This window comes from Algibacter miyuki, from assembly GCF_030409805.1.
Classification (GTDB): domain Bacteria; phylum Bacteroidota; class Bacteroidia; order Flavobacteriales; family Flavobacteriaceae; genus Algibacter; species Algibacter miyuki.
In genome coordinates, this window is sequence record NZ_JAUFQP010000010.1 from 870,072 (window position 1) to 927,742 (window position 57,671).

A 57,671-nucleotide genomic window follows, 5' to 3' on the forward strand; every position below is an offset into this window, starting at 1 on the left:
CCTGCTTGATACACAGGACCAAGAGGCGCTAGATAATTCATAATTTCATTTCGTGCAGCAAAAGCTCCAACAGGTAAACCTCCACCTATCACTTTTCCAAAGCACACAATATCGGCCTTAATATTAAACAATTCTTGAGCGCCACCTTTTGCTAATCTAAAGCCCGTCATCACCTCGTCAAAAATCAATAAAATCGAATGGGCATCACATAGATCACGTAGTGCTTTTAAAAAGCCTTCCTTAGGAGGAATACAGCCCATATTTCCAGCAACTGGCTCAATAATAATACAAGCAACTTCATTTTCATTAGCTTCAACCAAAGCTTTCACACTTTCTATATCGTTGTAATTCGCCATTAAAGTATCTTGAGCTGTTCCCGCCGTAACACCTGGACTATTAGGTGTTCCGAAAGTACTAGCACCACTACCCGCTTGAATTAAAAACGAATCGGAATGCCCATGATAGCAACCCGCAAATTTTATTATTTTATCTTTCCCAGTAAAACCACGTGCCAAGCGTACCGCACTCATACAAGCCTCCGTTCCTGAGTTTACAAAACGTATTTTATCAATATTTGGCACCATAGAAACTGCTAATTCTGCAATTTGAGTTTCTATTTCTGTTGGCATTCCAAAGGAGGTTCCTTTTTTTGCTTTTTCAATAACCGCATTTACTACAGGCTCGTGTGCGTGCCCTAAAATCATAGGTCCCCAAGAATTAATATAATCAATTAATCGGTTTCCATCTTCATCATATAAATAGGCTCCTTTAGCTTCTTTTACAAAAATGGGTGTTCCGCCAACACCTTTAAATGCGCGAACTGGAGAATTTACACCACCAGGAATTACTTTTTCGGCCTCAGCAAACAAGGCGCTACTTCGTTTATAAATCATATGTCTTAATTTGGACTCACTTGCAGTTCTTGTCCTATATTTATGTTATTATCTTTTAAATTATTTAGTGTTTTTAACTGGTCTACACTAAGTCCGTAGATTTTAGAAATGTAATACAACGTATCCCCTTTAACCACAATATGACTTTCGCCCGCTGCAAATCTTTTTGAATCTAAATCATTTGGCTTTAAATCAGGATTAGATGGACGATATAATTCTGCCGTTTTCCCATTAGCACCATCATACTCATCCAAATCGTAACGTTCAATTAAACTAATTAATTTGTTCGGATATTTTGGGTCGGTAGCATATCCTGCCGATTTCAATCCCTTGGCCCAGCCTTTATAATCGGTTGATTTCAACTTAAACAGTCCGGCGTAACGTTTTCTTTGCGTTAAAAACAAAGAATGGTCGCGAAATGAATATTTAGCATCTACATATTTTCTAAAACATTCTTGTTCCTCATCATCATCATGATAGATTCTCGCCCCTGTCCATTCGTGACATTTTATTCCAAAATGATTATTAGCTTCTGTAGACAAACGCCCGTTTCCAGAACCCGATTCTAGAATACCTTGTGCCAACGTGATACTTGCCGGAATACCGTAAAGTGACATTTCGTTTTTAGCAACATCAGCATACGTATCAATATATTCTTCGGTTGCCGATGCGTAAGTTTTTGTTATTGGTGAAATTGTTTTTTCTGCTTTAGTTTCTTCAACCTTTTTTACAACACGTTCAGTTTTAGGATGTCTTTTTTTCGTTACAATCGCTTTTTTCGATTTACAACTAAACAGCACAAAACCTAAACATAATAACACTAAAATCTTATTCATTTCTTTATTCAATTAATGGTAAATTCTTTTTTTTCAAAACAGTATTCATACCTGATATACCTTGTAAGCCCCCTGTATGAATTGCTAATATTTTCGATCCTTTCGGGAAATAGTTTTTCTGAATTAAATCGGCAATTCCAAACATCATCTTTCCTGTATAAACAGGATCTAAAGCAATATTATTGGTTACTTTAAACTCATTTATAAAACTGACTAATTCGGGATTTATTTTTGCATAACCACCAAAATGATAATCCGTAATTAAACTCCAATTAGTTTGGTTTGCAAATTTACTAATATCTTGTTGTAAAAAGTCACCTTTTAGTGCAGGAAAACCTAAAATTTGTTGGCTTTTTTCTGAACTATTAATAAGGCCAGAAATAGTTCCGCCAGTTCCAACAGCGCAACATATATAATCAAAGTCAGCATCTTGAGGTGTTAAAATTTCCTCGCACCCTCTAATGGCAGATGTATTTGTACCGCCTTCCGGAATAAAATAAGCTTTCTGAAACTCGGCTTCTAAAGATTTTAAAAACCCTGGAGTTGTTTTATTTCCGTAGGCTTCACGAGAAATAAATCTGAATTCCATACCGCAAGATTGTGCATAACTTAATGTAGCATTACCGACGATTTTATTAGCTAATTCTTCGCCACGAATAACACCTACTGTTTTAAAACCGAATAATTGCCCTGCAGAAGCCACTGCCGCAATATGGTTGGAATATGCGCCACCAAAAGTAACCAAGGTTTTTAAGCCTTGCTTCTCAGCCTCTATTAAGTTGTATTTTAATTTGCGGTATTTATTACCCGATACAAAGGGGTGAATGGCATCTTCTCGTTTCAAACACAGAGTTACGCCACTGTTTTTAGGCGTTTTAATCTGTTCGTTTAGACTGTTTTCGAGTTGAAAAATCATAACTTCAAAGATACTTTAAAAATCCCCAAAACGGACGTTGTTTTAAATAATCTAGCGTCGATTCGTTGGAATACGCTTCCTTTTCAAACGAAATATTTTTATACGCCATGTGCCACTTTTTATACTGAAACAAGCGGTATATAAATTCGAGAACATACCACATATAAAACGGGATAACCAATAACTCTAACTGCTGTTTTAAATGAATTTTCTCATGATTAACCAAAACCGTATTTGTAGTCATAGATTGCTGTTTCAAAAAGATAAACGGAAAAAGTGTGACACCTGCATACCCTTTTGGAACTATATATTTTGAAATAAAAATCATAAGTTATGCGCCTCAAAAATCAAACCAATTTATGACAATTTTAGAAAACATTAATTTCATTTTACATTATCTTTGTTTACTATGAAAAAAATAATTCCTATTGAAGAAGGCGATTTTTACTGGACCCCCGAAGGTTACCGTTGTTTTACCGCCCAATATTTACTAAAAAGGGAATATTGTTGCGAAAGCGGTTGCCGACATTGTCCTTATGGTTTTAATAAAAAAAGCAATTCAACTAAAGCATAAGCACTTAAAGCGGTTTATTGGTACGATTGTTGATGCTATTAATTACCAAGACAAACTTAAAAATCAAAACTATATTGATTAAAAAAGATGTAAACTAAAAAATAAATTTAACACCCTTCCTTATGAAAACATTATTAAAAACACTGCCGCTACTTGCCTTACTACTAGTAATAACATCGTGTAGTTCGGTAAAAGTTGCCGCCGATTACGACAAAGAAGCCAACTTTAATAATTACAAAACCTTTGCTTTTTTTAAAACAGGTATTGATAAAGCTGAAATTAGTGACTTAGATAAACGCCGTATTTTACGTGCTATCGAAGCCGAACTTACAGCAAAAGGGTTCACAAAATCGGAAAACCCAGACTTACTTATTAGTTTATTCACCAAAGCAAGTCAACGTGTTGATGTTTACAATAATTCTTGGGGCATGGGCGCTTGGGGCTGGGGTGGTTATGGTAATTTTCGTCCAGGTTGGGGCTGGGGTTACAACAATAGCCCAACAGTATCAACCTCTACACAAGGTGTTTTATATATAGACCTTATTGATGCCGATAAAAAAGAATTGGTTTGGCAAGGTATGGGATCGGGGTATTTAACTCAAAAAATGGAGAAAAAAGACGAACGTATTAAGGAGTTTGTTGCTGAAATTATGGCGAAATATCCACCAGAAGCGAAATAGAAAATTTATATTTTTAGAAAAAGCGATTCATTTATTTTGAATCGCTTTTTTTATTAATTAAATCTATATAGTTCATTGACTGCTGTTTCCAAATTTCAGCTTCGGAAGACTCTGAAAACATTGAATAAATAGCATATGCTTTCTTAAAATAATTAAGACTAACTCCTTTTTCAACTCGTGACTCATGGTAGCTCTGCCCTAATAAAAAGTAAATATTAGCTTCAATCATTTTGAGATCATACTTATCTTTTAACAAATCAGATGCTTGGTTTTTAATTAAATTTTCTAATAATAAAATACAATCATTATAGCGTCTTCCTTGTCTTAAAACCTTTCCCAAGGAATAATAAGACCCAAGATATTTAACACGATATCGACTAGGGGAAATTTTAAATAAGTTATCAAAAATTTTCACTCCAATATTTACATGAAAACTAGCCAATTCATTATCATTTAACTCATACAATACTTCACCGTAATTAAGATGAATACCTGCATAAATTTCTGCAAATCTTGCTGATGTATTCCCAACTGGATCTCCCAGAATTTTTAAGGTTTTTTGAAATGAGTCTTTTGCATTCTCAAAATCATTTTGATTCTTATATATATTTCCTAAATTACTATAACAAGAAACGAAATGCAATTTAGTGTCAATTTCATTAGCAAAATCTAAAGTCTTAAATATATCTATAGCTTTCAAACTAAATGCTATTGCCTTATCAGACTCTCGGATATGGCCATAAGTTACAGCAAAATTCATATAGATTTTTGCTAAATCGCTTACATATTTATCGTAATCTAAATCCACCAGTTTCTCTCTTAGATTTAACGCCCTTTTATAAAACTCAATAGCTTTTAAATACTTTGATTTTTCTTTCTCTATAATTCCTAAGCTACTATATATATAACTCAAATTCCACAAATCTTCAGCACTTTTTGATTCAACATCCCCATAAAATACAATTGAATCCTTGTAACATTGAGTAGCCTTTAAGTGATCTCCATTATGATAATAAACACCTCCCAAGCTAAAAAGAATATCAGCTTTATCAACTGGCTGAACAGCTACTTCTAACGCTTTAATATAACAAAGCTCTGCCATTCCATAATCATAATTTAACTCATAACCCATTGCTTGAGTTATATAAGTCTCAGACTTCTGAGTTGCTTTTTCAATTAACATTTCTATGTCAGCACCACTAACATTAAACCTATTACGTATTATCTCATCTTGTTGCTCCCGTGACAAATATTCCTCAACCTGCTGCCTTCTTTCATCAAGCAATTCACGAAGCTGAGCTTTTAAATTAGAGACTTCTTCCTTAATCATGGAAACATCTTTTTTATTTTCAATTAAACCAACCGTATTATTCTCAACATTAGACATAACATGCTCATTTCTCTTAACCGCCTCCAACTCTACGACTTGCTCTACTTGCTTATTTTTAAAATATGCCCAAAGCCCAAAACCTCCAACTAAAGCACTTAAAACTCCTAATACTACTGCTATTATTTTACACAACTCAATTATATACTGATAGTCCATATTTTTACGACTCATTTCACAACTTCAATTATTAAGCCCCTAATATACAGAAACATCCGTTATAATTATTGAATTTACACCCCACATTATTGTGCGAATACCCCCTAAACCATTCAATAATACATTGCAAAAACCAATAATTACTGAATAATTCGTATTTTTACAAGATTACAACCAACAATACTTATGAATCCTTCAATAGAATCAAATGCTATTTTAAATCGTTTGCCGGAACATTTAAAACAGTTTATAAAGCCGCAAAATTACAGTGATTATTCCGCAGTAAATCAGGCTGTTTGGCGCTATGTAATGCGTAAAAATGTTGATTTTCTAAAATCTGTAGCACATCAATCGTATTTAGAAGGCTTAAAACTTACCGGTATTTCTATTGATAGCATTCCGAATATGTACGGCATGAACCGTATTTTACAAAACATTGGCTGGGCCGCCGTTGCCGTAGATGGTTTTATTCCGCCCAATGCGTTTATGGAATTTCAAGCTTATAATATTTTGGTTATTGCCAGCGACATCAGACAACTAGAACATATTGAATATACACCGGCACCGGATATTATTCATGAAGGCGCCGGTCACGCTCCTATTATCGCAAATCCGGAATATGCTGAGTACTTACGCCGCTTTGGAGAGATTGGCTGTAAAGCCATTTCGTCTGCTAAAGATTACGAGCTCTATGAAGCCGTTAGACATTTATCAATTATAAAAGAAGCTCCAAATTCCAACGAAAACGACATTGATGCGGCTCAAAAAAAAGTAGAAACCTTACAAAACAACATGGGAGAGCCCAGTGAAATGGCGCTTATTAGAAATTTACATTGGTGGACGGTGGAATACGGCTTAATTGGCACCGTAGAAAACCCGAAAATTTACGGCGCTGGCTTACTATCTTCTATTGGAGAAAGCGCTTGGTGCATGACGAATGAAGTAAAAAAGCGTCCCTACACCATAGATGCCACTTACCAAGATTTCGATATTACCAAACCACAACCTCAACTTTACGTTACTCCAAATTTCGCACATTTAAGTTTGATTTTGGAAGAATTCGCTAACACCATGGCAGTACGAAAAGGAGGACTTCCAGGTGTTACCAAATTAATACAATCAGAAGCATTAGGAACTATAGAACTGAGTACAGGACTTCAAATTTCAGGTGTTTTTTCTGAAGTAAAAGCTATTGAAGGACAAGTTATTTACATACAAACCAATAAAAAAACAGCCTTAGCGTATCGTGAAAAAGAACTGGTGGGACATGGCACCGCTGCACATCCTGACAGTTTTGGTTCCCCTATCGGGAAATTAAAAGGTATCAATTTAGCCATTGAAGATATGAGTCCGCGTGATTTAAGTGCCTACGGAATTTTCGAAGGCCAAACTACGACATTAGAATTTGAAGGAGGTATTACAGTTTCGGGAGAAATCATCACCGGAAAACGTAATTTGCAAGGAAAAATAATACTGATTAGCTTTAAAAATTGCACAGTAACCTTTAATAACACCATTCTATTTAAACCCGAGTTTGGTATTTATGACATGGCCGTTGGAAAACGTATTGTTTCAGCATTTTCTGGCCCTGCAGATTTAAATAGTTTCGATTTAATTACACACAAAACCACTTCAGAAACCATACGGACTAAAAAATCTAAAAAACAATTAGAGCTAGAAAAGCTATATCAACAAATAAGAGATTTTAGAGATGGTACAAACCGTACGATTTCAAGATCTAAAATTTTAGAAGAACTTATTGAAAACCACCCAAACGACTGGCTTTTATGCATTGAAATTTTTGAATTGGCTTTCGCTGGAAATGAAAAAACACTTTGCGAGAACGTTATAAACCATTTGGAAACCGTAAAACAAAACCTACCAAAACTAGGACATTTAATTGATGACGGGTTAAATATTACACGAAAAAGCCATATTAAAAACCCTCTGTAAAAAACTACCTAAAGCGTTTCAATGTCTTTTTAGTGAATTTACTAAGCACCAATTTGCCACTAATTTTGGCGCGTTCGTTAAGTAAAGTATCCCAATGATCGGTACCTGCCCACATCACCTTTTTCATTTCAGCCAAAGCTTCGGGGTTATAACTTGCTAGTTTAGTAACTAGAGTTTCCAAGGCTTCGTCTAAAAGCTCGATACTTTCAAAAACTTCAGAGAACAGCCCTTTTTCCTTTGCAAATTCCGAAGAAAAAAAGGTTTCGGCATTAATAGTAATATGCGACATGGCGTTTTTCCCAATTTTTCTAGAAACAACTGGCTCTATCACAAATGGCCCAATACCAATACTTAATTCGCTTAATTTTATGGATGCAAATTGAGTTGCCAAACAATAATCGGTTGCCGCTGCCAAACCAACGCCGCCGCCAACACTTTTACCTTGTATACGCCCAATAATAAGTTTCGGACAAGTTCGCATTGCATTAATTACATTTGCAAAGCCTGAGAAAAACTGAAAACCATCGGCTTCATTGTCAATAGCAATAATTTCGTTAAAGCTTGCCCCTGCACAAAAAGTGCGATCTCCGCCGCTTTTTAAAACTAGAACTCGAATATCTTTATTATCGCCTGCAGCTTTAATAATATTCGCTAATAATTCTAAAACATCACTAGGCATCGCGTTTTTATTTGGATGATAAAACTCAATGTATCCAACTTTATTTTCTATATTTAATGTAACGTAAGATTTCATGCTTTCTAATAAATTAGGATTGAAATATACACAAAAATATCAAGTAACACAGGTTACATTACTTTATTAAAACATCATGATATTTGCATAAATAAAAACAATATGGGACTATTACATTTTCTTTTTGGAAACAACAATAAAACAATTACAGATTTTAAAAATCGAGGTGCCATAATTATTGATGTTCGTAGCACTAACGAATACAGCCAAGGTGCTATTTTAAATTCGGAAAATATTCCGCTACCAAATATTGAATCTAAAATTGATTATTTAAAAAGCCTAAACAAACCCATAATTACCTGTTGTGCCAGTGGTGTTCGATCGGGGAAAGCAGCAAAAATTCTAAAAGCACACCATATTGAAACCGTGAACGGCGGTGGCTGGGCCAGTTTACAAAATAAATTATAATTTAATTTTCAGTAATTCTTCGCTATTCGTAATAGGCATACTGTTATATTCTAGCGTCCATCCCAGCGAATTTGTTAAAATATAAAATTTAGACAGTTCACTAATTAAACGGTTTTCTGCATTCTTTTTTAAATCGGAAGCTTCTAACTTTTTTTCTAAAGATTTTTTCACAATCACCTTTATAGCATTGTAATCTTTAGCTTCAAAAGGGTTTAAAAAATCTGCCTGAATATCATAATACTCAAAATCAGGGCTAATTTTTATTTCTTCCTTCGGAATTTTTACAATGGTTAGTGTTTTGGTTGAAGCGTTAACATTGAACTCTATTTTACTTAAATCGTAAGCCACAGTAACATCAGCATTAACAACCACTAACGCCTTTTTTTCAGAAGTAAAATAATCACCAAAAATAGCTTTGGAGTTTTTATAATTAAACACTTCACTAAAATGGCCTTCGGTAACAATGAGTTTACCAACGTTTTTTATTTGCTCTTGGATAAGCGCCGAGTTTTCTTGAAGTACGATGTTCTCGTTTTGCTTATCGCCACAATATTTAAAGGTGAATAATACCACTAAAGTAATAATGACACCGAATAGAATTTTTCGCATAGTGCTAAAATAAAAAAACATCAGTTTACTTCGACAATAAAGCCTAACTAATGTCATTTATGTTAACACTTGCTAACGGTACAAATATACACACAACCTTCGTTTTACATGTTACATAAAGGTTACGCTTAGTTTAATTAACGGTCAAAAAACATAGCAAAAAAAAACACCCCTCACAAAACTAACTAAAGTTTTATAATTGGGGTGTTTTTAAATGAACTGATTAATAGCAGGATAAATCTAACTCAATCTCATAATTTTGTACTAATTTTTCGACAAAACGTCATTAAATAAGGTTTAAGTACGAAGCCAAAAATTAAACTTTAAAAGAATAAAATAAGGATTAAAAATACCTCATTTGTTTTGGTGGAAATTTTCAACAAATCACTAAGCTGTTTTACACAGTTAAGACAACTTCGTGAACATTAATTAATCCAACTCACTAATTAGATGATAATTAAGTAATAAAATATTAAAAAGAAATATGAGGATAGCAGGTTTGAATTTGCTCCTTCTTAACGTCTAACTTTTGAAGAAACTTAAAATGAGCTTCTGAATTTGGATTAAAAGGTTTATGCTGAATTCCTTTTTGAATATCCATAACCGTTTGCATGGTTTTTAAAGCACCACTAGAAATCCAAACCTGTTGAAATTTTCCCCAAATATATTTAATAGCAGTTTCATTAGGGTGCAACATATCTTCCTTATAAAAACGATAATCCCGAAGTTCGTCCATCATAATTTCAAAAGAAGGAAAATAAATAACGTTTTCGCTTAGCACTTGATGAATAGCCGCTAACAAATTTGATTTACTTTGAGTATTTTCAATAAATCCGTCTTTTATATGCCGTACTGGAGACACTGTAAAAATAACAGAAGCCTTAGCATTAACAGATTTGATATTCGCTAAAACCATCTGTAAAGAATTTAGAACCTCTTCAACAGATAGTATTTTTTTTCTGAAGTTTTTTTGTGGCACTTTATGGCAATTAGCAACCGTTTTACTCGTTTCAATTTCAGTATAAACCCAAGAAGTTCCTAGAGTAATAATAATATGTGTAGCATTTTTTAATTGCTCTCGAGCAGCTTCAACTTGATTATTCAATCGCGTTAACAACTCGCCTTTGGATGTATCGCTTAATTTTGAATGCGCATCAAAACAATGCCATTGTTCATTATTAAAAAACACATCTGCATCGGCATACTGATAACCATTTATAGCATTAGAAACCAATCGCTCGATAGCTTTTGGATGAAATAAAATCCCAAACGGATTAATAGTCGTTTGAAATTTAGATGCCTCTAACTGCGCTCCAATATTTTCAACAAAACAAGACCCCAATAATAACATTTTAGAACTATAATCTATTTGATTGTTTTCTCTCGGCTTTAGTGGTATTTGGGTTTGTAATTTCATTGATAACAACATGCATTTATACATCAAAAGTAAGCATTAATAGATAAGCTTTTTATGTAAGCTCATAAAAAAACGTATATTTGTTTAACAAAAAATAAAAAACATTGAACGAAATTAAGCGCAACTTTACTATAAAAGATCTTGAAAACATTTCAGGAATTAAGGCGCACACCATTCGTATTTGGGAAAAACGCTATAGTTTACTCTCTCCACAACGAACCGACAGCAACATTAGACTATATTCTGCCGCAAACTTAAAGAAATTACTCAATATTGTTCTGCTTAAAACCCATGGTTATAAGATTTCAAAAATAGCAGAAATGGATACCAAAACCATTAGAAACACGGCTCGGGAACTCGCCAGTAAAAACGCTATTAACGATGCCGCTTTAAACGCTTTCAAACTAGCAACAGTGCAATTTGACAGTAAATTATTTAACGCGACTTATAACAAACTTTTACAAACTACACCCTTTAGCGAGATATTTAAAACCAACTTTATTCCGTTATTAAATTTTATTGGAATGCAATGGCAAACAGACACATTACTTCCTGCAAACGAACATTTTACATCTAATTTAATCACTCAAAAACTACTGATTCAATCGGAGAAAATAGAATCTTCTACTTTAGTTTCAGAAACCACCTATGTTTTATTTCTACCCGAAAATGAAATTCACGAAATTGGCTTACTATACCTCAACTACGAACTCTTGTTACGAGGAGGAAAAACCATTTACCTGGGCAGAAGCCTCCCCTTAGACAATTTAATCTCGTTTTTTAAAAGCGATGAGGAAATTTGCTTTATAACTTCAACAACTGTAAGTCCGTCATCAGATATTATTACAAAATACTTTAAGGATTTAGACGTATATTTAACACAAAAGAACCACAGCTTATTAGCATCGGGACAGCGGTTAAATCAGTTAGAAGGCATCTCGTTTAAATCGAATATAAAACTATACCCAACCATAGTCGAGTTATTAAAAGATTTATAATTAAATCAGTTTTGTTTAATAATTTACTATATTTGTTAAACAAAATGAAAAAACAAATTCACATTATCGGTTCTGGCTTCTCTGCACTATCAGCATCATGCTATCTTGCACAAGCCGGTTACAGCGTTGAAACTCTAGAAAAAAACGCTCAAATTGGGGGCCGCGCTCGCCAATTTAAAAAGGACGGTTTCACATTCGACATGGGGCCAACGTGGTATTGGATGCCCGATGTATTCGAAAAATTCTTTGCTGATTTCGGTAAAAAACCATCAGATTTTTATCAATTAGAAAAACTAGATCCCGCATATAAAGTTTTTTTTGAAGACGGTACAGCAATAACAATTCCTGGAACACTCAAAGAAATTTACGCCTTGTTCGAAAAAGAAGAAAAAGGAAGCTCTAAGCATTTAGCAACTTTTTTAAAATCGGCTAAGTTTAACTACGACGTGTCTATAAACGATTTAGTGTACAAACCAGGTGTATCACCACTAGAACTTGTTACACCAACAACAATAAGCAAAATAACACAGTTCTTTTCAAGCATTAGAACACAAGTTAGAAAAAATATAAAAAGCCCTAAACTTATTGAAATTTTAGAATTTCCGGTATTATTCCTAGGCGCTAAGCCAAGCACTACACCGGCGTTTTATAATTTCATGAATTATGCTGATTTTGGACTAGGGACTTGGCACCCAAAAGGCGGAATGCATCAAGTGATTGACGCTATGGTGAGCTTAGCAAAAAGCTTAGGCGTTTATTTTAAAACCAACGCCAATGTTGACAGCATTGAAATAGATGATAACAAACAGGTGAAAGGCCTTTATATAAACGGTGTTTTTACACCTTCGGAAATGGTATTAAGCGGTGCCGATTACCATCATACCGAAACCTTATTACCAAAACAGTATCGTCAATATTCCGAAAAATATTGGGACAAAAAAGTATTTGCTCCATCATCTCTTTTGTTTTATGTTGGTTTCAATAAAAAACTAGATAATATTTGTCATCACACTTTATTCTTCGATACGGATTTTGACACTCATGCCGAAAGTATTTACGACACCCCAAGTTGGCCGAAAGACCCGTTATTTTACGCTAGTTTCCCATCGGTAACAGATGACACTTTTGCACCTGACCTTAAAGAGGCGGCTACATTTTTAATTCCGTTAGCGCCAGATCTTGAAGACACCCCAGAATTACGGGAGAAATATTTTAACATCATCATAAAAAGATTAGAAAAGCTCACCAACCAAAATGTGGTAAGCGATATCCTCTTCAAAGAAAGTTATTGTGTTAAAGATTTTAAAGCCGATTACAACTCCTACAAGGGCAATGCCTATGGATTAGCAAATACTTTAACACAAACCGCATTTTTAAGACCAAAAATTAAAAGTAGTAAGATAAAAAATTTGTATTTTACAGGACAGTTAACTGTTCCTGGCCCGGGAGTCCCTCCAGCATTAATCTCCGGAAAAATTGCGTCGAATTTAATTTTAAAACACGATAGCCATGAAACAACTATTTGATGAGGTTTCTTACTCGTGCAGTAAGCTCGTTACTCAAAAATACAGCACATCATTTTCGTTAGCGGCTAAAATGTTATCACCTAAAATACGAGCAGCCATTTATAATATTTATGGCTTTGTCCGTTTTGCTGATGAAATAGTAGATTCTTTTCATGACTATGATAAAGAAGATTTATTAAACCGGTTTGAACAAGACTATTACCTATCTAAAGAAAAAGGTATTAGCCTAAACCCTATTTTAAATGCTTTTATTCATACGGTAAATCAATACCAGATTCCAGATCATTTAGTGCAATCTTTTTTAAAAAGTATGCGCGCCGATTTACACAAAACAGAATACACCACCGAGGAAGACTACAAAGCCTATATTTATGGTTCTGCAGATGTGGTTGGCTTAATGTGCTTAAAAGTTTTTGTTAACGGAAACAACGATCAATACAACACACTTAAAGACGCCGCGATGCGCTTGGGTTCTGCTTTTCAGAAGGTGAACTTTTTAAGAGATTTAAAGGACGACATGGACATTTTAAACCGTTCATACTTTCCAAACATTAATTTAAGAGCTCTAGACACCGATTCTAAAAACATCATTATAGCAGATATTGAAGCCGATTTCGATTTCGCTTTTAAAAATGGCATATTAAACCTGCCTGTTGAAGCAAAACTTGGTGTTTATATGGCTTATCGCTATTACAAGAAACTACTGAAGAAGTTAAAAAACACACCATCTTCAAAAATTACAAATACTCGAATTAGGGTTTCAAACCCAATGAAAATAAACCTTTTGGCGCGTAGCTACATTAAATACAAATTAAACATTATGTAATGCTTTACCTATATTTCATATTACTCTTTCAAAATACTACTCCAAATTATATTGAAGCGTATCATGATATTACGGATAAAAATCAAGAGTTACAATTTATAGAAAGGTATAAAAACAGTAAAGATGTAAGCGAGCAAGCCTATGTAATTTCATTACAAATGAAACAAGCCGAATACAAAATATTCCCTTGGGCGAAACTTAGTATTTTCAATACAGGAAAAAGTAAACTGGAAGCTTTAATTAGTGAAAATCCAGAAAATATTGATTTACGCTATGTAAGATTGGTAATACAAGAGCAATTACCTAAACTTTTAAATTACCACGCTCATATTGAAACAGACAAAGCATTTTTACAAAATTTATTAAACAAACCAGACCATACAGATTATTTAGATTCGTATATATTAGAAAACACATCATTATGACCATTTTAATTTACTTTATAATTACAGCTATTACCTTCGTGATTATGGAAGGTATTACTTGGTGTACCCACAAATTCATTATGCACGGTTTTGGATGGTTTTTACATGCCGATCATCATCAACCAGGATATCCCCACGTTTTTGAGAAAAACGATGCTTTTTTTATCATTTTTGCTACGCCTAGTATTTTACTATTTTACTTCGGAATAAGGCCTGAACTCAACTATTTATTTTTTATCGGCTTGGGTATTCTTTGTTATGGTATCGCTTATTTTTTAATACACGATGTACTTATCCATAGACGGTTTAATTGGTTTAAAAACACCAATAACTGGTACTTAAGAGGCTTACGGAAAGCTCATAAAATTCACCATAAACATTTAGACAAACCTGACGGCGAATGCTTCGGGATGCTTTTTGTGCCTTTAAAATATTTTAAAAAAAGACAATAATGCCATACCTATATCTCATACTAACCTTGGGCAGCTTAAGCATTCCGCTATTGTACAGTGTTTTTGAAAAAAAATTTCACTTTATACAACATGCTAAAAATGCATTTTTAAGCATTATCATTGTTGCTATACCTTTTATCATTTGGGACGCACTATTTACCAAGTTCGGTATTTGGGGTTTTAACGACACCTATCATTTACCATATAAACTTTTAGGTATGCCTATTGAAGAATGGCTCTTTTTCTTTTGCATTCCTTACGCTTGCTTATTTACTCACGAAGTACTAAGCTACTTTTTAAAAGACTTTAAACTGTCGAAAACCGCAACTATTGTTAGCGGCGTACTTTTAATATTGTTAGTCTTTATACTTTTAATATTCAATTTCGGCAAATGGTACACCACATTAAATTTCATATTTTTCTTACTATTACTATCATACGGGCTACGCTTCCAACTGCATGTTTTACAACGCTACTTCTTAAGCTTTTTAGTTATTTTAGCTCCATTTTTATTGGTAAACGGCATTCTTACGGGCAGTTTTATAGACATCCCAGTAGTTTGGTACAACCCTCAAGAAATCATTGGTTTTAGGATTTTCACTATCCCTGTCGAAGATGCTTTTTACGCTTTCAACTTACTATTTTCAATACAACTTATTTTTAACGCTTTAAAAACAAAATCATATGGAAAACAATAAAATTATTCGCTTTGTTTTGTTTTTATGTTTCAACATCTTAGCCTTAGGTATTGGCGTTTTAATTATGTCAGACGGGCCACAATCAGCTTGGTACACATCGCTAAACAAAGCACCTTGGACACCAGACAATTGGGTGTTTGGTGCGGCATGGACATGCATTATGGTTGCCTTTTCTGTTTACATGACCGCATTAACTTATCGATTTCCTTTTACACATCATCCACTAATTAAGCTTTATGCTTTACAATGGGTTTTAAATGTATTATGGAATTTCTTGTTTTTCAACCAACACTTGGCCATTTTAGGCTTAATAAATATTACAGCCTTATGGTTACTCATAGGTTATTTCACATTCAACTACATTAAAACTTTAAAGTATTACACATTATTTATAGCGCCATATTTAATATGGATAACGATAGCGACCAGCTTAAACGCCTATATCGTCTTTAACAATTAAAACAAAAACACATGGCTAGAAAAAAAAATATTACCGCCGACAAAATAATAGATTTATACATGTCTACCTTATTGATAGACGACAACATACCTAAAACAGTGTATGCATTTGCACATGCTAATAATTTTGAAGAAAACGACTTCTATAAATATTTTAGCAATTTTGATGTTTTAGAAAAACACATATTTTCACTGTTTTGCGAAAACACCATCGCTTTATTAATAGAAAACGAAGATTACGCGCATTACGCACCAAAAGATAAATTGTTAAGCTTTTATTTTACCTTTTTTGAAATGCTAAATGCGAACAGATCTTATGTTTATTTAAAGCTAGCACAAAACAAAAACAAGTTAGAAGCCTTAAAGCTGCTCTCTAAACTTAGAACAACCTTTCTAAAATACATTGAAAGTGAGATTTACACCAACAACGTAGATTTAAAAAATAAAACACTTAATTCTCTAAATAAAAAAGGTACTAACGAAACCGCTTGGGCTCAACTATTATTCACCATACAGTTTTGGCTGGAAGACACATCTCCAAATTTTGAAAAAACAGATATTTTCATAGAAAAATCGGTGCAAGTTAGTTTCGATTTAAAAGAAATAAAACCACTAGAAAGCGTTTTAGATTTTGCGAAGTTTCTTTGGAAAGAAAAAACAATGACCACATGAAAACAATAGATAAAATACCGACATCAAAAATACAACGTGCCACTAAATTAGTAAGCACCGGACTTAAGGTTGGCGTAAATTATGCCAAATATTATGGTGAAAAAATGGTAAAAACAGAGGCTGAAGCTAAAGATAATTTAAATGAAGCCAATGCTACCGATATATATGATGGTTTAAAAAACCTGAAAGGTTCCGCATTAAAAGTGGCGCAAATGCTTAGCATGGAGAAAAATATTTTACCCAATGCTTATGTAGAAAAATTTTCGTTGTCGCAATTTTCCGTTCCACCTTTATCTGCACCACTTGTTGCTAAAACGTTTAAAAAATATTTCAAAAAAACACCTTCGGAAGTTTTTGATACGTTTACAGCAGAATCTGTAAATGCAGCCAGTATTGGTCAAGTACACAAGGCTACAAAAGGAGACAAAAAACTTGCCGTTAAAATTCAATATCCTGGTGTCGCAGATAGTATTTCATCAGATTTAGCCCTTGTAAAACCTATCGCCCTGCGTATGTTCAATATTAAAGGTGAAGGTACCGATGATTATTTTAAGGAAATCGAGAACAAACTTATAGAAGAAACAAATTACACGCTCGAACTTCAACAAAGTATTGAAATTGCTGAAGCTTGCAAACATATTCCGAATTTAAAATTCCCGAAATACTACGAAGAATTTTCATCTAGTAAAATCTTAACAATGGATTGGATGGATGGACTTCATATTTCAGAATTCACAAAACAGAATAATGATCCTGCGGTTTCCAATAAATTAGGACAAGCCTTATGGGATTTTTACATGTTCCAAATGCACACCTTAAAAAAGGTACATGCAGACCCACATCCTGGCAACTTTTTAGTATCGCCAGATAATGCGTTAATCGCTATAGATTTTGGTTGCATGAAAGAAGTGCCGCTAACTTTTTACACGCCTTATTTTGAATTAGCTAAAAAAGAAAACATTGAAAACCCTGCTTTTTTTGAAGCGAAATTATATGAATTAGAAATTTTAAAACCAACCGATTCTCAGGAAGAGATTGTGTTTTTTAAAGCCCTATTCCACGAAATGTTATCCCTTTTTACAACACCTTTACAGCAAGAGGTTTTCGATTTTTCAAATCCAACATTTTTCAACAAAATAGCAGAATTAAGCACCAAATATGCGCAAAGCACAGAGCTTAAAAAAATGAATGGTAATCGCGGCTCAAAACATTTCATCTACATCAATAGAACATTTTTTGGATTGTATAATTTAATGCACGATTTACAACCAAACCATATTATAATAAACAATTATAAAACCCTATAAATGCATTTTAGCCGTAACGATATAGACCAACTCGATCATATTTATAAAATAAATTTGATTAATAGTATTTCCGGCTACAAACCTGCAAATTTAATAGCGACTAAATCTAAATCAGAACTAACCAATGTGGCTGTTTTTAGTTCTGTAGTACATTACGGTTCTGCACCTCCTATTTTAGGTTTTGTACTGAGACCAACGACGGTAAGGCGCCATACTTTCGATAATATAATAGAAACAGGTTATTACACCATTAATCATATTAACGAAGCTATTGTTGAAGATGCTCATCATACATCGGCTAAATACCCTAAAGACGTATCAGAATTTGATAAAACGAAATTAGACGAGGAATACAAAAATAATTTTCATGCACCATTTGTAAAGCAATCGTTAATAAAAATGGGGATGAAATTTTTACAAAAAATAAATATAGAAGCCAATGGTACTATTTTAATTTTAGGCGAAATAACAGATCTATATATTAACGACAGCCTGATAGAAAATGATGGATTTGTAGATTTAATGAAAGCTAAAACAGCTGTAATAAATGGCCTAGACACATATGCCACACCAACCAAAAGCAAAAAACTAACCTACCAAAGACCTAAATAAAGAATTATGAAAAAACTAGTTATTATTGGTGGCAGTAAAGGTATTGGCCAAGCCATTATAAACGCATTAAAAGACACATACAGCATTATAAACATCAGTCGTACAGGGATAGAAACATCTTCTACAATTACGCAACATACTTTAGATGTTTTAGAAGATGATCTGCCTGAAATAGATAGCATAGACGCTCTTGTGTATTGCCCAGGAAGCATTAACTTAAAAGCTTTATCTCGTTTAGAAATAGACGACTTTAAAAACGATTTCAACATTAACGTTTTAGGCGCTATAAAAACTATAAAACATTACGAAAAAGCTTTAATAGAAGGTCATGGAAGTGTGGTTCTATTCAGTAGTGTAGCCACACAAATGGGCATGCCTTTTCACGCTAGTATTGCCACAAGCAAAGCGGCCTTAGAAGGATTAACAAAATCGTTGGCAGCAGAATATGCAACAAAAATACGTTTCAATATTATTGCCCCAACTATTACAGACACGCCATTGGCTTCTCGATTATTACGAAATGAAAAACAAAGAGAAACCATGAGCGAACGCCATCCATTAAAATCAATTTTAGATCCTAATGAAGTAGCTGCACTAACCAAATACTTGTTATCTAGCGATGCTAAATCAATTTCCGGACAAACATTCCCAATAGATGCGGGAATAACCAGTCTTAAACTCTAAACTTCATTATGATTAACATAAAAAAACATTCCGGAATTTACACCTTAGAGGCTACACAAGAAATTGATATTCCGTTACACGAAGCTTGGTCTTTTTTTAGTTCTCCTAATAATCTAGAAAAAATTACACCTTCAGAAATGGGTTTTAAAATCACATCTGAAGTTGACAAAAAGGCTTATGCCGGACAAATAATAACTTATAAAGTTGGTATTCTACCAGGTATAAACACAAATTGGGTTACAGAAATAACACAAGTTAAAAACGAATCTTTCTTTATAGACGAGCAACGTTTTGGCCCATACAAAATGTGGCATCACGAGCATTGGTTTTATAGCCAACCTGACGGAAAAACATTAATGAAAGATAAAATTTCATACAAAATACCTTTCGGCATTTTAGGAGATTTAGCTCAAACACTTTTTATAAAAAAACAATTAAAAGGAATATTCGAATACCGTTTTAAAACTTTAGAAACCTACTTTAATGAAAAATAAAACAACCCTATTTTGGTTTCGACGCGATTTAAGATTAGAAGATAATACTGCTTTACATTACGCCCTAAAATCTAGCAACAATGTATTACCTCTTTTTATTTTTGATGATGATATTTTAGACTCATTACCTAAAAATGACGCTAGGGTTTCTTTTATTCACAGCACTTTAGAAAACATAAACAAGAAACTTACCGAATTTGGATCTAGCCTTATTGTAAAAAAAGGATCGACTTTAAACGTTTGGAAAGCGCTCATCCAAGAATATAATATTGAACGCGTATTTTTCAATAAAGATTACGAACCATACGCTATAAAAAGGGATCTTGAAATTTCAGAGTTATTAAATTCTAAAGAGATAGAAACAAAGTCTTTTAAAGACCAAGTTATTTTTGAAGAAAACGATATTCTGAAAAACGACAATACACCTTACACCGTATTTACGCCTTTCAAAAATAAATGGCTGAAAGCATTTGATAAAACAGTTGATCTTTCTGATTTCAAAATAGATACTTCGAAATTTCACAAACACAACACACCTTTTCCAACCATAAAAGATATCGGCTTTATACGAAGTAAAATTCGTGTAAAACATTATAATTTAATAGCGTTAAAAAATTACGATACCGTAAGAGATTTTCCTGCAGAAGATAAAACATCATACCTATCGCCACATTTACGTTTCGGTTTGGTAAGCACCCGAAAAATGGTAGAAATTGCTTTAGAAACCAACGCTGTTTTTTTAAGTGAATTGATTTGGCGCGAATTTTTCATGCAAATCCTCTTTCATTTCCCCAAAGTAGTTACCGATAATTTCAAACAAAAATACGATGCCATCCCTTGGCGCAATAACGAAGAGGAATTCAAAGCCTGGTGCGAAGGCAAAACAGGCTACCCGATGGTAGATGCCGGTATGCGCCAATTGAACAAAACCGGCTACATGCATAACCGTGTACGCATGGTAACCGCTGGTTTTCTATGCAAACACCTTTTAATAGATTGGCGTTGGGGCGAAGCTTATTTCGCTGAAAAGTTGCTAGATTACGAACTCTCTGCAAATAATGGAAATTGGCAGTGGGCTGCTGGCACAGGTTGTGATGCCGCACCTTATTTTAGAGTTTTTAACCCTGCCGAACAACTTAGAAAGTTTGACAAAAACACAGAATACATCAGGACCTGGGTTGAAGATTACGATGAATTAACCTATCCGCAACCTATAGTCGAACATAAATTAGCACGAGAACGTGCTATTTCTACATACAAAAAAGCGCTAAACCCTTAATTAAGGTTTAGCGCTTTTTCATTATTAACAATGAATTAAAACAATTCTGTTTTATCCAATATAGGCCTTTGCCCCATCTAACGCTTTTGTAATACCATCTGGATTTTTACCGCCAGCAGTTGCAAAAAATGGTTGTCCACCGCCACCACCTTGGATATGTTTACCAAGTTCGCGAACTACTTGCCCAGCATTTAAGCCTTTACTAGCCACTAATTCTTTAGAGATGTAGCAAGATAACAATGCTTTTCCGTTTTGTTCGGTTGCAAATAATAAGAATACATTATCAAACTGCGATCCTAAATCGAAAGCTACATCTTTTAATCCGCCAGCATCCAAATCTAATTTTTTGGCTAAAAACTGAACGCCATTAATTTCAGCTAACTCACTTTTTAATTCACCTTTTATATTTTTAGCTTTATCTTTTAATAAACCTTCAATTTGCTTTTTAAGATTGGTGTTTTCATCTTGTAAATTCTGAAGTGCTTTTACAGGCTCTTTAGCATTGTTAAGCAAATCTTTCATTTCGAAAAACGTTCTGTTGTTTTCAGAATAAAAATCTTTTACAGCATCGTTAGTGATAGCTTCAATTCTTCTAATTCCAGCTGCAACGGCACCTTCTGAAACTATTTTAAAATGCCAAATATCACCGGTATTCTTAACGTGTGTTCCACCACAAAGCTCAATAGATTGTCCAAAACGAATAGCACGAACCGTATCGCCATATTTCTCTCCAAACAAACTCATAGCTCCATCGGCAATTGCTTCTTCTTTTGGTACATTTCTTTTTTCCACCAAAGGTAATTTACCTTCTATTCTAGCGTTTACAAAGTTTTCTACATCTTGTAACTCTTCTGTTGTTAATTTAGAAAAATGCGAGAAATCGAAACGTAAATACTTAGAGTTTACAGCCGATCCTTTTTGCTCTACATGAGTTCCTAAAATCTCTCTTAAGGCCTGATGTAATAAGTGTGTTGCTGTATGATTACTCTCTGTACGATTACGTTGCTTTTCATCTACTACCGCTTTAAAGCTTTCGTTAATATGCTTTGGTAAATTTTTAGCAAAGTGAATAATAACGTTACTTTCTTTTTTAGTATCTAAAATATAAACCACATCGCCATGGGCGTCTTCCAAATAGCCTTTATCTCCAACTTGCCCTCCGCCTTCTGGGTAAAACGGCGTTAAGTTAAATACTAACTGATACATTTCGCCATCTTTTTTAGAAACAACTTTACGGTATCTTGTTAATTTCACCTGAGCTTCAAGCGCATCATAACCAACAAATTCTTCTTCGGAATCGTTACTTAAAATCGTCCAATCATCTGTAGACATTTCACTAGCTGCACGCGAGCGATTCTTTTGCTTTTGTAATTCTTCATTAAAACCCTTTTCATCTAACTTCAATCCTTTTTCAGAAAGAATAAGCGCCGTTAAATCTATTGGAAAACCATAAGTATCATACAATTCGAAAGCGCGCTCTCCAGAAACGGTATCACCTTTTGTAGTTTCTACAATTCTATTTAATAACACCAAACCTTGATCTAATGTTCTTAAAAACGATTGTTCTTCTTCTTTTATAACATTTTCAATTAGTTGTTTTTGAGCTTTTAATTCCGGGAAAGCATCACCCATTTTATCACTTAAAACAGATACTAATCTATAAATAAAAGGTTCTTTTTTATCTAAAAATGTAAATCCGTAACGCACAGCGCGACGTAAAATTCTTCGGATAACATAACCTGCACCAGTATTACTTGGCAACTGGCCATCTGCAATTGAAAAAGCTACAGCACGCACGTGATCGGAAATCACACGAATAGCAACATCGACCTCTTCGTCCTTATTATATTCTTTATTAGTAATGGTTTCAATCTCGCGAATAATTGGTGTAAACACATCGGTATCATAGTTAGATTGCACACCTTGTAAAACCATACAAAGACGCTCAAACCCCATACCTGTATCAATATGCTTATCTGGTAAAGACTCTAAACTTCCGTTCGCTTTTCTGTTGTACTGCATAAAAACCAAGTTCCATATTTCAACCACTTGTGGATGATCCATGTTTACCAAATCTTTACCAGAAACTTTAGCTTTTTCTTCCGCAGAACGAATATCGACGTGTATTTCACTACAAGGACCACATGGACCTTGATCGCCCATTTCCCAGAAATTATCTTTTTTATTTCCTTTTAAAATACGGTCTTCCGATATATATTTTTTCCAAAAATCGTAAGCTTCCGTATCCATACTTAAGTTATCGTCATCGTCACTGCCCTCAAAAACAGTCACGTACAAGATATCTTTATCTATACCATAAACATCAACTAAAAGTTCCCAAGCCCAAGCAATAGCTTCTTTTTTAAAGTAATCGCCAAAACTCCAGTTACCCAACATTTCGAATAAGGTGTGGTGGTAGGTATCATATCCCACTTCTTCCAAATCGTTATGCTTTCCAGAAACACGTAAGCATTTTTGCGAATCGGTAATTCTATTATTTTTAGGTTGGGCGTTTCCAAGAAAATACTCTTTAAAAGGCGCCATCCCAGCGTTTACAAACATAAGGGTTGGATCATCTTTTAAAACCATGGGAGCCGATGGCACAATACTATGCTTTTTATCTTCAAAAAAACTTAAAAACTTAGCGCGGATATCTTGAGACTTCATATATAAAATATTCTCTTTTTAGTTATTTTCTATTAATTACGAAACAATTTTTATCTTTACTTTTGAAATTAAAAGAGGACAAACTAAGCTTTTCCGATTCTATTGATAATAAATCACTAGCTTTGTTCGTTCTGCATTAAAATTTGTAGAGCTAAAGCAAAAATTGTACAGCGCAAAAATAGTATAAAAATAGTAATGAGTAAGGTAAAATATTATTACGATTCTGAATCACTTTCGTACAAGAAGATTGAGCGAAGAAAACGAACCACATTTAAGTACGCTTTTATGTTTGTTTTGGCCGCTGCTTTATTTGGGTTTCTATTTGTATTTATAGCCAGTCAATATGTGGCATCACCTAAAGAGCGGGCACTTGCGAGAGAATTACACAACATGCAATTGCAGTATGAATTGCTAAATAAAAAAATGAACGAAGCAGAAGCGGTTTTAGCCAATGTTGCAGATAGAGATAATAATATTTATCGGGTTTATTTTGAAGCAAACCCGATTCCTGAAGCGCAACGAACTGCAGGGTTTGGTGGTATTAACCGATATAAAAACTTAGAAGGTTTTGATAATTCTAAACTTATTGTTGCGAGCAATAAACGTTTGGATGTATTGCAAAAACAAATTGTAGTACAGTCAAAATCTTTAGATGAAATAGCTGTTCTGGCGAAAGAAAAAGAAAAACTATTAGCCGCCATTCCGGCCATTCAACCCGTAAACAATAAAGATTTATCGCGTATGGCGTCGGGTTACGGTATGCGATCGGATCCGTTTACAAAGGTTAGAAAAATGCACTGGGGCATGGATTTCACAGCACCTAGAGGCACACCTATTTACGCAACAGGAGACGGTATTGTAGTGCGTGCAGACTCTGGATCTACAGGTTACGGAAACCATATTAGAATAGATCATGGTTTTGGATATACTAGTCTTTACGCGCATTTGTACAAATATAATGTTAGAAAAAACCAGAAAGTAAAACGTGGCGATTTAATTGGGTTTGTTGGCAGCACAGGCCGCTCGCAAGCACCACATTTACATTATGAAATTTTTAAAGATGGCGACCGCATAAACCCGATGAATTTTTACTACGGAAGTTTAACTGCGGAAGAATATAGCGAACTATTAGAGCACGCTTCATTAGAAAACCAATCTCTAGATTAATGCATATAGATTTACCAGAAAAACGATATTATGCTATTGGCGAAGTAGCCAAAGCTTTTGATGTAAACACATCTTTAATACGCTTTTGGGAAAAAGAATTCGACGTGCTAAAGCCTAAAAAAAATGCTAAAGGCAACCGTAAATTTACGCCCGAAGATATTAAGAACTTAAAATTCATCTATCATTTAGTGAAAGAACGAGGTTTTACACTAGAAGGTGCCAAAACCCATTTGAAAGAAGAAAAGAAAGTTGCTTTAAACAACTTCGAAATCATCAGTAAATTAGAAGGTATTAAAACACAACTTATTAAAATAAAAGAACATCTATAACTTTTATTATACAGAATTTAGGCGCTTAAATTTACTTTTTCTGAAAAAGAAGTAACTTTTTTAATAATTATGCGTCTTACTTATTGAGATCTTAAACCAAATTACAAATTATATTATCATGAAGAAATTTTTACCATTAATTATAATCGCTATTCTAGCTATCGGAGCTTACTCTTGGGCTAAAGGCTTCAACAATACGGCGGTAACTTTAAAAGAATCTGCCACAAAAACATGGGCCAATGTAGAAAGTAGCTACCAACGTAGAAACGATTTAATCGGGAATTTAGTAAAAACCGTACAAGGTGCTGCCGATTTTGAAAAAGGCACGTTAACAGCAGTTATTGAAGCTCGAGCAAAAGCAACCTCTATTAACATAGACCCAACCAATATAACACCAGAGCAGTTAGCCAAGTTTAATGAAGTTCAAGGTGGATTATCTGGAGCTTTAAAAAGTTTATTAGTTACCGTAGAGCGTTACCCAGAGTTAAAGGCGAACCAAAACTTTTTAGAATTACAAAGTCAGTTAGAAGGTACAGAAAACCGCATTAATGTTGCTAGAGATCGTTTTAACGGTACCGTAGAACCTTACAACATGCACATTAAAACCTTTCCTAATTCTTTGTTAGCAGGTTTATTTAACTTCGAACCTATGAGCTACTTTAAAGCAGAAGCTGGAAGCGAAAAAGCTCCAGACGTCGACTTTAATTTCTAAGTAACCAACCTATTTAATTTCACCCTAGCACCGTTTACATATGGCATCCAAAGTTGAATCTTTTTTAACAAAAACAGAAGAACAAGACATTGTTGAAGCTATTCGGTTAGCCGAATTAAACACCTCGGGAGAAATACGAGTTCATATTGAAAACACTTCTAATGGCGATGCGACACATCGGGCTTTAGAAGTGTTTCATTTTTTAAAAATGGACAATACCAAACTTCAAAACGGGGTCCTTATCTATGTAGCCATAACCGATAAAACCTTTGTTATTTATGGAGACACCGGCATAAACAACGTGGTTCCAAAAAACTTTTGGGATAGCACAAAAGATATTATGCAATCGCACTTTAAATTAGGCAATTTTGAACAAGGTATTGTTGAGGGCATTCAGAAAGCAGGCGAACAGCTAGAAACTTATTTCCCATGGAAACATGATGATATCGATGAATTATCTAATGAAATTTCTAAAGGACAATAAACAAAATATGCAGTACTCCGTATTCAGTATTCAGTTGCCGTTTAAGATGAAAAACAATTTTATCTTGACGTTACTGCTGGCGCTTTTATCTTTTAATTTTTCTTTTGCGCAGTATGAAATTCCTGAAAAACCAGATCTCCAAACCAGTGTTTACGATTATTACAATCTGTTAAGCGCTTCGGAAAAAAGTAGTTTAGAGCAAAAACTCGTAAAATATTCTGATACGACCTCAACACAAATTGTTGTGGCTATTATTGCATCTTCTGAAGGTGAAAACATAAATTATTTAGGTGCACAATGGGGACAAGCTTGGGGTATTGGTCAAGCTAAAGAAGATAATGGTGTGCTTATTTTATTAGCCCGTGATGATAGACGCATTGCTATTAACACTGGTTATGGCGTTGAGCATTTACTTACAGATGCCATGTCTAACCGTATTATTAACCTTGACATTATTCCTTATTTTAAGCGAAACGATTATTACGGCGGACTAAACCGTGGTGCCGATGCTATTTTTGAAGTCTTAAAAGGCGAATATAAAGGGACTAGAAAAGCATCTAAACAAGGAGAAGAATCGCCTGCTGGTTTTATCTTTTTACTGATTATCATCTTTATTATTATCATGATTTCCATTTCGAAAAACAAACGTGGTGGCGGTGGTAATAATGGTGGCAGATCATCTGGCACAGGTATTCTCGAAGCTATTATTTTGAGCAATCTAGGACGCGGTAATTACCGAGGTGGTTCTTCTGGAGGCTTCGGAGGAAGTTCTGGTGGTGGTTTCGGCGGAGGCGGTGGCTTTGGTGGCGGTTTCGGTGGTGGCGGCTTTGGTGGCGGTGGTGCTTCTGGTGGTTGGTAATTTTTTACTAAGCCATTTTCAGTAACCAATTTTCAGTTGCAATCGCTGAATTCAAGGCTTACTCTTGGATGTTTAATCGGTTGTATTTTTCCCTAGTAAGGAGCAACCCCATAAGTGTAATCTTATATTCATATTAATATCACTTTATACTGCGATTAGTGCTTTGTACTTTACACTATCATTTAAGTGTTTTTATCTATAATTTCACGTCTTTACTGTTTTTAGATTGCAAAATCTAAGGCATAAAAAAAACTGGTTTTACTCGTCCTTTATAGGCGTTGTAAAACCAGTTTCTAGTCTTTATTTTGGCGGATTGGCCTGCGTTAAGGATTGAGGCTTTGTTGGAGCTCTTTTTGTGTTGTTGCACTTATGCAACACAAAAAAGCGACTGCCGAAAGCCTGACCCTTTTTAGGGTAACGCCCAAATTATTATTTTTAAAAACGTTTAATTGTTTCTTATTTTTTACGCATGTACACACTTATTGGCACGCCTTTAAAATCGAACTGTTCGCGCAGTTTATTTTCTAGGAAACGTTTGTAAGGTTCTTTTACGTATTGTGGTAAATTACAGAAAAACGCAAATTGCGGTTGCGGTGTTGGCAACTGCATGATGTATTTAATTTTTACGTATTTTGCTTTGTAAGCCGGTGGTGGGTAACTTTCTATTATTGGTAAGAAAATTTCGTTTAGCTTACTTGTTTTAATCTTTTTAGATCGGTTTTTGTAAACTTCCACTGCGGTTTCAATGGCTTTGTATATACGTTGTTTGGTAAGTACGGAAATAAACACCACGGGCACATCGGTAAATGGCTCCATTTGTTGTTTGATAACGCGTTCGTACTCTTTCATTGACTTGTGATCTTTTTCTACTAAATCCCACTTGTTTACAAGAATAACGATACCTTTTCGGTTTCTTTGAGCTAACCAAAAGATATTTTGTACTTGTCCGTCAAATCCTCTGGTGGCATCTAAAACAATTAAACACACATCGGAATGCTCGATGGCTCGTACACTACGCATTACAGAGTAAAATTCTAAATCTTCTTTTACTTTGGATTTACGTCTAATTCCGGCAGTATCGACTAAATTGAAATCGAAACCAAAACGGTTGTATTTTGTATCTATAGAATCGCGAGTAGTTCCTGCTATATCGGTAACAATGTAACGATCTTCGCCAATTAAGGCGTTTATAAATGAAGATTTTCCTGCGTTTGGACGCCCTACAACGGCAAAACGAGGTAATGTTTCTTCTTCTACGTCTTCCTTTTCTGGTAAGGCTTCAACTAGAGCGTCTAATAATTCTCCTGTTCCACTACCATTAATACTGGCAACAGTAAAATAATCGCCTAAACCTAATGAATAAAATTCTACGGCATCTTTGGCACGTTTCCCGTTATCTACTTTGTTTACTACTAGAAAAACAGGTTTGTTTACACGGCGTAAAAGCTCGGCAACATCTTCGTCCATCCCAGTAACTCCATCTTCTACGTCTACCATAAAAATAATGGCATCGGCTTCTCCAATGGCTAATTCTACTTGTTTATCGATTTCTGCTTCAAAAACATCATCACTTCCTAGCACATATCCACCAGTATCGATTAACGAAAATTCTTTACCATTCCAATCACTTTTTCCGTAATGACGATCTCTTGTAACACCACTAACGGCATCTACAATAGCCTCACGGCGTTGTATTAAACGATTGAAAAAAGTTGATTTGCCAACATTTGGTCTTCCTACTATTGCTACTATATTACTCATAAGTTTTGTTTTTATGCATTACATATCCTGTAAGCGGCTGCAAAGATAGTGTTTAGTTCGTTAGAAAAGAGTATTTTGCTTTCCTAATGAATTAATTATGAATACGCCTTTAAATGAAATTGTACTTCGCCCGCGGTTTAAAATTGAGCTACCTCGTGCAAACACGTCTGTTTTAACGGCTTTTGAAGATCGAAAAACCGAATCGCAGGAGTTTATTGTGTCGTGTATTGACGACCATGTTTTTATAAAATTTCCGAAAGCGCAACAACATTTTTGGTCGCCACAGTTACATTTAGAGATTAATGAGGTGGATGAAAACAACTGTATTGTCCGAGGTTTATTTGGACCGAGCCCAACCGTTTGGACTATGTTTATGTTTTTTCACTTTGTGGTAGCAGCCTTATTTATTGTTTTTGGCATTTGGGCATATACCAATTGGAGTTTAAAGTCGCCCTACCAAATTCAAGTTATTGCTTTGGTTATTTTAACCTTAATATGGTTTGCGCTTTACTTTGCCGGCCGCGTGAGTAAGTTTTCTAACCAAAAAGAAATGAATGCCTTACATCGCTTTATGCATCGTATTTTAGAGGCATAAAAAAAGCTTTAATCGCGACGACCAAAGCTTTTTAACTCTTACTAACTCAAACAAACCAAATTCCGTTTTTTGGTTCGTGCAAATATCAGTTGTATAGATTATGTAAACGTTACCTAAATAAAAACTTAATATTAGCTTTTAAGTTTCTATTTCTGATTATATCCAAAACGGCGTAACTGGTTTTGATTGCTTCTCCAGTTTTTATTCACCTTTACATAGAGTTCTAAATGAATTTGTTTTCCGAAGAATTTCTCCAAATCTTTTCTAGCCTCTACGCCTACGCGTTTTAATGCCGCGCCTTTATGGCCAATAATAATCCCTTTTTGGGTTTCGCGTTCTACCATAATAACGGAACGCATGCGGATAATTTTTTCTTCCTCGAAAAACTCTTCCGTTTCAATTTCTACAGCATAAGGAATTTCCTTTTTATAATGTAACAGAATTTTTTCGCGAATGGTTTCGTTTATAAAAAAACGTTCTGGCTTATCGGTTAATTGATCTTTTGGATAAAAGGCTGGCGATTCTGGTAATAATTCAATAATTCTATGAAATACTTCTTTCACCTGAAAACCTTGTAATGCTGAAATAGGAATAATTTCGGCATTTGGCACTTTTTGTGCCCACAATTGCACTTGTGTTTCCAATTGTGCTTGATCTGAAATATCAATTTTATTTAACAATAATAAAACTGGAATTTTAGATGCTGTAATTTTATTAAAAAACGCTTCATCTTTTAAGGCTTGCTCGCCTATTTCTACCATGTAGATTAGAATATCAGCATCTTCAAAAGCCGACTTTACAAACCCCATCATAGATTCTTGCAGTTCGTAAGCGGGCTTAATAATACCTGGCGTATCACTTAATACCACCTGAAAATCTTCACCATTTACAATACCTAAAATTCTATGACGCGTGGTTTGCGCTTTCGAGGTAATAATGGATAGTTTTTCACCAATAAACGCATTCATTAGTGTTGATTTCCCAACGTTTGGATTACCAATAATATTTACAAAACCTGCTTTATGGCTCATACTTTTTCAATTTATTAAGTTGCAAAGTTACAACCTTTATTTTTTTGAATTTAATAAAACAAAAAAGACTGCCTTTTTCAGACAGTCTTTTTCATATTTAAATTTCATTTTAAGTGTTTTTAGAACTCTTGTTCTCACACTTAAAACGATTGAATTTTAAATTACTTAACGATTTCTAATAATTCAACATCGAATACTAAAACATCGAAAGGCTTAATTTTTCCACCTCTTGGTGTTGCTCCGTAACCTAATTCTTGTGGTACAAAGAATTTATATTTAGAACCAACAGTCATTAACTGTAAACCTTCTGTCCAACCTGGAATAACTTGCGTTACACCAAATGTTGCAGGCTCACCTCTATCTACAGAGCTATCAAAAATAGTTCCATCAGTTAACGTTCCGTGGTAGTGTACTTTTACTTGAGAAGCTGTTGTTGGCTTTTCACCATTACCTTCTTTTTCAACAATATATTGTAATCCACTTTCAGTTACTTTAACACCATCTTTAGATTTGTTTTCTTCTAAAAACTTTTCGCCAGCAATTTTAACTTCTCCAAATTCAGCTTCAGCCTTTTTAGCCGCTGCTTCTTGTTGCTTAGCCATATCTTCCTGTTGTTTCTTTTGGAAGTATGCTTGAACTACCTGTTGCGCTTTAGCTTCATCAAACAATACGTTTGTAGAATCAGAAACATTTGAGAAACCTTGCATAAATAAATCCTTATCGAATTCTGTAAAACTTCTTTTTACATTTTTAGCAACGTCCATTCCAATAGCATAACTTACTGAATCTAGTTCTGTTTTTACCGGCTTGTTTGTAACTCCACCGTTATTATTACATGAGCTCATTAACGCAGTCAACGTTACAACGCTTAAAATTTTAATTATTTTCATTTCAATATTTTAATTTAATTAGGTGCCAAAAGTAGGGAAATTTAAATGAGAATAAAATTTGTTTAAGTGCATTTTAACAAATTTTCTTAAACCTTAATAATCCTCAATATCACTCACAACAAAGCTCTTTTTTATGAAGCAACACCAAACGGGATACATTTTTATTAGTTACATTTGAGAAACATTGTACTTTATAAACCTATTTTGAAATGAAAATTATGCGTTCGAAATTAAATATTTACTTCACTTTTATTGTTATGTTGATGTTGGGTTCAGGCTGTAAATCTTCTAAAACTGAAAAGAAGATAAACAAAACATTCGACACCAGTTTTTATAACAATCAATTTACAGGTTTTTTAGTTTACAACCCAAAAACCAAAGACACGATATACCAGCACCATGCTGGTAAATATTTCACGCCAGCAAGTAACACCAAAATCTTCACACTTTACACGGCTTTAAATCTGTTGCCCCATAGCATTCCCGCCTTTAAATATGCGGTAAAAAACGACACACTCACCATAGTAGCCACGGGAAACCCAGCATTTCTTCATACTTACTTTAAAGACAGTACGGCTTTAAATATGGCAAAGCATTATAAACACATTAATATTGTTGATCAGAATTTAACCGACGACAAATTTGGTCCAGGTTGGGCTTGGGAAGATTACGACACTTATTTCAGTGCCGAACGCAGCGCTTTTCCTACTTACGGCAATGTGGTAACCATAAGTAACCTAGATAGCTTAATAGCCACGCCTCGTGTTTTTAAAAACGACATAGTCATCACCAGTAACAACAAACGTAGAGCCTTTAACGACAATACTTTTTTCTACAAGCAAAATACTATCGATTCTGTTGAAATTCCAATGGTTATAAATCGAATGACTTCGGAAAAAATATGGGCAGACTTATTACCAAATAAAGTCAGTTTTACTAATAATATTCCTTCAGCATTAAAAACCGTTTACAGCATACCATCCGATAGTTTATACAAACGTATGATGCATGAAAGCGATAATTTCTTAGCAGAACAAATGCTTATTATGGCATCATCTACTTTATCGGACACTTTGAGTTCTGGTAAGGTGCGAACATTTATTCTGAAAAATCAATTAAAAACCTTGTCAGAAAAACCGCGATGGGTTGATGGGTCTGGCTTAAGCCGATACAATTTGTTTACACCAAAAAGTTTTGTGCATGTACTTTCAAATTTATATGAAGCATTTCCAAAAAATCGATTATTTAATCTATTTCCTGCCGGTGGGGCATCGGGTACATTAAAAAAATGGTATGCTGGAGATAATGAACCGTATATTTATGCCAAATCTGGCACTGTAGGCAACAACTATGCGTTGAGTGGTTACTTAATTACAAATAAAGGTGAAACGCTTATTTTTAGCTTCATGAACAACCATTACACCAAACCTACTTCGGAAGTAAAACAAAACATGCAATCCATTTTTGAATGGCTGCGAGATACTTATTAAAAGCAGGAAAACAATTTCGAAATATTATAAAACAAAAAAGTCTGCTAGAAGCAGACTTTTTAAGTTTGTGTGGGGAGAGCAGGATTCGAACCTGCGAAGACGTAGTCAGCAGATTTACAGTCTGCCCTCGTTGGCCGCTTGAGTATCTCCCCAAAACTGACCGCAAATATATTATTGTTTTTAATTCTACAAAACAAAAAACATATTTTTTTTTACAACTCGTAACGAATTCTAAAAGTTAAGAAGCGTGGTTGAATATAATATTCGGTTGCACTAACCGAAATATCGCCAACACTACTTTGGTTTTGAGACCTCGTATTAAGCAAGTTAGTCGCTTTTATTTCATATTCCCATTTGCTATCAGCATCTTTTTTATAGGCTAAAGAGGCGTCCCAAAATTCGTAAGAATTTATTGTTTTTTCTTCATCTGAAAAGTCATTATATGAATAATCGGTCTTAAAAGTGAAGCTTTTCAAGATTAAAGCATCAAATTCTATCGATGGCGCCTTGGTATAAAACTTGGTTCTTTGTGTTCCTTGGTCGTTATCTTGAATGCTATAACGGTATCCAATTTCAAAATTAGGAGCTTCTCTAAAGTTTGTTCGCAACTCCGTTCTATACGTTTGTGAATAATTTTCGTTTGTAAACGGCTCGTTATTTACTTCTTGATTAAATTTTGTATAACTCAAACTTCCGTTAACGGTAGCTCTAAATTTTCCCATGGTTTTTTGAAAACGCCCATTAGCACTGGCACTTTCGTCAGCCAAATCGGTATTGTATGGCGAACTTATTCGGATAACGCTTCCTGTTGGTAACTCTGATCTGGTTCTAATTCTATCTATAGTTTTACTGTAATTCAATCGAGCCGATACATTGGTATAATTAAACATATTGAAACTAAAATAAGACAGGTTTAAATTATGAGCTAAAGCACTTTGCAAATCCTGATCACCAGAAAACACAGAACCATAATTATTTAAAACTAAACCTCTAGCCAATTGATTAACGTCGGTAAAATTAGTTTGCATACTGTAATCAAAATTAATACGCTCACTCTTTTTCAACTGTAATTGTACGTTTAAATCTGGTAAAATTCTAAAGAAATTATCAGTATAACTCACATTAAACTGATCGTTTGTTGAGCTGTAAGCATGAGCAGAAAAACCAGGTGTAAATGTAAAAATCCCAGATTTTAAACGGTAATGCGCGCCCAAATACACATCAGAAAATGTATAAGCAATAGCATTGGCATCCAAACCATCGTTTATAATTGGTGTGGTTTCAATATCCGTTTCATCATCTAAAGTTTGAAAAATATTCGAATTAAAATCTTGTTTACTATATATGGTTCCAACGGTAAAATTAATATCACTTTTTTGGTTGAGAATATTCCAATAATCAACCTTCGCATCCATTTGATTCGACTTTACTCGTTTTTCTTGACTAATATCGTATGTAAGTTGATCTCTATCAAAACCTAAATCATTAGCCGTATCATCATAAGTATCTCTCGGATTATTAGGATCATCTAAATCATTATCATTATTGAATGGATCGTTTTCTAAAATAGCGTTGTAAAACGGATCCTCATCTTGAAATAAATGCTGTACTTCTAAAGCAAAAATATTTTTTTCGTTTAGCGTATAATAGTAGTTTAAATTCTGATTAATACTAAACGGTGTAGAACTTTCAAGCTCGCCAATATCGCCAACACGTGATGAAATAACGAACTGATCTTGAGATTCTTTCGAGGTACGCGCCATAACATCATAATCTAGCTGGTTATTGCCGTTAGGCTTATATTTTGCGCTAAACTTGAGCATGGCCATATCGCTACGTTGACGTGTATTGCTGTCTTTATTTTCGTCTCGAGAAGCATCGTTCAAGAACTGTACATCGCTAATCTCCTGTAAATCGGTACGGTTGCTTAACAAAATTGCAAAACCACTTAAATCTAAAGTCTCTTTAGGAGAATAACTAAAGTTTGCTGCACCAAACTTGGTGTTAATATTTTTCGCTCTGTTATTCTGAAGCGTTAAAAAACCAAGGTTATTACTTCCTAAATCAATATTGGTCCCGCTACTTCTACTTGGGCTTCTAAAACCGCCTGTAAAGTTGAAATAATCACGACGTGTAAACGCAATTTCTCCAATATTATTCAAATCTCCAATTACATTGATACTATATTCTGGACTGTAATAAAACAATTTGGGTTGTATTAGATAAAGCCCTTCATTATCCGAAGTACCACCACCAGCAGTAACATTTCCGAACCAAAAATTCTTTTTACCCTGTTTTAATTTAATATTGATAGCTATATTATCTTGGTTGTTGGTAACGCCACTTAACTGGCCCACTTCGGAAAAGTTTTTAAGCACCTCAACTTTATCAATGGCATTGGCTGGAATATTTTGAGTGGCCAATTTAGAATCGCCATCAAAAAACTCTTTCCCCTCTACCATCACTTTTCCAACCTTTACGCCTTCTACTTCTATTTCTCCATCATCATTCACTTCAACACCTGGTAGTTTATTTAAAACATCTCCCAATTTTCGTTCGGTTCCCGACTTAAAAGAATCCGCATTATATATAATAGTGTCACCTTTCATCACCACAGGCATTTCGTAAACCAATTCAACAGCATCTAAAGTATTATCGCTTACTAATGTAAAATCTTTAATAATTGCAGCGTCTGTAGTAGAAATATCTGCACTGGCCGATTTCATCCCAATATAACTCACCTGAATTTTATAGTTTGCATTTTTTTCAACAGACAACTTATAACGACCTTCAGGATTGGTAATACCAAAAGCATCTAATTTTTGGGTGTCTTGATTAATAGCTATAACATTTGCCAATTCTAAAGGCGAACCAATACTATCTTTTACAACACCTTCTAATTTAACTTGAGCAAAGGTTGAGCTAGCCGCAAAAAGCAGCGCAAAAATCAATAAATTTTTCACGGAATATATTTTGAGTTAATTAGGAAATAAAACAGAATTACTGAAGCTTAGCGTCTACCGCCACCTCCACGATTTCCTCCTGGACCACGAGAGGCACTCATTTCAGCCATTTTTTTCTTTACAATAGCATTATATTCTTCTTGCGTTACTTCTTTTCCTTTTGAAGGCGCTTTTATTTCATCCTTTTCCGAAGGATTTAAAACAATTTTAGAACATAAAATAGTTGTTCTATCAGAATTAATCTCTAAAATTAAACCTGGTAAACCCCAATAAGTATCAGGCCCTTGATTTACAGGAATCTGAGGCGTATACCATGCTGTTACTACAATTTCTTTAGGTTTCTCGTCTTTCTCTTCATCTTTATCATCCGAAGGTCTTCTTCCTAAATTACCGAAATCGAAACCATCCATTGTTTTTACAGCCGTTGCTTTAAAGCATGTGTATTGCCCAATAGTTTTGGTTTCCGAACCTAGCTCCCATTTCAAATCTTTTAAACTATCTTTAATTAGAAATTGCTTACCAAAAAGTTCTTGTTCCTGTAAAAGCTCTTTATCTCTTACATTTTTATATTGATCTCCACCAGTAAAATTCATGGCTCCAAAACGAAAACCACGTCCGCTACTTGGTGCTTCCAAACGTTCTTCTTCCTTATAAAACGATTCCGATTGGTTAAACGTTAGAATAAACGTTTTCTCCAACATGCTTTTCATACGTGTTGCAATCTCTTTTTTACGTTCCTCACTTAATTGTCCGCCACCAAAATTATCCATATTCACGGTAGTTTTAGATTCGTAGTAAGCCTTTCCTTGAAAATCTTTTTGAGCAAAAGACACCACACTTACTAATATTAAAAATGCCGTTATTACTGGTTTTAAAGTTGTAAAATTCATTATAAATATAGTTTTGTTTTTGTTACTAAAATTAATATTTAATTTTAGATTAGACTCCTATAACAAAACATAGTTTAATGCTTAAATGTTAAAGTAATCTTAAAATCGATATTTCAATTAAATCTTAAAAAGTGGCTCATTTTTTGTATTTTTCACCTCGGAATGAAACGCGCCAAATACATCTTTTTTTTACTATCCTTTTCAATGTTCGCTCAAGAAACCATTGAAACTACACTTATTAAAGATACCAAACTCGACGCCGAAACTCTGGTTGACGCAAACTATTTCGGATCCTCATTTTACATTAACAACAACATTTTCTACAAAACAACCGAGGATAAATCAATAAATTACAACAACTTACAACTTGGCACACTTACAAGTGCTAATACTTTTAATCCATTAAAAATAAATTTATTTTACAAAGATTTTAATACCGCTATTATTCTTGATAATCGGTTATCCGAAATTTTTAGAATCGATTTCAATGCGATTAAAAATTATAAAAATGTGTCACATATTTCCACAGGACATGATAACACCCTCTGGATTTTCAATCAAGACAGCCAACAACTAGAGCTTTTCGACTATAAAACGAACACCTCTCGAGCACAAGCCCAACCTGTGCAAAGTGCTGTTTTAGATCTAAAAAGCAACTATAATTACTGCTGGCTACTCACCAAGAATTACCTATACACCTATAATTATTTTGGCAGTTTAATAAAAAAAACGCCCAACGATAGCTATATGGAACTGGCTGCCAGTAATGAAAATTTAATCCTAAAAAAAGACAATGCGCTGTTTTACCTAAGCAAAACCGCAACGCAACCTGTACGTATTAACCTACCAAATTTATTAATAAATCAGTTTTTTGTAACCAATGAAACCTTGTATATTTACAGTCACAAAATCTTACAAGAATTCCTCTTAAAAATAAATTAACATTATGCACATTGCTATTGCCGGAAATATAGGCGCGGGAAAAACAACCCTTACAAAACTATTAGCCAAACACTATAACTGGGAAGAGCAGCTAGAGGACGTGGTAGATAATCCTTATTTAGACGATTTTTACAACCAAATGGAACGTTGGAGTTTTAACCTGCAAGTCTATTTTTTAAACAGTCGTTTTCGTCAAGTTTTACAAATTCGCCAAAGCGGAAAAGACATAATACAAGACCGTACTATTTATGAGGATGCTCATATTTTTGCACCTAACCTTCATGCTATGGGATTGATGACGAATCGTGATTTTGAAAATTACACCTCACTTTTCGAACTTATGGAATCGCTAGTAAAAGGTCCAGATGTTTTAATTTATTTGCGTAGCACGATTCCGAATTTAGTATCGCAAATCCATAAACGTGGCCGCGATTACGAAAACTCAATAAGCATCGATTATTTAAGTCGTCTAAACGAACGTTACGAGGCTTGGATTCACGGTTACACCAAAGGAAAACTACTCATTATAGACGTTGATCACTTAAACTTCGTTGATAATCCTGAAGATTTAGGTTTTGTAATAAACACTATTGATGCCGAAATAAACGGATTGTTTTAAAATATATTTTTCCGCCCTAACCTCCTGATAAGAACAAGGTGGTTGGGGTTTATTTATTAATTTCTAGTTTAAATTAAAAACGCAAAAGCTCACCCACCTCAACAGACTCAATAGCGACAGCTATACTTTTACACGACATATCCAAACTTACGCGCATGCTCAATAGCTTGCTTGCTACTTTCCACCAACAATACAGGTGTGGTTTTATAATTATCAAACAACCCTAAAACTCGAATCATTTTCTTTTTGTGTTTTACACTTCGTAAATAAATCGCTAAAATTCTATCCGGAAAAACTTCTGCGATTTCCATATAGATATCAGGATCATGTTCACCACAATCTCCAATTAAAATAAACTTTAAATCGGGATACGCTTTTAATAGGTTAACAATTTCTTTTTGTTTTTCAGGTTTTTCATCCTTAGGTTTTTTACCAAAAAAGCTTGGGAACTTTCGTAAAATAATCGGCCCTTCTGGAAACTCATTTTGTTTCAAAAAACAAACCAAATACCGATACAGGTTCCACGGACTATGACTGACATAAAAAATTGAATTTCTAGCCTTCCCCGATTTCCCTACCTGTAACAACTTGTAGAATTCAGCAGCACCTTCCAAAGGCAATCGTTTTTTAGCCGATTTAAAAAAGGTATTAAATAGAACGCGCCATTTTAAAAGAGACACAATTCCGGTGTGCAAAATAGTATCATCAATATCGCTAATAACTCCAAACTCTGTTTTTTCAGAAGGTATAAGCATACTTCCAAAGAAGCGATTTTCATTTTGAACCACTCGTTCTTCTGCTAAATCTTTAAACGAAAATTCAAACTTCACCCACCCCGCTTCATCTTGATAGCGACTTATATCTTCAACCGTTTCATCTAATAAAAAATAGCCTCTATTGTCCGTTTTTGTATAAAACAACTTGTCATCCCCTAATTTTATGCAGAGTTCCGTGTGTCTTATTTTATCGGTCTCAAAACGTTTCCAGGTATTAATTAAGAGATTAAACGGACTTTTTTCTTCCAAATCAATATTTTCATCCTCGATAGCGCGACCACGCAAATACACACGATTGCTCGTGCCATAAGTTTGAAACGTAATAATTTGAAGTGGGTCTTTTTTAAACATCAACAGGTTTTAAATGCGAAAAACCACGTATACACGTGGTTTTTCAAAATTACTAAAAAAAAGAAGGTTCCTTTAATTCACAGCTTCTTTTTCAATACTATTTATATCTTTTTTAATTTCAACCTGTATATCACTACCATCTTCATTTAAAGCCGCTAAACTCGCTTGAACTTCAGCTTGTGAACCTACGATGTTTTCATAACTTGTACTAGACACACCGTTTTCAGTGGTTACGGTTTTTACAATGGCTTTCACTGTACCATCGTCATTATTATGCATTTCAACTTTTACCTCTTTTAAAACTTCAACTAGAGGTTTCGCTTCTACGGTATTGGTATAAGCGGAAACTTCATCGGCATTCATAGCGATACTTGGTGCAATCACTAAAGCAACAACCGACATTAATTTTAATAAAATATTTAATGATGGCCCTGAAGTATCTTTAAACGGATCTCCAACCGTATCTCCAACAACAGCTGCTTTATGTGCTTCTGTTCCTTTCTTCCCCTGTTCCTCAATCGTTTTTTTAGCGTTATCCCAAGCACCTCCAGCATTCGACTGAAAAATAGCCATAAGCACACCACAAGTTGTTACACCAGCCAACAGGCCTCCTAACATTTCGGCTCCTCCAACAAAACCAACAGCCACGGGTACTGCAATAGCTAATAACCCAGGAAACACCATTTCTTTAATAGATGCTTTAGTTGAAATATCAACACATTTGTCATACTCAGCATAACCATCGGCCGCATCAAAAATAGCGCGATCTTCTTTGGAGGCTTTCGTCATGTCCGAATCGTATTTACGCATGACTACCAAGGCCGCTTTCAATTCAGGAATATCTCTAAATTGGCGACGCACCTCTTCAATCATAGCCATAGCTGCTCGTCCAACAGCATTCATAGATAAGGCTGAAAACACAAAAGGCAACATACCACCAACTAATAAACCTGCCATAATTTTAGGCTGAGACACATCGATAGCGGTTACGTTTGCCGTTTTCATAAAAGCAGCAAATAAAGCCAAAGCTGTTAATGCCGCAGAAGCAATGGCAAATCCTTTTCCAACTGCTGCAGTGGTATTTCCAACAGCATCTAATTTATCGGTACGTTCGCGAACTTCACTGGGTAATTCTGCCATTTCAGCAATACCACCTGCGTTATCGCAAATAGGCCCGTAAGCATCTACCGCTAACTGGATACCTGTATTGGCTAACATGCCCACGGCAGCAATTGCAATTCCATACAAGCCTGCAAAATGGTGCGAAACAATAATAGCTGCTGCAATTAAAAGGATAGGAATAGCTGTAGACATCATGCCAACACCTAGGCCTGCAATAATGTTTGTTGCTGCACCCGTTTCCGATTGTTCAACGATAGACATTACTGGTCTTTTACCTGTTGCTGTATAATATTCTGTAATTTTCCCAACCGCTAAACCCGCGACTAAACCGGCTATAGTGGCCCAAAACACACCCATGGCGCCAAAAGGTAATCCATCAACCGATTCTGGTATTAAAGCATTAATTATAAAATAAGATACTACAACCATTAAACCTGCAGAACCAAATTCTCCAATATTTAATGCCGTTTGTGGATTTCCTCCATCTTTCACTTTTACAAAAAAGGTTCCTAAAATGGACATGATAATACCAACAGCACCAAGCACTAAAGGTAAATATACAGCTCCTAAACCGTCAAATTGAGGCGTTAAAATAAAAGCACCTAACACCATGGTTCCAATAATAGAGCCTACATAAGATTCGAACAAATCGGCTCCCATACCGGCAACATCCCCTACGTTATCACCAACATTATCGGCAATAGTGGCTGGATTCAATGGATGATCTTCTGGAATACCAGCCTCCACTTTACCTACTAAATCGGCACCAACATCGGCAGCTTTGGTATAAATACCACCACCCACACGTGCAAATAATGCTATGGAAGAAGCGCCTAATGAAAATCCGGAAAGCACATTTAACACCATGGCTAAATTTTCTGCTCCAGGCCATAAGTTTTGATAGATCATAAATAAGCCACTTAAGCCTAAAATACCCAAACCTACAACACCAAGCCCCATTACAGCACCTCCAGCAAAGGCCACCTCTAAGGCACGACCTAACGATGTTCTAGCAGCTTGTGTGGTTCTCACGTTTGCTCTCGTAGCCACTTTCATCCCAATAAATCCGGCTAAAGCAGAACATATAGCACCTATAATAAAGGAAACAGCAACCATACCGCTCGACCCGACTTCAGAATTGCCTTTAAAAAATAATAAGACAGCCACTGCCACCACAAAAATGGCCAATATTTTGTACTCGGCCTTTAAGAAAGACATAGCACCATCGGCAATATTTTTGGCAATACGAACCATTTTTTCGTCGCCCTGATCTTGCTTCGTTACCCAGGCACTTTTAATGAACACAAAAGCCAGTGCCCCAATGCCAAAAAGCGGCAAACATTTAATTAATAATTCCATAGTAGTTAGTTGGTTTTTAAATTAGTAATTGTATAAACGAAGCTAAAAATAGGAAAATATAATTGATAAAAAAAGCCGGCTTTAATTAAAGACGGCTCATTCATATTGCGTTATTTTTAAGAATACACTAATTATATTGTAAAAGTGCGTTTTTTCTTGTGTTCGCTATTTTCATAACGTTCCACACATTCATGATAAATTTTAATGGCTTGAGCAGCATCACCCCAACCACCTGTATCAACTTTTTTCTTTTCTAAATCTTTATATACTTGAAAGAAATGTTCGATTTCTTTTAAACGATGTGGGTTTAAATCTGCTATATCCATTTTGTTACTCCAAATAGGATCTGATACGGGTACACAAATAATTTTTTCATCTGGTCCTTTTTCATCTGTCATATAAAATACACCAATTGGGCGCACTTCCATAACAACCATTGGGAATGTTGGCTGATGTCCTAAAACTAAAACATCCAATGGATCTTTATCTAAAGCGAGAGTTTCTGGAATAAATCCGTAATCTCCAGGATACATCATTGAAGAAAACAACATACGGTCGAAACGTATTTTGTGTAATGTAAAATCGTATTCGTATTTATTTCTACTTCCTTTAGGAATTTCGATTAAAACATCAAAAGTTAAAGCTTCATCTTTTTCACTCATATTAAATTTATTTTATATTTCTTCCGAAGAAAAAATCTTATTACTAATTCTGCCTACAAATGTACTGAACACGATAGCAGTAAACAAGATAAAAAAGCCTGTTTTGATTGAAAACTAAAAGCTTATTATTAATTTCACCCAAGCTTATTTCATAATTAAAAGCTAAACACTTACAATATGTGGCATTTTTTCAGAAAAATCATATATCAATTTCAATAATTCCTACATTAATAATACCCAACCGATAAATACTTCCTCATATTTAGTATATTGTCTTTTTTATAAAAAATAATCATTAACCCTTCTATAATGAAACAGATTCTCCCGCTATTATTTTCAGTTTTATACTTCCTAAATATTAACGCGCAAACCCAACCTTGGCAAGGTAAATTTGAACCAATCGACAACTTAATAGCTGCACCAAATACATATAGAGCAGCCAGTGGCGCACCAGGAAGTCAATATTGGCAACAACGCGCCAACTATAAAATAAAAGCCACTTTAGACGAAAAAACCAATACGCTTTTCGGAGATGAAACTATAGAATACTTCAATAATTCACCCGATGCTTTAACCTATTTATGGATTCAATTAGAACAAAATGTAAATAAAAAAGGAAATGAAGATTTTGGAAGCATTAACAATGATGTTAAAGATTTTATGACCACAAGGCAAATGCAGTTTCTAACGCGCGCCATTGATTTTCCTGCTGGATATTCTATAAAATACGTTAAAGATTCACAAGACGCCAACCTAAAAACCATGGTTAACAACACCATGATGAAGGTGAAATTAAACAAAACTTTACAGCCTGGAGAAAGCATGAGTTTTTCTATTGGTTGGTCTTACCCAATTACAGATAGAAGTCTGTTTTTACTCTCGCGAGAAGGTTATGAGTATTTCCCAGAAGACGACAATACAGCTTATTTAATAGCACATTGGTTTCCAAGAATGGCGGTTTATAGCGATACTGAAGGTTGGCAAAACCAACAATTTCAAAAATTAGGTGAGTTTGCTTTAGAATTTGGCGATTACGACGTTGAAATCACAGTACCTGCAGATCATGTTATTGCGGCTACCGGTCTACTAAGCAACAGCAAAGATGTACTTACAAAAGAACAATTAAAACGCATGGACAAGGCAAAAACTTCTTTTGATAAACCCGTAATGATTATCACACAAAGTGAAGCCCAAGCGAATGAAAAAACAAAATCAACCAAGCAAAAAACATGGCATTTTAAAGCCGAAAACGTACGTGATTTCGCCTTTGCATCTTCTCGAAAATTTTTATGGGATGCCCAAGCTGTAAAATTACCAACACATACCGTTATGGCGATGTCGCTATACCCAAAAGAAGGCTTACCGGTATGGCAAGAAGCCTCAACAACAGCAATTCGTCATGCTTTGGAAGTGTATTCGGAAGCTACTTTTGACTATCCTTACCCTGTAGCGATTTCAGTTAACACCTCTAATATTGGGATGGAATTTCCAATGATTAGTTTTAATGGTGGCCGCCCAATTAACGGAAAAATAAGTCCGAGCGCCAAGGCTAGCATGATTGGTACCATTATACACGAAGTTGGACACAACTGGTTCCCTATGATTGTAAGTTCCGACGAACGCAAATGGATGTGGATGGACGAAGGCCTAAACACTTTTTTACACCACCGCACCTTAGCCGAACGTTACCCGGATTACGGCAGCGTAACACCCAAAAAAATTGTACCATTTATGAAGGGTGACACCAATATTTTACGTCCGATAATGACCACTACCGACAGTGAGTTGTTTAATCAATTTGGGGCTAATTTCTACATAAAACCAACAGTAGGCTTGCAAATGTTGCGTCACTCGATTATAGGAAAAGAACTTTTCGATGAAGCATTTAAAGAGTATGCTAACCGTTGGAAATACAAACACCCTAACCCGGCCGATTTATTTAGAACCCTAGAAGATGCTACAGCAACCGATTTAGATTGGTTTTTCCGTGGATGGTTTTTCACTACCGATCATGTAGACTTAGAATTAAGCAATGTAAAATGGTTTAAAGTTTATGACGAAAACAGCACCAAAGAAGACCAAAATACAACTACAGAAGCTACAATGAATCCTAATTTACCGAACAATGAAATGGTAGAAACAGATTTTTCTAACGGACCAGAAATGATTAATATGATTGCTACACCAGTCAAAGATTACCGTCAGTTTTTATCTCGATTAGACGAACCTGCAGTTCGTAAAGCGCTTTCAGGAAAAAACATTTATGAAGTGAACGTGAAAAATATTGGTGGTTTAGTTATGCCCGTAATTATTGAATGGCTGTTTGATGATGGCTCGTCGGAAATAGACCGTATTCCTGCTGAAATTTGGAGACGAAATGCTTACGAAATTAAAAAGACCTTCATTAAAGAAAAACGTGTAGTTAAAGTGAATTTAGACCCTAATTTTGAATTAGCAGACACGGATATGAACAATAATAGTTTCCCGAAAACTGAAACGAAATCTGATTTTGATCGCTTTAAAGATGGTAAGTAAAATGCAATAAACAAAATTTATGAAACCTCGTAAAGTTTAGATTGCTACGGAAATAAAATTCATAATCATTATTATACTCCTAGACGTTTCATAACCGTTTCTTTATAGGTTTCGCCCACGGGTATACGAATATCTTGAACCAGAATTTTAGCTTTCTGAATGGCTTTGATATGCTGAATATTCACGATGTACGACTTATGAACTCTAATAAATTTAGACGCAGGAAGCTTTTCTAATATATCCTTAAAACTCGATAAGGTTAATACAGGTTTAGGCGTATCGGACAAATAAATTTTAATATAATCTTTAAGACCTTGGATATAAACAATGGTATCGATATTGATTTTTATGTTCTCGTATTCCGATTTTACAAAAATAAAATTATCAACGTTTGTAATGCCTGAATTATCAATTATCGGAGTATTTACAACGACTTTATTTTCCAACTCATATTTTTCCTTCGCCCTAGAAATAGCTTTCAAAAAGCGGTGAAACGGAATGGGTTTTACCAAATAATCGGTAGCGTTTAAATTAAAACCATCTAAAGCATATTCAGGATAAGCCGTTGTAAAAATAAACTGCGGCATATTATCGATAGTTTTCACTAAATCGATTCCTGTTAAGTTTGGCATTTCAATATCTAAAAACACCAAATCGACTTGATGCTTATTTAAAAGAATAATAGCCTCTAACGGATTGGTACATTTCGCCACAATCTCGATACCGCCTACTTGCTGCACATACGATTCTACAACATCAATCGCTAAAGGCTCATCGTCTATAATTACACATTTCATCTTTTAAAGTTTTAAGCCAATTTTAAGGTTAGGTTTACAACAAAATCGTTTTCAACCTCGGTAACGGTTAACCAATGCGTTTCTGGATATAGTAATTTTAGACGCTCTCGGGTGTTTTGCAATCCAATACCCGAACTCGTTTTATCGCTTTTACGCGAGCCGATTAAATTAACACATGTAAATTGAAGTTCGTCTTCTTTAACATAAATTTCTATTTTTATTTTGGTTCTCCCTTTAAAATCGGTTCCATATTTAAAGGCATTTTCAATAAAAGAAATCAATAATAAAGGTCGTATTTTTTGATGATTTATGGCTCCGTGAATATTTAAAGTAACATGTTCGTTATTGGCAATACGTAAGCGTTGTAATTTCAAATAATTTTGAACATAATCGAGTTCGTTATTCAATAACACGAAATCCTGATTGGTTTGATACAGCATATAACGCAACAATTCCGATAAGGTAATCACGGCCTCCGGAGCATCGTTAGATTTTTTTGTGGTGAGCGAATAAATACTATTTAATGAATTGAATAAGAAATGTGGACTAATTTGATTTTTCAGAAAATGTAACTCTGATAGTGATTTTTGAGCTTCTATTTGTTTTTTAGTAATCTCGTTTCTGTTCCATTCTGTATAAATTCGAATACCAGAACCAATGGCTAATATTAAGATGCCATTAATGATAATCATGAATTCTTTGATACCCGTAAAAAAACGTCCATGCCCAGGTCTTCTTTCAAAAAACATAGTACCTTTATTTATCATGGGTTGTAATTCTCTAAACAAAAAAACAATAAGACCTATAAAAACAACGCCACATAACACGTATAAACCTGTTTTCTTTTTAAGTAATAACTTAGGTACTAGGTATAAATAGTTAAGGTAGAAAAGTATAATATTGGTAACAAACAAAAATAAATTACTAACGGAAATAACATCTTGCCCCGGCCTAACCTGAATTAAGTGCACAAAAACAAAAATGGTCCATACAGAAAAGTGCAACACAAATTGCTTTCTATATTTATCCCCTAAAAAAGTAGATATGCTCATGATATTAATTATTTACACATTGTAAATCTACGTTTAGTTGTTTTAAGTTTTCCATAGTAACTTTTGGGTTTTCTTTGTTTAGTATTTTATTAGCAACAAAACGACCCACTTTCTCGGCATCTTCCTCGGTACAAAATGTTTTATTTAATTGAACCGCTGGAATATAATCTTGCTTAATAAGTAATTTTGATTGACTTTTTATTTGATATCCAAAGCCATTACCAACTTTAAAAACCTCAACTTGATAAGTCTGTAATGTCTTGAAATCTGTAATATTATAGACTACAAAAGCTGTAATAACCACAAAAATTACTACAAAACCAAGAATCCCTTTTCTTTTAATCATCATTTATTATTTTTTAACCACAAAAAAAGGTTCAAAGCGATTGCTACAAAATATTGAGCATACCCACTTTGAACCTTGGCACTATTTACAAATGAGAGTTGCTATTAATCTTCATCATCATAACTATCCTGAGGAAACACTTCGAAAGTATCATCTAAATATAAAGTCCCTGTTTTTCCTAAAGCAACAAAAGCTCTAGTTCCGGTAGAAAAAGCAACCGCATCTTGTCGAGCAGTAGCTTCTAGGTTTGTAATTTCTTCCCAGTCATCATTAATAGGATCGTATTCCCAAATAGACGTCATGGCACCACCATAGTAACCGGTTGCTATATAACCCAAACCATTCATTTCAAAACCAACGGCATTAGACCTTACCACACTGTAATCATCTTCCTCGTCTAAATCGGTTAAGCTCGTCCAAACTTCAGTTGTAGGATCGAAAACCCAAAAATCGTTTTTGTAAACTCCGTTACTAATTCCCGTACCTAAATAGACTTTATTATCAATAGTAAACGTGGTAGCATCTCTTCTTTTATCGCCGCCAAAACCTACAAGTTCGCTCCATGTATCGGTTGCTGGTGTGTATTTCCAAAAATCTTTTAAATCGTTATCACCATCGTATCCTGTACCAACATATCCTGTTGAATTTACTGCAAAACTTACAGCAGCACGTCTAACTCCTCCACCAAAATTGGATATTTGCGACCAAGAATTACTAGCTACATCATATTTATAGAAGTCTTCCAATTCTTCAAGACCATCGTAACCAATACCAATATAGCCATCACCGTCAATATTCATTCCTGAAGCCGAACTTCTTTCACTTCCTGGAAAATTGGCTTTTTGCGACCAATAATTACCCTCTATATTATATTGCCAAAAATCATTTAAATAATCATCGCCATCATAACCAGTTCCCATATAGCCTAAATCATCTATTACAAAACTTGCGGCATTACTTCTTGGTACACCATCAAAAATAGAACGTTCTATCCAGTTTCCGCGTTCATCATCGTCATCATCACTACTGCAACTTACAAATAGACCAACAAAAACACTTAGCCCTAAAAGGAATTTAATATTATTTTTCATAATTCGTTATCTCTTCTTTTTATTAAACTTTCAGCAAAGCTATTTCTTACTAACGCGATATAAAAACATAATTGATATTCTAGCGATTAGTCTATACCAACACCGCAATTTTCCATACCAACCGCTTTAGCACGTGTTCGTCGGAAAAATAGCAGCTTTGGCATACTAAAACCCGCCATTTGTATAACATCTTTTATTTAAAAGCAGGGTTTAATTAGGTTCGCAAAAATTCTGATTTCTATGACTATTAAAACAGCGCTTCCGGCTTTACTATTTTTCCTCACGCTAGGAATAGTAATATCTTGTGCCGAGGAAGACCTTACTCCTGTTGGAGAAGATTGGATTACCGTGGACACAAAAATCTACTTTATAGATTCCATGACCGTGCAATCGTCTACTTTTAAGTTCGATTCCATAGCCGTTTCTAATACGAGCAGATTGCTGGTTGGTGCTTATTCCGACCCTGTTTTCGGACAAGTAAAAGCCAAAAGCTTTATGCAATTTGCGTATCCTTTCCCAAGTATTAACGACGAGGCTGTTTACGATTCCATTGCCCTAATTTTAAAGTACGACAACTACTTTTATAATGATACGACGCAAACGCAAACCATTTCGGTTTATAATTTGCTAGATGATGTAAAAACCGACGATGGCTTTTTTTACAACACCACCGATTTTGAAGCCGACACAACACCCATTGGTACCACAACATTTAAACCTTATCCATCAAAAGAAGACTCATTACACGTTACTATTAACAATGTCTTCGGAACAGATTTATACGAAAAATTAAGAGATAACGAAATTACTAATAGTGATGAATTCCTGAATGCTTACAAAGGCCTTATGATAGACCCTGACACAAACAACACCAGTGTTTTAGGTTTTGCGACCAGTAGTTATTTGCGCTTGTATTATTCTTTAGAAGATGAAGTTGAAAATGAGGAAAGTGAAACTATTGATTTTACGTTAAACACCACCAACAGTTTCCATAACATTACTACCGATTATTCCGGCACAAACTTTAACACTCTTGATAGCCAGGAAACACAGCTTCTAAGCGCTGATGCTGATGAAGCTTCCTACGCACAATCAGGAGCAGGAATGGCCACTCGCATTGATATTCCGTTTATGGAAACCATTAACGATATTCCTGGTAACGGCAGTATATTGGATGCCAATATAAAAATTTCGATAAAGCAAAATACCTCAACCGAAAACTTATATACCAACGACGCCATAAATGTTTATTTAATTGATAGGAAAGGTGATTCTTATGGTGTACTTACCGATGCATCAGGCGAAACCGTATATGGACTTTTAGAATCTATAGACGAAGAATTTAAAACCCTGACTTACACTATTCCGGTGACAAATTTTTTAAATCTAAAATTAGATCAAACCTATGGAGACAATTTATATCTGGGCATTTATGGTCAAGATTTCAACCAATCGGTAGATCGTTATATTTTTAATGGAGACCAAGCCGATAGCAGTAATTTAAAGCTGAAACTAGAATTAACTTATGCAATTTATGAAGATTAAATCCCTAATATTTTATACCGTTTTACTGTTTATTTCTAGTAAATCTATAGCGCAATCCAATTCTTTATCGAGCTCGCCGTATTCCTTATATGGGCTAGGTGTATCAAACGACATTGGCACAGGAATAACAAATTCCTTAGGAAAATCAGGCATTGCTATGCCATCGACAACCTTTATAAACAATTCCAATCCGGCTTCCTTTGGAGCCATGTATAAAAACTCTTTTTTATACGATTTTGGTTTTAAGGCAGAAACCAATACCATGGCGGAAGGTAGTGGTTCAAACTCGAATATAATCGCTAACTTTTCTAATATTGGTATTGCTTTTCCTATTAATGCGAGATCGGCTTTTTCGGCAACATTGGTTCCGTTAACCAGTGTGGGTTATACCATTTCGGGTATCGAAAGTTACATTGAAGGAAGTACCGATATTTTTAGCACTAGCATTGATGGCGAAGGCGGTATTAACGACTTAAAACTAAACTACGGTTATGGTTTAACCAAAAACTTCAGACTGGGTTTAACAGCCTCTGCGCTTTTCGGTAAAATTACAGAAACAGAAACCAATTACGTGCTCACAAACAGCATTAGCACTATTTTAATTGATGACGATAGCGCTTACTCCGGATTTAGATTAGGAGCTGGATTTCAATACGACATTACAGAAAAAATAGCGATTGGGGGCGTTGTAAACTTACCAACCAGCCTTAGTGGCGATAAAATAAGTACCACAACCATTACAAGCGAAGCAACTATTGAAACCATAGAAAGTGATTCTAGTATTGATGATTTCAAACTACCTTTAGAACTAGGCTTTGGGTTGCAAACAAAATTAAACGACGCTTTTGTATTCAGTTTCGATTTCAAAAAAAGTTATTGGAATGATACTAATCAATCCGACCAAATAGGAACTTTTGTAGATCAGGATTTCTTTGGGGCTGGATTGCAATTTAAAAGTACTAAAAATCAATTGAAATTCTTTAACCGCTTACAATATCGAGCTGGTTTTAATTATGACAACGGAAACATTGAAATTGATGATACGCGAATTAGTAACTCAGCCTTAAACATTGGCTTGGGAATTCCGCTGAAAAGCGACCGTAGTTCTATGATTAACTTTAGTTATTCTTACGGTTCTAAAGGCACTATCTCTAACGGACTGATAAAAGAAAACTATCATTTATTTTCTATAAATTTAAGTTTGGAAGGGCTGTGGTTTCAGAAACGAAAAATAAACTAAACCTTATTTGATATCCATTTTACTTAAACGAAATGGTTAGTAAATATGTATCAGTATAAAAACAAAAAAGAAGGTGCTTCCGCGGAAACACCTTCTTTTTTTATATCCATATTTATCGGTATAAAACTTTAGAAATTAAACCCGAAACTCCCGGTAATTCCAAATTTTCTAGCGTTCGGATAATTTACTTCATTTAAATAATTTCCTCTAAAATTAAAGTCTAATCTAAATACTTTAAAAATATTACCAACACCAACACTATACTCGTAATAAGGTTTCGTTGAGGGTGCTACTAACGGAATACTATTCGGTAAACCCGTTGTATTTAAGGCTATATTCTCATCTGATATTTCTCCCCAAACCCCACGGAAACTTACTATTTCCCTCCAATTCAATTTTCTTAAAAACGGAATCCTAGAAAATAAACGTCCGTTAAAATTATGCTCGAAATGCACCGAAGTATACGTATCGGAAACAAACTCGTAAAAATCAAGTTGAGAAAACGTATTATAAATAGAAAAATAAGATTGATTTCCCGGAATAACACTTAATAAACCTAACGGCACTTCGCCAAAGGTTTTACCAGCTTCAACTGTTGTGGTTAATCGACCAATACCACCGACTTGCCATGGCTGAATGTACGAAAACTGGAGTTTTGTATAGTTAAAATCCCCATCAAATATCGCTTTATCGCCTCGAGTAATTTGAGCAAATAGTGTTGCAAAATTATCGTTAGCAACCGAACGTTCTACACCAAACCCTGTCATTTTTCGTTTTGGAAAATAAGAGACAGACAATGCCGATTCAAACTGTTGAATTTCCGACTGTATTCCTGTTGGTGTATTATAATCTAAACTAAAGGTTGGTGATGCCGATTCTAAAGTTCGGTAGTTTCCGTCTAACCTTACAATAACGTTACGCCAAGGTTCTGCTTCTACAGCTAAACTAGATAAATTAATAGAAGTTAACTTATCATTCGTACTCGTTCCGACTACGGAAGACGATGCTAAACTTCGCCCTAAAACATCAGTACTTGTGGTTAAGCTTGCTCCGATTTGCTCAACATCTCGTCTATTTCCACCAGAAATAATTAATCGACTCTTTTTATCAACTAACCATTTTCCAGAAATGCCATATTTCACTTTATCATCTTTAAAACCGTAAGCTGCATAACCTTCTAATCTCCAAATATCATTTTTACCAAAATAGGTTCTTCCTCCGGCACGTAAGCGTAAACCTTCAACTTCATTAAAACCAAATGATGAGAAAATTGGACCATAATCTAACGGTAATGAGTTGAACTCAATATAACCAGAAGTTAAAATACTTCCTAAATTATAAAGTCGTTTAAACTTTTTCACGGTTTTTAAGGTGTCTAGCATTTTATAAACGCCTTGTTCATCTTTATTTAAGGATTCCAATCGATTTTCTGCCCAAAAGGCATCATCCCGATCATAAACATCCTTATCATAATTATAAACCTCAACGTCGTAGAATTTCTTATCCTTTTCAACATCGAAAACATAATTATTATACAATGTAGTACGCTTACCATACACACCACGTGCTTTTTCTTTTTTACTAAAAGAGAAATCACTCATCATATAATCGCGTTTTACTAAAAACACCGAGTCGTTAAGCACATCAAATTCTTGCTCAATATAAATATCTTTTACCCAGTTTATATTAGCACTTTTTGAAGCTTGCATGTTAATTTCTTTGATAGCATACGTACTATCGGCTACCCAAAAATCACCTTTAAAGGTTAATTCATTTTTTCGACGCGGGTAATAAATAATGTTGTAACACCATTTATTATCAATAAAAGCACTGTCTGATAAAACATAATTATAAGTATTAATTCCTGTTTTAGAAATGGGACTCACAAAACTTTTATCGAAAAATTTAAGGTAATTATCATACACACTAAAATCGGTATACAAATCGTCCACAAAATCAATAATAATTTGATTATCGCTAAAACCAGAGTTTTTATTTCCTTTTAAATCTTCTTTTACCTTCTGAAATTCATTATCACCATACACCGTAGAAACGGCCTCATTAATAAACATGGGTAAATAAGTTTTACCGGTTACATTGGACGTATCTACCTCATCGAACACGAACTCCATACCACGAAACAGCTTGCTTTTTATAAGCGAACTATCAATGGTATTTAAATCGAATTCTACCTTTTCGTATTTATCGTATTTGTATTGTTTGAATTGTTTTAAACCATTACTTCTTTTATTCTCCCATATTTTGCGAAGAATATCAATAGCCGGATTATCTTTTTTAGATTGCTTACCAGTAACAATAAGCACTTGGCCTAAAGTAGATGCTTCCTCTTTTAAAACGAAGTTTAATTCGTAATTCACCTTTTTTCCCAAAGGAATCGTTAAGGTTTCATAACCTAAGAAAGAGACCACTAAAGTACTCCACGTTTCGCCAGACTCTAGATAAAATTTTCCGTTTTCATCTGTAATGGTACCTTGTGTAGAACCTTTAAACAAAACGTTTGCGAAGGATACAGGCTGCTTGTCCTCATCCAACACATAACCACTAACTTTGGTTTGGGCCACAGCCGAAACTATGCCTAAAAAGAAAAGGGCTATTATGATTTTTAATTTAAATTGGGGCATGAATTTATTTTTTATAGACTAAGGTTGTCGCTTTTTATAGGCATTCATTTCTAAGCAACAACTTTATTTTATAATACGAAAAAACTTCATCAACAATAATGTTAATGAAGTCTTTATAACGTAAAATATATTATTTTATTTGTACAATACCTTTTTTACAGCCTTGACAACCTCATCTTTATTAGGTAACCACTCTTCTAATAAAACTGGAGAATATGGCGCAGGTGTATCTGCAGTATTAATTTTTATTATAGGTGCATCTAAATAATCGAAAGCTTCACTTTGCACTAAATAAGTAATTTCAGTAGCAACATTTCCAAACGGCCATGCTTCTTCTAAAATAACTAAGCGGTTGGTTTTCTTAACCGACTCTACAATCGCTTTTCTATCTAAAGGACGTACGGTACGTAAATCTATAATTTCACAAGAAATACCTTCTTTCTCTAATTCGTCTGCTGCTTTGTAAGCTTCTTTAATGATTTTTCCGAAAGACACGATAGTTACATCAGTACCTTCTCGTTTAATATCAGCAACACCAATAGGCACAATATATTCACCTTCTGGCACTTCACCTTTATCACCATACATTTGCTCACTTTCCATAAAAATAACGGGATCGTCATCACGAATGGCTGCTTTTAAAAGTCCTTTTGCATCATATGGATTAGATGGTACAATTACTTTTAAACCTGGCGTGTTAGCAAACCAGTTTTCAAAAGCTTGTGAGTGTGTAGCTCCTAATTGTCCTGCCGATCCTGTTGGACCACGAAAAACTATTGGGCATTTAAATTGCCCACCAGACATTTGTCTAATTTTTGCTGCGTTATTTATAATTTGGTCAATTCCAACCAAAGAGAAGTTAAAAGTCATATACTCTACAATAGGGCGGTTACCCGTCATTGTAGAACCAATAGCGATACCTGCAAAACCAAGCTCTGCAATAGGTGTATCTATAACACGTTTTGCACCAAACTCGTCTAACATGCCTTTCGATGCTTTATAAGCACCATTATATTCTGCTACTTCTTCGCCCATTAAGTAAATGCTCTCATCACGACGCATTTCTTCACTCATGGCTTCACAAATGGCTTCTCTAAATTGAATTGTCTTCATTCTATCTATTTTAAATCAAGTTGCTAAATTAAAAATTTTCTACGAGAAAAATATTGTTTTTTATACTTTGATTATCCTAAATTTAAAACTAGCACAAAACCAGCCTTAAATTTCAATAAACTACAAGCTTTTCGCTGTTAAATTAACTATTCTGAATGAGCTTGTAGCTGCTTTTCTTCAAAAAAACCTAAAATCGAGCCGTTTTTTCACAAATTCATTATAATTTACTATGCGTGCATAGTAATATTTGAAATAAAATAATTAACTTCGTAATCTCAAAAAACATTACTTACTAAATAGAACTTATTATGAAAATATTAGTGTGTATAAGTCACGTTCCAGACACCACCTCGAAAATTAATTTCACAGAAGACAATAGCAAATTTGACCCAAATGGCGTTCAGTTTGTAATAAATCCTTATGATGAATTTGGCCTAACCCGTGCCATGTGGTTTAAGGAAAAACAAGGTGCAACAGTAGATGTTATTAATGTTGGTGGCCCAGAAACAGAACCTACATTACGTAAAGCGCTAGCTATTGGCGCAGATGCTGCTATACGTGTAAATACGGTAGCTACCGATGCTTTTTCGGTAGCCAAACAACTTGCCCATATTATTAATGATGGTGGTTACGATTTAGTAATTGCCGGTCGTGAATCTATAGATTACAACGGTGGCATGGTACCAGGTATGATCGCTGGTTTAACCAACGCTAATTTTGTAAACAGCTGTATTGGTCTAGAAATTGAAGGCACAACAGCCACAGCGATAAGAGAAATTGATGGTGGTAAAGAAACCGTATCTACAACATTACCTTTAGTTGTTGGCGGACAAAAAGGTTTAGTAGAAGAAAGTGATTTACGTATCCCAAACATGCGTGGTATTATGATGGCTCGTAAAAAACCATTAACCATTGCAGAACCTATCGATGCTTCGGCAGAAACCACATCAGTTTCATTTGAAAAACCAGCTCCAAAAGGTGCGGTTACACTAGTGTCTCCAGACAATTTAGACGAATTAGTGAATTTACTTCACAACGAAGCTAAAGTGATTTAAATAAAATGACTCTGGATGTATTTTCAGAATCTTTTCAAGTTTACAAAAAACATTAATGAAGTTTCCACGGTCGTGGGAATGAAAAAATAAAAAATATATTATGTCAGTTTTAGTATATACAGAATCAGAACAAGGGCACTTTAAAAAAACAGCTTTAGAGGTGGCTTCTTACGCCAAAGCCGTTGCCAATCAATTAGGAACAACCGTAACCGCCGTTGCTATTAACGCACCAGACAGCACTACTTTAGGTAACTATGGTGTCGACAAAGTGTTAAACGTAAATAATGCACAATTAGATAAATTTAACGCCAACGCTTATGCTAGTATCATTAAACAAGCAGCAGAAAACGAAAGCGCCAAAGTCATTATAGTAAGTTCTAGTGCCGATAGCAAATATTTAGCTCCCCTTTTAGCCGTTGGTTTAAATGCTGGATACGCTTCAAATGTTATTGCAGCGCCATCAAACACAAGCCCATTTACAGTAAAACGTCCTGCGTTTACAAACAAAGCATTCGAGAACATTCAAATTAATACCGAAATTAAAATTGTTGGCGTGTCTAATAATTCTTTCGGTTTAGTTGAAGCTAGTGGTAACGCTTCCGCGGAAGATTTCTCGCCAAGCATTCCTGAATTTGCTGTAAAAGTAGAATCTGTAGATAAGGCCACAGATAAAGTAACTATCGCCGATGCTGAAATAGTAGTCTCTGGTGGTCGTGGATTAAAAGGACCAGAAAACTGGGGCATGATTGAAGAATTAGCCGATGTTCTAGGTGCAGCCACAGCTTGTTCTAAACCAGTGTCCGATTTAGGATGGAGACCACATGGCGAACACGTTGGGCAAACTGGAAAACCTGTAGCATCTAACTTATATATTGCTATTGGTATCTCTGGAGCCATTCAGCATTTAGCAGGAATTAATGCATCAAAAGTAAAAGTAGTAATCAATACCGACCCCGAAGCTCCGTTTTTTAAAGCCGCAGATTACGGTGTCGTTGGCGATGCTTTTACGGTAGTTCCCGAACTCATCGAAAAATTAAAAGCTTTTAAAGCCCAACAATAACATATATTTTTTTTAAATTGTAATATTGTTCAGAACTGATTAAATTAGAATTTCTCCATCTTGCAGTTGGTAAAGTCCTAATTTAAACAGTTCTTTGCGTTTTTATTAATTATGAGTTTAGTAAGATTAAACATAAAGGGAATTTCCTATAGTCAGACCCAGAATGGTGCCTATGCATTAATTTTGAATGAGGTCGATGGCGACCGCAAACTCCCTATCGTTATTGGTGCTTTTGAAGCCCAATCTATAGCCATTGCGTTGGAAAAGGAAATTAGTCCACCCCGACCATTAACTCACGATTTATTTAAAAACTTCGCAGACCGCTTCGATATTATCGTTAAACAAGTCATTATTCATAAACTTGTTGATGGCGTTTTTTACTCTAGTTTAATATGCGAACGCGATAAAATTGAAGAAATTATTGATGCCAGAACTAGTGATGCTATTGCTTTAGCACTCCGGTTTCAAGCTCCTATTTTCACCTTTAAAAACATTCTTGATAAAGCGG

General features: G+C 34.7%; 55 protein-coding genes and 1 tRNA gene (2 of these 56 cut by a window edge). 32 read left to right on the forward strand and 24 right to left on the reverse strand.

Annotation, left to right across the window (positions count from 1 at the left end; genetic code table 11):
- The 4 genes in view from hemL to QWY92_RS11745 are tightly spaced (at most 5 nt apart) and all read right to left on the reverse strand, a layout consistent with a single transcriptional unit that may run on beyond the window.
- Positions 1-893, reverse strand: the 5' portion of a protein-coding gene (gene hemL / locus QWY92_RS11730; protein ID WP_290271451.1) for a glutamate-1-semialdehyde 2,1-aminomutase. It extends 394 nt beyond the left edge of the window; 893 of the gene's 1,287 nt are visible here — the first part of the coding sequence; the start codon lies at positions 891-893; the stop codon falls past the left edge of the window.
- Between the two features lie 5 nt (positions 894-898).
- Entirely contained in the window at positions 899-1,729 is an 831-nt protein-coding gene (locus tag QWY92_RS11735) for a glucosaminidase domain-containing protein (protein ID WP_290271452.1), read from the reverse strand.
- A 4-nt stretch (positions 1,730-1,733) separates the two neighbouring features.
- Positions 1,734-2,645: a 1-aminocyclopropane-1-carboxylate deaminase/D-cysteine desulfhydrase gene (locus tag QWY92_RS11740; protein WP_290271453.1), complete on the reverse strand. Its 912-nt coding sequence runs from the start codon at positions 2,643-2,645 to the stop codon at positions 1,734-1,736.
- Positions 2,646-2,649: 4 nt separating this feature from the next.
- Positions 2,650-2,889, reverse strand: a complete 240-nt coding sequence (locus tag QWY92_RS11745; protein ID WP_336622096.1) for a hypothetical protein — start codon at positions 2,887-2,889, stop codon at positions 2,650-2,652.
- Positions 2,890-3,054: 165 nt separating this feature from the next.
- Between QWY92_RS11745 and QWY92_RS11750 the strand changes: the two genes are divergently transcribed.
- Together QWY92_RS11750 and QWY92_RS11755 are read left to right on the forward strand one after the other, a co-directional pair.
- On the forward strand, positions 3,055-3,219 hold the full coding sequence (locus QWY92_RS11750) for a C1orf53 family protein (RefSeq protein WP_290271456.1): 165 nt from the start codon (positions 3,055-3,057) through the stop codon (positions 3,217-3,219).
- A gap of 122 nt (positions 3,220-3,341) precedes the next feature.
- On the forward strand, positions 3,342-3,899 hold the full coding sequence (locus tag QWY92_RS11755; protein WP_290271459.1) for a DUF4136 domain-containing protein: 558 nt from the start codon (positions 3,342-3,344) through the stop codon (positions 3,897-3,899).
- A gap of 31 nt (positions 3,900-3,930) precedes the next feature.
- Here QWY92_RS11755 and QWY92_RS11760 read toward each other — a convergent pair whose 3' ends face one another.
- Positions 3,931-5,445 carry a tetratricopeptide repeat protein gene (locus tag QWY92_RS11760; protein WP_290271460.1) on the reverse strand — a complete coding sequence of 505 codons (1,515 nt, stop codon included), beginning with the start codon at positions 5,443-5,445 and terminating at the stop codon, positions 3,931-3,933.
- Between the two features lie 186 nt (positions 5,446-5,631).
- Here QWY92_RS11760 and QWY92_RS11765 point away from each other — a divergent pair, with 186 nt between their 5' ends.
- Positions 5,632-7,398: an aromatic amino acid hydroxylase gene (locus QWY92_RS11765; RefSeq protein WP_290271462.1), complete on the forward strand. Its 1,767-nt coding sequence runs from the start codon at positions 5,632-5,634 to the stop codon at positions 7,396-7,398.
- Positions 7,399-7,402: 4 nt separating this feature from the next.
- Here QWY92_RS11765 and QWY92_RS11770 read toward each other — a convergent pair whose 3' ends face one another.
- Positions 7,403-8,152 carry an enoyl-CoA hydratase/isomerase family protein gene (locus QWY92_RS11770; RefSeq protein ID WP_290271464.1) on the reverse strand — a complete coding sequence of 250 codons (750 nt, stop codon included), beginning with the start codon at positions 8,150-8,152 and terminating at the stop codon, positions 7,403-7,405.
- A 102-nt stretch (positions 8,153-8,254) separates the two neighbouring features.
- Here QWY92_RS11770 and QWY92_RS11775 point away from each other — a divergent pair, with 102 nt between their 5' ends.
- Positions 8,255-8,560: a rhodanese-like domain-containing protein gene (locus tag QWY92_RS11775; protein ID WP_290271466.1), complete on the forward strand. Its 306-nt coding sequence runs from the start codon at positions 8,255-8,257 to the stop codon at positions 8,558-8,560.
- On the opposite strand, the gene QWY92_RS11780 is transcribed toward QWY92_RS11775, so the two are convergent.
- The gene (locus QWY92_RS11780) at positions 8,555-9,169 is read right to left on the reverse strand and encodes a DUF4230 domain-containing protein (RefSeq protein WP_290271467.1); all 615 of its coding nucleotides are present in this window, start codon (positions 9,167-9,169) and stop codon (positions 8,555-8,557) included. The two genes, QWY92_RS11775 and QWY92_RS11780, sit on opposite strands and share 6 nt — an antisense overlap.
- Positions 9,170-9,641: 472 nt before the next feature.
- Positions 9,642-10,586 carry a GSCFA domain-containing protein gene (locus tag QWY92_RS11785; RefSeq protein ID WP_290271469.1) on the reverse strand — a complete coding sequence of 315 codons (945 nt, stop codon included), beginning with the start codon at positions 10,584-10,586 and terminating at the stop codon, positions 9,642-9,644.
- A 104-nt stretch (positions 10,587-10,690) separates the two neighbouring features.
- Here QWY92_RS11785 and QWY92_RS11790 point away from each other — a divergent pair, with 104 nt between their 5' ends.
- Genes QWY92_RS11790 through QWY92_RS11850 form a run of 13 tightly spaced genes read left to right on the forward strand, consistent with a single transcriptional unit; the run spans position 10,691 to position 21,018 of the window.
- Positions 10,691-11,584, forward strand: coding sequence for a MerR family transcriptional regulator (locus QWY92_RS11790; RefSeq protein WP_290271471.1), 894 nt, complete (start codon positions 10,691-10,693; stop codon positions 11,582-11,584).
- Positions 11,585-11,628: 44 nt separating this feature from the next.
- Complete coding sequence (locus QWY92_RS11795; RefSeq protein ID WP_290271473.1) at positions 11,629-13,110, forward strand: bifunctional phytoene desaturase/3,4-desaturase; 1,482 nt, start codon at positions 11,629-11,631, stop codon at positions 13,108-13,110.
- Positions 13,094-13,936: a phytoene/squalene synthase family protein gene (locus tag QWY92_RS11800; RefSeq protein WP_290271475.1), complete on the forward strand. Its 843-nt coding sequence runs from the start codon at positions 13,094-13,096 to the stop codon at positions 13,934-13,936. The genes QWY92_RS11795 and QWY92_RS11800 overlap by 17 nt, the downstream gene beginning before the upstream one ends.
- Complete coding sequence (locus QWY92_RS11805) at positions 13,936-14,361, forward strand: hypothetical protein (RefSeq protein ID WP_290271477.1); 426 nt, start codon at positions 13,936-13,938, stop codon at positions 14,359-14,361. The genes QWY92_RS11800 and QWY92_RS11805 overlap by 1 nt, the downstream gene beginning before the upstream one ends.
- On the forward strand, positions 14,358-14,813 hold the full coding sequence (locus QWY92_RS11810) for a sterol desaturase family protein (RefSeq protein WP_290271479.1): 456 nt from the start codon (positions 14,358-14,360) through the stop codon (positions 14,811-14,813). The genes QWY92_RS11805 and QWY92_RS11810 overlap by 4 nt, the downstream gene beginning before the upstream one ends.
- On the forward strand, positions 14,813-15,511 hold the full coding sequence (locus tag QWY92_RS11815) for a lycopene cyclase domain-containing protein (RefSeq protein ID WP_290271481.1): 699 nt from the start codon (positions 14,813-14,815) through the stop codon (positions 15,509-15,511). The genes QWY92_RS11810 and QWY92_RS11815 overlap by 1 nt, the downstream gene beginning before the upstream one ends.
- Positions 15,498-15,971, forward strand: coding sequence for a TspO/MBR family protein (locus QWY92_RS11820; protein ID WP_290271482.1), 474 nt, complete (start codon positions 15,498-15,500; stop codon positions 15,969-15,971). The genes QWY92_RS11815 and QWY92_RS11820 overlap by 14 nt, the downstream gene beginning before the upstream one ends.
- A gap of 11 nt (positions 15,972-15,982) precedes the next feature.
- Entirely contained in the window at positions 15,983-16,642 is a 660-nt protein-coding gene (locus QWY92_RS11825; protein ID WP_290271483.1) for a TetR family transcriptional regulator C-terminal domain-containing protein, read from the forward strand.
- Positions 16,639-17,949 carry an ABC1 kinase family protein gene (locus QWY92_RS11830; protein ID WP_290271485.1) on the forward strand — a complete coding sequence of 437 codons (1,311 nt, stop codon included), beginning with the start codon at positions 16,639-16,641 and terminating at the stop codon, positions 17,947-17,949. The genes QWY92_RS11825 and QWY92_RS11830 overlap by 4 nt, the downstream gene beginning before the upstream one ends.
- Positions 17,950-18,561 (forward strand): flavin reductase family protein, encoded by a 612-nt coding sequence (locus QWY92_RS11835; protein WP_290271487.1) that lies wholly within the window; start codon positions 17,950-17,952, stop codon positions 18,559-18,561.
- Between the two features lie 6 nt (positions 18,562-18,567).
- Entirely contained in the window at positions 18,568-19,245 is a 678-nt protein-coding gene (locus tag QWY92_RS11840) for an SDR family NAD(P)-dependent oxidoreductase (RefSeq protein ID WP_290271488.1), read from the forward strand.
- An 8-nt stretch (positions 19,246-19,253) separates the two neighbouring features.
- A complete protein-coding gene (locus QWY92_RS11845) occupies positions 19,254-19,739 on the forward strand; it encodes an SRPBCC family protein (RefSeq protein WP_290271490.1) in 486 nt (161 codons plus the stop codon).
- Positions 19,729-21,018 carry a cryptochrome/photolyase family protein gene (locus QWY92_RS11850; RefSeq protein ID WP_290271491.1) on the forward strand — a complete coding sequence of 430 codons (1,290 nt, stop codon included), beginning with the start codon at positions 19,729-19,731 and terminating at the stop codon, positions 21,016-21,018. Before QWY92_RS11845 ends, QWY92_RS11850 begins: the two co-directional genes overlap by 11 nt.
- A 51-nt stretch (positions 21,019-21,069) precedes the next feature.
- Here QWY92_RS11850 and alaS read toward each other — a convergent pair whose 3' ends face one another.
- On the reverse strand, positions 21,070-23,685 hold the full coding sequence (alaS, locus tag QWY92_RS11855; protein WP_290271493.1) for an alanine--tRNA ligase: 2,616 nt from the start codon (positions 23,683-23,685) through the stop codon (positions 21,070-21,072).
- 195 nt (positions 23,686-23,880) lie between these two features.
- Between alaS and QWY92_RS11860 the strand changes: the two genes are divergently transcribed.
- The 5 genes from QWY92_RS11860 to QWY92_RS11880 all read left to right on the forward strand — a co-directional run bounded on the left by QWY92_RS11860 (position 23,881) and on the right by QWY92_RS11880 (position 27,236).
- Positions 23,881-24,852 carry a M23 family metallopeptidase gene (locus QWY92_RS11860; protein WP_290271495.1) on the forward strand — a complete coding sequence of 324 codons (972 nt, stop codon included), beginning with the start codon at positions 23,881-23,883 and terminating at the stop codon, positions 24,850-24,852.
- On the forward strand, positions 24,852-25,181 hold the full coding sequence (locus QWY92_RS11865; protein WP_290271497.1) for a MerR family transcriptional regulator: 330 nt from the start codon (positions 24,852-24,854) through the stop codon (positions 25,179-25,181). Before QWY92_RS11860 ends, QWY92_RS11865 begins: the two co-directional genes overlap by 1 nt.
- Before the next feature lie 118 nt (positions 25,182-25,299).
- Positions 25,300-25,893 (forward strand): LemA family protein, encoded by a 594-nt coding sequence (locus QWY92_RS11870; RefSeq protein ID WP_290271499.1) that lies wholly within the window; start codon positions 25,300-25,302, stop codon positions 25,891-25,893.
- A gap of 40 nt (positions 25,894-25,933) precedes the next feature.
- Positions 25,934-26,377 carry a TPM domain-containing protein gene (locus QWY92_RS11875; RefSeq protein ID WP_290271500.1) on the forward strand — a complete coding sequence of 148 codons (444 nt, stop codon included), beginning with the start codon at positions 25,934-25,936 and terminating at the stop codon, positions 26,375-26,377.
- A gap of 7 nt (positions 26,378-26,384) precedes the next feature.
- Positions 26,385-27,236 (forward strand): TPM domain-containing protein, encoded by an 852-nt coding sequence (locus QWY92_RS11880; RefSeq protein WP_377878711.1) that lies wholly within the window; start codon positions 26,385-26,387, stop codon positions 27,234-27,236.
- A 456-nt stretch (positions 27,237-27,692) separates the two neighbouring features.
- On the opposite strand, the gene der is transcribed toward QWY92_RS11880, so the two are convergent.
- The gene (der, locus tag QWY92_RS11885) at positions 27,693-28,997 is read right to left on the reverse strand and encodes a ribosome biogenesis GTPase Der (protein WP_290271502.1); all 1,305 of its coding nucleotides are present in this window, start codon (positions 28,995-28,997) and stop codon (positions 27,693-27,695) included.
- 97 nt (positions 28,998-29,094) lie between these two features.
- Between der and QWY92_RS11890 the strand changes: the two genes are divergently transcribed.
- On the forward strand, positions 29,095-29,592 hold the full coding sequence (locus QWY92_RS11890; RefSeq protein ID WP_290271504.1) for a GTP-binding protein: 498 nt from the start codon (positions 29,095-29,097) through the stop codon (positions 29,590-29,592).
- Between the two features lie 146 nt (positions 29,593-29,738).
- On the opposite strand, the gene era is transcribed toward QWY92_RS11890, so the two are convergent.
- Both era and QWY92_RS11900 read right to left on the reverse strand, forming a co-directional pair.
- Positions 29,739-30,623 carry a GTPase Era gene (gene era, locus QWY92_RS11895; RefSeq protein WP_290271506.1) on the reverse strand — a complete coding sequence of 295 codons (885 nt, stop codon included), beginning with the start codon at positions 30,621-30,623 and terminating at the stop codon, positions 29,739-29,741.
- A 161-nt stretch (positions 30,624-30,784) separates the two neighbouring features.
- Positions 30,785-31,513, reverse strand: a complete 729-nt coding sequence (locus QWY92_RS11900) for a BamJ family beta-barrel-assembly machinery protein (RefSeq protein WP_290271508.1) — start codon at positions 31,511-31,513, stop codon at positions 30,785-30,787.
- Between the two features lie 218 nt (positions 31,514-31,731).
- On the opposite strand from QWY92_RS11900, the gene QWY92_RS11905 reads away from it, so the two are divergent.
- Complete coding sequence (locus tag QWY92_RS11905; protein ID WP_290271511.1) at positions 31,732-33,003, forward strand: D-alanyl-D-alanine carboxypeptidase; 1,272 nt, start codon at positions 31,732-31,734, stop codon at positions 33,001-33,003.
- A gap of 70 nt (positions 33,004-33,073) precedes the next feature.
- Here the strand turns inward: QWY92_RS11905 and QWY92_RS11910 are convergent.
- From QWY92_RS11910 to QWY92_RS11920, 3 genes are all read right to left on the reverse strand, one after another.
- Positions 33,074-33,155 (reverse strand) — tRNA-Tyr (locus QWY92_RS11910).
- Between the two features lie 60 nt (positions 33,156-33,215).
- Positions 33,216-35,966 carry a TonB-dependent receptor gene (locus QWY92_RS11915; protein WP_290271512.1) on the reverse strand — a complete coding sequence of 917 codons (2,751 nt, stop codon included), beginning with the start codon at positions 35,964-35,966 and terminating at the stop codon, positions 33,216-33,218.
- A gap of 47 nt (positions 35,967-36,013) precedes the next feature.
- Entirely contained in the window at positions 36,014-36,856 is an 843-nt protein-coding gene (locus QWY92_RS11920; RefSeq protein WP_290271513.1) for a GLPGLI family protein, read from the reverse strand.
- A gap of 204 nt (positions 36,857-37,060) precedes the next feature.
- On the opposite strand from QWY92_RS11920, the gene QWY92_RS11925 reads away from it, so the two are divergent.
- On the forward strand, positions 37,061-37,798 hold the full coding sequence (locus QWY92_RS11925) for a hypothetical protein (RefSeq protein ID WP_290271515.1): 738 nt from the start codon (positions 37,061-37,063) through the stop codon (positions 37,796-37,798).
- A 4-nt stretch (positions 37,799-37,802) separates the two neighbouring features.
- Complete coding sequence (locus QWY92_RS11930; protein ID WP_290271517.1) at positions 37,803-38,417, forward strand: deoxynucleoside kinase; 615 nt, start codon at positions 37,803-37,805, stop codon at positions 38,415-38,417.
- A gap of 128 nt (positions 38,418-38,545) precedes the next feature.
- On the opposite strand, the gene QWY92_RS11935 is transcribed toward QWY92_RS11930, so the two are convergent.
- The 3 genes from QWY92_RS11935 to QWY92_RS11945 form a co-directional block, all read right to left on the reverse strand.
- Positions 38,546-39,544, reverse strand: coding sequence for an App1 family protein phosphatidate phosphatase (locus QWY92_RS11935; protein WP_290271519.1), 999 nt, complete (start codon positions 39,542-39,544; stop codon positions 38,546-38,548).
- A gap of 72 nt (positions 39,545-39,616) precedes the next feature.
- Positions 39,617-42,025: a sodium-translocating pyrophosphatase gene (locus tag QWY92_RS11940; protein ID WP_290271521.1), complete on the reverse strand. Its 2,409-nt coding sequence runs from the start codon at positions 42,023-42,025 to the stop codon at positions 39,617-39,619.
- 131 nt (positions 42,026-42,156) lie between these two features.
- On the reverse strand, positions 42,157-42,687 hold the full coding sequence (locus QWY92_RS11945; RefSeq protein ID WP_290271523.1) for an inorganic diphosphatase: 531 nt from the start codon (positions 42,685-42,687) through the stop codon (positions 42,157-42,159).
- 309 nt (positions 42,688-42,996) lie between these two features.
- On the opposite strand from QWY92_RS11945, the gene QWY92_RS11950 reads away from it, so the two are divergent.
- Complete coding sequence (locus tag QWY92_RS11950; RefSeq protein ID WP_290271526.1) at positions 42,997-45,222, forward strand: M1 family metallopeptidase; 2,226 nt, start codon at positions 42,997-42,999, stop codon at positions 45,220-45,222.
- 71 nt (positions 45,223-45,293) lie between these two features.
- On the opposite strand, the gene QWY92_RS11955 is transcribed toward QWY92_RS11950, so the two are convergent.
- The 4 genes from QWY92_RS11955 to QWY92_RS11970 form a co-directional block, all read right to left on the reverse strand.
- Positions 45,294-46,019: a LytR/AlgR family response regulator transcription factor gene (locus QWY92_RS11955; RefSeq protein WP_290271528.1), complete on the reverse strand. Its 726-nt coding sequence runs from the start codon at positions 46,017-46,019 to the stop codon at positions 45,294-45,296.
- An 11-nt stretch (positions 46,020-46,030) separates the two neighbouring features.
- Entirely contained in the window at positions 46,031-47,071 is a 1,041-nt protein-coding gene (locus QWY92_RS11960) for a sensor histidine kinase (protein WP_290271530.1), read from the reverse strand.
- A gap of 4 nt (positions 47,072-47,075) precedes the next feature.
- Positions 47,076-47,420, reverse strand: coding sequence for a DUF4907 domain-containing protein (locus tag QWY92_RS11965; RefSeq protein ID WP_290271532.1), 345 nt, complete (start codon positions 47,418-47,420; stop codon positions 47,076-47,078).
- A 101-nt stretch (positions 47,421-47,521) separates the two neighbouring features.
- The gene (locus QWY92_RS11970; protein WP_290271533.1) at positions 47,522-48,508 is read right to left on the reverse strand and encodes a Kelch repeat-containing protein; all 987 of its coding nucleotides are present in this window, start codon (positions 48,506-48,508) and stop codon (positions 47,522-47,524) included.
- Between the two features lie 240 nt (positions 48,509-48,748).
- Between QWY92_RS11970 and QWY92_RS11975 the strand changes: the two genes are divergently transcribed.
- Both QWY92_RS11975 and QWY92_RS11980 read left to right on the forward strand, forming a co-directional pair.
- The gene (locus QWY92_RS11975; RefSeq protein ID WP_290271534.1) at positions 48,749-50,053 is read left to right on the forward strand and encodes a DUF4270 family protein; all 1,305 of its coding nucleotides are present in this window, start codon (positions 48,749-48,751) and stop codon (positions 50,051-50,053) included.
- Positions 50,043-51,293: a BamG family beta-barrel-assembly machinery protein gene (locus tag QWY92_RS11980; RefSeq protein ID WP_290271535.1), complete on the forward strand. Its 1,251-nt coding sequence runs from the start codon at positions 50,043-50,045 to the stop codon at positions 51,291-51,293. Before QWY92_RS11975 ends, QWY92_RS11980 begins: the two co-directional genes overlap by 11 nt.
- A gap of 128 nt (positions 51,294-51,421) precedes the next feature.
- Here QWY92_RS11980 and QWY92_RS11985 read toward each other — a convergent pair whose 3' ends face one another.
- Together QWY92_RS11985 and QWY92_RS11990 are read right to left on the reverse strand one after the other, a co-directional pair.
- Positions 51,422-53,935, reverse strand: coding sequence for a DUF5686 and carboxypeptidase-like regulatory domain-containing protein (locus QWY92_RS11985; protein ID WP_290271536.1), 2,514 nt, complete (start codon positions 53,933-53,935; stop codon positions 51,422-51,424).
- Positions 53,936-54,070: 135 nt separating this feature from the next.
- The gene (locus QWY92_RS11990) at positions 54,071-55,048 is read right to left on the reverse strand and encodes a pyruvate dehydrogenase complex E1 component subunit beta (protein WP_290271538.1); all 978 of its coding nucleotides are present in this window, start codon (positions 55,046-55,048) and stop codon (positions 54,071-54,073) included.
- Between the two features lie 308 nt (positions 55,049-55,356).
- On the opposite strand from QWY92_RS11990, the gene QWY92_RS11995 reads away from it, so the two are divergent.
- The 3 genes from QWY92_RS11995 to QWY92_RS12005 all read left to right on the forward strand — a co-directional run.
- Positions 55,357-56,103: an electron transfer flavoprotein subunit beta/FixA family protein gene (locus tag QWY92_RS11995; protein ID WP_290271540.1), complete on the forward strand. Its 747-nt coding sequence runs from the start codon at positions 55,357-55,359 to the stop codon at positions 56,101-56,103.
- A 100-nt stretch (positions 56,104-56,203) separates the two neighbouring features.
- Positions 56,204-57,163 carry an electron transfer flavoprotein subunit alpha/FixB family protein gene (locus tag QWY92_RS12000; protein WP_290271541.1) on the forward strand — a complete coding sequence of 320 codons (960 nt, stop codon included), beginning with the start codon at positions 56,204-56,206 and terminating at the stop codon, positions 57,161-57,163.
- 111 nt (positions 57,164-57,274) lie between these two features.
- Positions 57,275-57,671, forward strand: partial view of a bifunctional nuclease family protein gene (locus tag QWY92_RS12005; RefSeq protein ID WP_290271543.1) — the 5' portion only. Its footprint extends 227 nt past the window's final position; the window shows 397 of its 624 coding nt (coding positions 1-397); it begins with the start codon at positions 57,275-57,277; the stop codon falls past the right edge of the window.

Bases quoted from the DNA above. Each gene is read 5' to 3' on its own strand.
- QWY92_RS11980 (WP_290271535.1), top strand. From the start codon at position 50,043: ATGAAGATTAAATCCCTAATATTTTATACCGTTTTACTGTTTATTTCT.
- QWY92_RS11820 (WP_290271482.1), top strand. From the start codon at position 15,498: ATGGAAAACAATAAAATTATTCGCTTTGTTTTGTTTTTATGTTTCAAC.
- QWY92_RS11860 (WP_290271495.1), top strand. From the start codon at position 23,881: ATGAGTAAGGTAAAATATTATTACGATTCTGAATCACTTTCGTACAAG.
- QWY92_RS11850 (WP_290271491.1), top strand. From the start codon at position 19,729: ATGAAAAATAAAACAACCCTATTTTGGTTTCGACGCGATTTAAGATTA.
- QWY92_RS11965 (WP_290271532.1), bottom strand. From the start codon at position 47,420: ATGATGATTAAAAGAAAAGGGATTCTTGGTTTTGTAGTAATTTTTGTG.
- QWY92_RS11985 (WP_290271536.1), bottom strand. From the start codon at position 53,935: ATGCCCCAATTTAAATTAAAAATCATAATAGCCCTTTTCTTTTTAGGC.
- QWY92_RS11785 (WP_290271469.1), bottom strand. From the start codon at position 10,586: ATGAAATTACAAACCCAAATACCACTAAAGCCGAGAGAAAACAATCAA.
- QWY92_RS11970 (WP_290271533.1), bottom strand. From the start codon at position 48,508: ATGAAAAATAATATTAAATTCCTTTTAGGGCTAAGTGTTTTTGTTGGT.
- QWY92_RS11815 (WP_290271481.1), top strand. From the start codon at position 14,813: ATGCCATACCTATATCTCATACTAACCTTGGGCAGCTTAAGCATTCCG.
- QWY92_RS11955 (WP_290271528.1), bottom strand. From the start codon at position 46,019: ATGAAATGTGTAATTATAGACGATGAGCCTTTAGCGATTGATGTTGTA.
- QWY92_RS11835 (WP_290271487.1), top strand. From the start codon at position 17,950: ATGCATTTTAGCCGTAACGATATAGACCAACTCGATCATATTTATAAA.
- QWY92_RS11880 (WP_377878711.1), top strand. From the start codon at position 26,385: ATGCAGTACTCCGTATTCAGTATTCAGTTGCCGTTTAAGATGAAAAAC.
- QWY92_RS12000 (WP_290271541.1), top strand. From the start codon at position 56,204: ATGTCAGTTTTAGTATATACAGAATCAGAACAAGGGCACTTTAAAAAA.
- QWY92_RS11900 (WP_290271508.1), bottom strand. From the start codon at position 31,513: ATGAAAATAATTAAAATTTTAAGCGTTGTAACGTTGACTGCGTTAATG.
- QWY92_RS11795 (WP_290271473.1), top strand. From the start codon at position 11,629: ATGAAAAAACAAATTCACATTATCGGTTCTGGCTTCTCTGCACTATCA.
- QWY92_RS11975 (WP_290271534.1), top strand. From the start codon at position 48,749: ATGACTATTAAAACAGCGCTTCCGGCTTTACTATTTTTCCTCACGCTA.
- alaS (WP_290271493.1), bottom strand. From the start codon at position 23,685: ATGAAGTCTCAAGATATCCGCGCTAAGTTTTTAAGTTTTTTTGAAGAT.
- QWY92_RS11905 (WP_290271511.1), top strand. From the start codon at position 31,732: ATGCGTTCGAAATTAAATATTTACTTCACTTTTATTGTTATGTTGATG.
- QWY92_RS11735 (WP_290271452.1), bottom strand. From the start codon at position 1,729: ATGAATAAGATTTTAGTGTTATTATGTTTAGGTTTTGTGCTGTTTAGT.
- QWY92_RS11930 (WP_290271517.1), top strand. From the start codon at position 37,803: ATGCACATTGCTATTGCCGGAAATATAGGCGCGGGAAAAACAACCCTT.
- QWY92_RS11950 (WP_290271526.1), top strand. From the start codon at position 42,997: ATGAAACAGATTCTCCCGCTATTATTTTCAGTTTTATACTTCCTAAAT.
- QWY92_RS11740 (WP_290271453.1), bottom strand. From the start codon at position 2,645: ATGATTTTTCAACTCGAAAACAGTCTAAACGAACAGATTAAAACGCCT.
- QWY92_RS11925 (WP_290271515.1), top strand. From the start codon at position 37,061: ATGTTCGCTCAAGAAACCATTGAAACTACACTTATTAAAGATACCAAA.
- QWY92_RS11875 (WP_290271500.1), top strand. From the start codon at position 25,934: ATGGCATCCAAAGTTGAATCTTTTTTAACAAAAACAGAAGAACAAGAC.
- QWY92_RS11805 (WP_290271477.1), top strand. From the start codon at position 13,936: ATGCTTTACCTATATTTCATATTACTCTTTCAAAATACTACTCCAAAT.
- QWY92_RS11940 (WP_290271521.1), bottom strand. From the start codon at position 42,025: ATGGAATTATTAATTAAATGTTTGCCGCTTTTTGGCATTGGGGCACTG.
- der (WP_290271502.1), bottom strand. From the start codon at position 28,997: ATGAGTAATATAGTAGCAATAGTAGGAAGACCAAATGTTGGCAAATCA.
- QWY92_RS11995 (WP_290271540.1), top strand. From the start codon at position 55,357: ATGAAAATATTAGTGTGTATAAGTCACGTTCCAGACACCACCTCGAAA.
- QWY92_RS11810 (WP_290271479.1), top strand. From the start codon at position 14,358: ATGACCATTTTAATTTACTTTATAATTACAGCTATTACCTTCGTGATT.
- QWY92_RS11745 (WP_336622096.1), bottom strand. From the start codon at position 2,889: ATGACTACAAATACGGTTTTGGTTAATCATGAGAAAATTCATTTAAAA.
- QWY92_RS11770 (WP_290271464.1), bottom strand. From the start codon at position 8,152: ATGAAATCTTACGTTACATTAAATATAGAAAATAAAGTTGGATACATT.
- QWY92_RS11845 (WP_290271490.1), top strand. From the start codon at position 19,254: ATGATTAACATAAAAAAACATTCCGGAATTTACACCTTAGAGGCTACA.
- QWY92_RS11755 (WP_290271459.1), top strand. From the start codon at position 3,342: ATGAAAACATTATTAAAAACACTGCCGCTACTTGCCTTACTACTAGTA.
- QWY92_RS11760 (WP_290271460.1), bottom strand. From the start codon at position 5,445: ATGGACTATCAGTATATAATTGAGTTGTGTAAAATAATAGCAGTAGTA.
- QWY92_RS11865 (WP_290271497.1), top strand. From the start codon at position 24,852: ATGCATATAGATTTACCAGAAAAACGATATTATGCTATTGGCGAAGTA.
- QWY92_RS11890 (WP_290271504.1), top strand. From the start codon at position 29,095: ATGAATACGCCTTTAAATGAAATTGTACTTCGCCCGCGGTTTAAAATT.
- QWY92_RS11830 (WP_290271485.1), top strand. From the start codon at position 16,639: ATGAAAACAATAGATAAAATACCGACATCAAAAATACAACGTGCCACT.
- QWY92_RS11935 (WP_290271519.1), bottom strand. From the start codon at position 39,544: ATGTTTAAAAAAGACCCACTTCAAATTATTACGTTTCAAACTTATGGC.
- QWY92_RS11945 (WP_290271523.1), bottom strand. From the start codon at position 42,687: ATGAGTGAAAAAGATGAAGCTTTAACTTTTGATGTTTTAATCGAAATT.
- QWY92_RS11825 (WP_290271483.1), top strand. From the start codon at position 15,983: ATGGCTAGAAAAAAAAATATTACCGCCGACAAAATAATAGATTTATAC.
- QWY92_RS11840 (WP_290271488.1), top strand. From the start codon at position 18,568: ATGAAAAAACTAGTTATTATTGGTGGCAGTAAAGGTATTGGCCAAGCC.
- QWY92_RS11765 (WP_290271462.1), top strand. From the start codon at position 5,632: ATGAATCCTTCAATAGAATCAAATGCTATTTTAAATCGTTTGCCGGAA.
- QWY92_RS11800 (WP_290271475.1), top strand. From the start codon at position 13,094: ATGAAACAACTATTTGATGAGGTTTCTTACTCGTGCAGTAAGCTCGTT.
- QWY92_RS11960 (WP_290271530.1), bottom strand. From the start codon at position 47,071: ATGAGCATATCTACTTTTTTAGGGGATAAATATAGAAAGCAATTTGTG.
- QWY92_RS11990 (WP_290271538.1), bottom strand. From the start codon at position 55,048: ATGAAGACAATTCAATTTAGAGAAGCCATTTGTGAAGCCATGAGTGAA.
- QWY92_RS11750 (WP_290271456.1), top strand. From the start codon at position 3,055: ATGAAAAAAATAATTCCTATTGAAGAAGGCGATTTTTACTGGACCCCC.
- era (WP_290271506.1), bottom strand. From the start codon at position 30,623: ATGAGCCATAAAGCAGGTTTTGTAAATATTATTGGTAATCCAAACGTT.
- QWY92_RS11780 (WP_290271467.1), bottom strand. From the start codon at position 9,169: ATGCGAAAAATTCTATTCGGTGTCATTATTACTTTAGTGGTATTATTC.
- QWY92_RS11870 (WP_290271499.1), top strand. From the start codon at position 25,300: ATGAAGAAATTTTTACCATTAATTATAATCGCTATTCTAGCTATCGGA.
- QWY92_RS11775 (WP_290271466.1), top strand. From the start codon at position 8,255: ATGGGACTATTACATTTTCTTTTTGGAAACAACAATAAAACAATTACA.
- QWY92_RS11920 (WP_290271513.1), bottom strand. From the start codon at position 36,856: ATGAATTTTACAACTTTAAAACCAGTAATAACGGCATTTTTAATATTA.